Source organism: Halorubrum sp. Atlit-8R, assembly GCF_003666025.1.
GTDB lineage: Archaea > Halobacteriota > Halobacteria > Halobacteriales > Haloferacaceae > Halorubrum > Halorubrum salinarum.
The window spans coordinates 1-57,671 of sequence record NZ_QPLV01000001.1; the positions used below are offsets into that span (position 1 = coordinate 1).

Here is a 57,671-nt window from a genome sequence, read left to right on the forward strand (position 1 = left end):
TTAGAGAAGTAAAACGCAGAACCTCTTCGTTTTCAAATACGTTTAGAAACGCGGAGCCGACAGCGGCAGAATCATGGCTTCGAGCCTTCGCCGTCTGCTGGAACCGATGCTTAAGTTAACACGACCGTAGCAGATGGGGCTTCCGCCTGTGGGCTGCCGCCGGCCAACACGGAGGTGTGAAGGACAGACTGAATGGCCCGTGGGGAATGAAAAACGACGGTACAACCACTTATGAGTATCTAGGCGGTCACCCATCCATCTCTCATCCGGTACGGTCCAAGACTGAGTTCATACACAAACCCTGCGCTATACATGAACTCCCCAGGGTGCGCGAAGTCTGAGTAGGTCGGTGAGGAAGTCAACTCAGACTCTGTCATCACCACTGGAACTTCCAGCTCGCATATATATCCTCCCACGTTGTCTCGCGTAGAGAAATTGAAGACCGGATTGAAGAAGGAAATGCCATGGAACAACTCGATGATCGATCCGATCAGACGGTCCCAAGACGTTACCGCGTACTATCTTTCTACGAGGAGGGGATTCCGCCGTTCACGATGGGACTGAATCCGACAACCCAGACAATCCATCACCGATAGCAGACTGAATATTCGATGCCAATCCACACCATTGGAAACCACGGAAGTGCCATGTCTCCACGAACTGATCGGCACAATATTCTCGTGTTTTGATATTCTTCCCTCCGCGGTGGCCGCTAGGAACTCCTGTCTTTGACACCCAACTTGATTGGCTGGTTCTTATTATTATATTCAATCGGGATACGGTAGTGTGGGTCGCCTACGTCAAGCGATTTAGTGTGTAGTGGTATGTAGCGTGGACACCCTATCTACCATGAGAACACACGGGAGTCAATCCTAGTATGGATAGTGTATATGCTGAAAGACAGCAGCAAATATATCTACTTCTTGGCAATAGTGATGTAATTGCTCGCGTTGTCGAATCTGTTCAGCAAAAAGACGCTACGCCGTCCGATACCGATGGAGCGATATGATGCCGTCGTATCGACGCCGAAGAAGTCCAACACTAAGCGCGAAGAGCCCGATGAGCGCGAGCCACGTCACTACGTAGGCGTGTACAAGATCAACTGTCGTGACGGTCCCAGTTAGTGCGACTCCAAGAAGCAACTTGGCCATGAGACCAACAGTATGTGTGAGCAGCAACCAACCGACAATATGTTCATTCGAAAAGTACCGTTTGAGTGTTGCTATCGAGAGTGAGTCAGCTTGTTCTGGCGGGAGTATGGAACGAGAGGGTTGTTCCGGAAATTGATTAAAAACTGTGTGATCAACGTGTTCATGTCCTTCACGCGATAGTGTCTGAAATATTGGTCCCAGAGATTTGTCTGCTTTTCCATAGGTGTTGTTAGGGAGTTGTCGCAAAAGCCCAATTTCAACAAGCGTGTCTAGGTACTTTCGAATTGTCTCTCTATCTTTAATGTCTGGAAACCATTCATGTATCGTTCCCACACTGTAGATGCCCATTCGAGACGGATCTTCGTGTTTCATCACTGCGATACCATATTGGATTAGACAGTATAATTCAGACAGGCATATTTTCCGTGTCCGTCCGAAAACGTACCACTCGCGATATAGTTCAATAGAGGTAGACACTGGTGGTTCAGACACATCCCCCGAAGTGACGCGTTTGTTCCATTCCGTTATTTGTTTCAGATCCGACGATGAATAGAGCTCTTCTGGGTCGTGTTCAAACACCCGACTACGATGGATCCGCGTTTTGTTTTGATTGAGATGTTGTATGGTACTGTTCATTATCTGCCTGTCTGCTGAATAGAGTATAATCCTTTTCCCCAAATAATGTCTTAATTGACATATCAGTGTCCTGCCCGTGATACAGGAATATAATCTTTTATGCGAATCGACGATCCGCGATTCGTGGTAACGCGCTTTTATACACCCTACGAATTCTGGCGTGCTGATGGCACGAAAAGGTAAAAGATCGCTGGCCAACCCAACTATGCTCCGCCGGGCGTATGCGGGACGAGCCATGCGAGCAATGCCGAAGGAACCGAACACAATCGCATACATCACCGACGAATCGGTGTGTAAGATAGCAATCGACGGTGACGGAATCAAGCAGCTCAACGAACTGCTCGCAGATCCTACTGTCTGGAGAGTCGAACCCTGCTGTGGCGATATCTCGACGGCCATCGATATCGCTGCTGTCGTCGGGTCGCATCCAGACACCCTGACTACCGCGGTGCGGGTCTCCTACATGGAAGCTGGTGGAATCCAGCATCTCCCCGTCATCAACGAGACAAACGCTCACCGAGACGCCCGCGAGGCTGCTGTCGAGCTGTTCTTCTCGGCATTCACGGAAAATAAAATCGACGCGTCGCTCCCCAAATCAGAACTCTTCGACGGGTTCTGCGATTGGCATCTGAATCTCACCGGACAATCGATCAGTCGGTCGTGGTTCGGCCGGGCACTCGCCGAGGTCGATGTCGAACTACAGGGCGGACACGTCCCCAACCGGACGTGGACTGCGGAAGCCTTGGAGGCGCTCCAAAACTGAAATATGGTTCAGCAAGATGAGGAGAACCGGCCACAAAACGTGCGCTCTGACGCGCTCGGAATTCTTTTGTCCGGGTTAGACGAGCGTCGCTATCGGATTGATGCCTCGCTTGGACCGGCGTGTACAGCCGCGATTGAGGCTGCGCTGACGGATGGTGACTGGCTGGAATTGCTTGCGGTCACCCGAGACGGATACGTCGATGTCGTCTTCGCTGACCCGACTGGACGAGATGAACAGCCGAATCGAGATGACGACACCGTTATTGATCGGCTCACAGCGGGGTTAGAAACAACACTGCCGAACTGGGTTGGACTACAGCGCGGAGCATATGACCTGCGGCCACTCGGAACGGCACCACTACAGACCGCCCGAGTTGTCCGCGATTCAGCATCGCCAGCAGCCCTTGGGAACGTGTTTGCTGACGTAATCATTGCCAACGACCAACAGGCGAGACCAACGGTCTGTCAACTCCTGCTCGCTCAGGATCGTGGCGACCGGTTTACTGCGGTACTCCGCGTCGCCGAAGACCGGGCTCAGCCAACGCCCATCGGGCGGCATGCGAGTACGGATGCCGTTGTGAATCCGATTACGGATGCGCTTTCCAAGGTGCTTCCGGCTGGGTACTGTTCGAGCCGCGAGCTACTCACGCGGCATTGGACCACTCGAGACTCGCCGCTCCGTCCAACCGACGACGTCGCCGTCCTGCATGCGGTAAGCACATCGAGACAGAGCACCGAAGACGGGCTCAAAGAGTTCTCGGCAGCCTCGCCGGCAGCACGGCGGGCAATGAATGTGGGGGCAAGTGACCGAGAGTACCACAGCTTGCTTGCTGGCCGGCGCGACCTGGAGTGGTATCGGCCACTCGATGTCGAACCCACGGTCAGGCTGTCAACGTCAGGACTCGAATCACTACTGTCGGTAGTCCCGTTATATGCGGGCCACACGTGGCCGTCTGCGCAAACGCGCTCGGCGCCCGTCTTCGAGGTGACCGACACCGTTCGAGAACCGGCCGCGAGTTCGAGTCGTTCACACTCGGCTGTGAACGCTGCTACGCCGCCTTCGCTGGTTGGATGGCTGTCGAACTGGTGTCAGGAACTGACCGGCCACGGAACTCGTATCGCCGATCGCCGTCGTGGTGACCCACACCTTCGAGGCGGCCCACACGGGAAGACGGCCCCAGTCGTCATTGTCGATCCAACGACGTCGGCGGCAGATCCAGCGATCGAAACGGCCGGCGAGCTGGTCATGGCTGCGAATCGGGCGGTCCGAGAAGGGAGGCATCTGCTTGTTGTGACCCCGTCAGCCGCAGCGGCGACGTGGGCTGGACGTATCCTTGCGGTCCCGCATGCCAAGGTACTCGAGTCGGGTGACACGGTAGTCTATACCGTTCCGGATCCGGTCGCCGATGGACGAGGCGGAGTCGTCCTCGCCGCTCGCGACGCGGCGACGCCGACGTGGACAGTTCGGGCAGGCACTACCCGACGACTCCGTTGTGGAGACGCCTGTCTCGCTGCGGGAGCGCTTTCAACACCGCTTGAAGCGCTGTCGTATGCGGCGCCGCGACTCAAGCCCGAAGGCGACGCCTTCACGATATATCACCCGGATCAATCACTCGAGTTCTACGGGTCCGAGGCTGAGTGTCTCTCGACCTACCAGTATGTCCACCGACCGGTCTATCCGGTGTGGCCGACGTTTCGGGGACACGCCACCGTGCTCTTCCGCGACGGCTCTCGACTGCGCTCGCAGCATCCAGCCACCTAGTGGTCACATTCGCCAGGTATCCAAACTGACCTCGAGACCGCACTCGAGACGTTCATTAGAACCTACACGGTGCCCGCTGCCGGAACTGGGGTAAAACACTGTGGCGCGGTACTCGACGGCTGGCTCCATGATCAACTTGAGTGTCAGGTGCCGCCACTGGCACCGATTGGTCTCCGACTTCCAGCACGTATTGTCCCGAAAACGACCGACAACGACGAACTCATTGGGCTTCAGGGCCGTGAGTGGCGGATTCCAGCAATGGACCGCTCACTGGCCTGGGCTCACGGCGAGACCGACGCCGCATAACTTCGGTACACACTCACCGAATCAACATGTCAACAGAACTCCCGCCATCAATAGGGGGCCCGTATGTACGGGGTGCTGACCAGCCGCCCGCAAGCGGCCCAGGTCGGACCGCCGCAACCCGGATCATCTATGATGGCCAGAACAACGCAGACGATCGTCCACAGACGCCAGTGCCGCTTGATGGTGTCCGAGAAAAGCTCTCGGATGACATTCCGGCGCTCGACGCTGTTGAGTTCAAAATCACTCCTGGAGAAGACCAACAGGAGCACTATTTCATTGGGTATTCGAATGATCGGAACCACGAGCGGGCTCGACAGAAAGCGCTCGGGGCCGGGCCGGACCTCTCCGAGTGGAACGAGGCTGCTGATGGCGTCCCAACCACTCGCGGTCGAGCACCAAATTCGATCGCCGAAACAATGAAGCGAATCATCGAAGACAACACGCCGCCGTACATCAAGGTCCAAATCGTTGATCTTGATTTAACGCCGCTCGGGCTGTTACCCCGGCCAACGTCGCGACTGCTCCTGACAGAAAATGTCAGTATCACCCATGTCGACGTTTCACAAAAAAGCGCAGTGTACGAGCTCGTCACGACCCTGAATGAACGCGGCGTCCCCTACGACGTTAGCACCATCACGACGCAAGTCGGAGATGGAAAATCGTATGATTACCTTGGGACCTGCCGGCTCGTCGTCTTCGGGACCGGCAACGGCATCATCAGAGATGCTGACATCGAGACGTTCGCTGACACGGTCGATCCGGACTTCCGATTGAGTTCGTATTTCGATCACAAAGACATCATCGACAACTTCGATCTGCCGGTCGAAGCACACCGCAGAAACGCTCGCGACGCGCCCTATATACAGCGCATCGAGGAGATGGGAGAGATGAGCGGCCGTAAAACGACGACTCGGGAACTCAAATCAGGGCTCCCAGAATACCACGCGCTCTTGAACGCTCGGATGAACCCGGACTCGCGGTACCGAGAACTGTTCGATTGCTACGGCGTCTTCCGCATACAGAAACGGGATCTACTCCAGTTTCACGTGGCAATTCCTGCGTTCTTCGAGTACTCGTTGTGGGATGGGTGCTCAACTGCGGATGCGCCTGAGATAACGGTCCACAAACTCGGCGAGCGCGCCGAAAGCACCCGGCAGAGCTACGGCACTGAACAATCGGGGGATCTGAAAAATCAGCTCGATAATGACCGCCAGGAGTCCGAACCTCATCAAGAGTTGGTCTCTGAGTGGGTCTCGTATCTCCTCCGGAACGGACACAAGATACTCGCGATCGACCAATTGGATGTCGATCACGAGTTCGAGGGCACGGATCCAACTCAACAGACGGTGTTTGACGACGAATCACGGCCAGACATCGTCAGCAAGTACAACGGTCAAATCTACTGTCATGAAATCGAAGTCGAAAACGACACGAAACCCTCACAACTGCTGACGAATCTCGCTCGCGGCGCCTACTCGGAGTACCCGGTCGTCATCGTCACCGCCTCACAAAAGAGTGCTAGGAAAAAATTCGAAAACCTAAACGACGCCGACCGGATGGGGCCACTTCCTGATCCCGTCAAAGATGCTGATGCGAACGGGGTCATTCCGTATAATCTCGACGGGCTCGTGACGCTCGCTCCGGATGTCACGCTCGTCTTGCCTGAGGGCGTCGATGAGGCGCGATGGCGCCGGACTCCTGCTGATATTCACGAGCTTCTCGTCGATGGCACGGTCGTTGCGTCGGGGCCCGTTGCGGCGAGTGTCGACACCTACGAGTACGACCTCCCGCGGGTCCGCAAACATGGGTCGTCGTATGTCCTCGAGTCGTCGAATGGCGATGTCATTCGCGAACAGCCGACGGAGCGTGCCGCAATCGGCGACCGGACGAAAGTGCGAAAGCCGTTCCCGCTGACCCACTGGCACTACCTGTCGAATACGACGGTCCACTTCCAGTCGGGGAATGACTTCATCGAATACGATTTCACCCCCTCGTGGGCAACCCAGTACCGAAACAGCCACGCACGACGCTATGAGGCGGCTGTCAAGGCGTTCCTCGAGCAGGTGACTGTCGAATCGCCGGGTGACTCGGTCTCGATGACGCTGCTTCGATCGCGATTCCTCGAGTGGTACCGAGCACAGACTGACCTCAAGGAGCCGAGCGAGACGTGGTTCGGGCGGGCGGTCAACGCCTGTTCTGAGTCCTTTGAGGTCGACGCCTCAGACACCCACAACAAGCGGCTCGAGGACAGACAACTCGTCTTCACCGAGGGGGTGTACTCGCCGGACCTCGCGTTCATCGACGGTGATGATGTAGACGAAGAATAGGGGTTCGGGGAGACTACAACTCTTCGTTGCTCACGCGTGGTAGTCTCCGCGCGGATATCTCAACAGCCCAACATCCGTCAGTGCCCGCAGAGCAACAAAAACAACGAGGGCACACAGCAGGCGGCTCGTTTCTGGTTCTCGCGGGAAATTATATTACACTTCAAATAATTGAACAAAGTAGCTCGAAAAAGAGTTTCTCCGTCCTGAGCGATTGAGGGAATGAAACTACCAACTATTGAATCTCAACAAAGCCGGTTGGTATTAAAAACAGCTGGTTCTGATTTATATATTTTATATATTATCGAGCCGTGTGACGACATATGAGCCATGAGATGAAATCAAGCAATATACAGGGTGTGTCAATATCCGTTCCAATACCCGCCGAAGACCCAGATTTGTTCAAAAGCAAGGCAACGAACGATATCTTGCTATTTTTAACGAACCATCGATTCAAACAGTTCTCACAGCGCGGAGTTGCTGATCAGATTGGCCATTCCCAACAGACGGTTCGGAGAGCGGTCAATACCCTCGTCGAGAACGAATTAGTGATCGAATCACCCGAGGGCAATCAACGGCTCGTTCAAATCAACCGAGAGCGACTCGCTATTCCGGACGACCCTCTTCTCCGAATACCGCAACCAGAATTCCAGAAACCAGTGAAGGCTGCCGTCGACGAACTCACCGGCCGTCTCGACGGCGTCATCGGGATCGTTCTATACGGAAGTGTGGCGCGCGGCGAAGCCGATCGGCGCAGCGACATCGATCTCTGGGCGCTCACAACGAACGATCGAGCTCCAAACCAACGAGAGGCGAACGCTGTTGGTCGCGACCTCGAAGAGGCCAAATTCGACGAGAATAGGTATGCTTACGACATTGACGTTGAGGCGGTCCACGCGATTCCCACGTACACAGAAGACGTCCGGGAAATTGTTGTTTCAGGAATCCCGATCTACAGCACTAACAAGTTTGAGACGGTCGAGAATTTCCTCCTCGAGGAAGGTGATAGCGACGAGTGAACTACCCCACCCTACTCGCTCACGGCTGACGCCGTTCGCTCCTTGAGGGTGGGGCTTCCTGTTTCCACGACGCGCTTTGTAGATACAGGCGTATCCACAGGGAGCGCAGTCTCCACAGGCGTTGATTCGGAGTATCCCACTCCTACTTCTTCAAGACCACGAGAAAGGATGTTCCACGCCGCGTTCACATCTCTATCCGCTTCAAATCCACACGCCGGGCAGGAGTGTTCGCGCATCCACAGCGGTTTCTCAGTCTTCACACCACAGGAAGCGCACTCCTTTGTCGTCCCGCGCGGGTTCACGGCGACGAAGTGCGTCCCTTCACGTTCACACTTGTATTCGAGCGTCCGCAGGAACGTTCCCCACGCCGCTCCCGCCCGATTTCGTGAGTTTCTGGGGAGTTCGACCAGCTCTTTTACATCCAAGTCCTCAACAGCCACCAAGTCGTACTCTGTGGCGTAGTAGTTCGACAGCTTGTGGAGAAAGTCGCGGCGCTTTCGCTTGAGATCAGCGTGGCGTTCCGCCACGATTTGTCGTTGTGTCTCCCAATTCGTAGAGCCGTGTTCCTTCCGCGAAAGGTCGCGTTGGGCGCGTTCCAATCGTTCGCGCTCGTCGCTGAAGTCGGGACTTTCGATGGCGTACCCATCGGTGTCGTTGGCATACTTGAGAATCCCCACGTCGATACCAACGCACCGATCTGGATCGGTTGGTTTCTCAGGTGTCTCTTTCCCGTCGACAACGAATGAAGCGAACCAGTCCCCAGTTGGCTCCTTCTTAATCGTGACTTGTTTGATCGTCTCAGTGTCGGGGATTGTGCGGTGTTTGATGAGTGGAACATCCGCAAGTTTCGACAGCGACAATACGGTCTGACCGTTCTTACTATCGAACTCGAAGCCAGACTGTACGTAGGTGAAACTGCGGAAGTCCTTGGGAGCCTTCCAGTTGAGGCTTCCGACGTTGTAGCCGTTCTGTTTCAACTGGGAGAGGGCTTTGATGCTGTCTTCGATACGCATGACAGCGGCTTGTGCGACCGTTGAATAGAGGTCATTTAGTTCATCCCACCAGACTTTAAGATCGGTGAGTTGATCGCGTACTTGGCGTACTCGTTGGTTGAGTGTTCCCGCCGATTCGGGGATTTTCTCAAGTTCGTTGAGTGCGTGATTGTAGAGTTGCCTACAGGTATCTCGGTGTTGATCCAACAGCTCACGTTGTTCAGGCGTGGGATCAAGCCGGAATCTGTAGGTGTAGCGCATTGACTATTCGTCGGGGGCTGAGGTTCGGACGATTTTCACGTCGGCACCACGCCATCGCTTCGGAACGAGAACGTGTGCGCCGTTGCCGGTCGGCTTCACCTCTCCCTCGATGACTTCGTGGCCTTCTACTTCGTGTCTATCCATCATCTGTGTTTAAACAATATTTCAACTTGACTCTATCGGTGGGTGGTTGGGCAGCGAGTACGAACATGTTTGAGACATGATGTCGGCGGTGTATCTCCTCCCTACTCGCTCCCGCTAGTCGCTCCTTGAGGAAGGGGGCTTACCGCCTGTATTCTGCTAACCGACCCACCGATACCCCGGCCATGACCACGCTCCACATCACCGTCGGCGACCAAGAACAGCTCCGCCAAGATGCGCTCCAGTTCGTCCGGGATGTCGATGCCGACGATATCGACAGTCAGGATGGAACCGCGAGACTCCAGTTCGGTACCTACGACGACTTCGTTGACAGTCTCACCCCACTCCGTCTTGAGCTCATCCGAGCGATGGCGGAAAGGACTCCCGAGAGCATGCGCAAGGCGGCCCGCCTCGTTGATCGAGACGTGTCAGATATCTACACGGACTTGAAGCAGCTCGAAGTGCTGGGTATCCTCACGCTTGAAGCGGGCGGCCCCGTCGGCGCGATCCAACCCCTCGTCCCGTTCGATCGGATCGAGATTCACATCGACTACCCGCTCATCGATCGCGACGGCGCCGATAGCGCCACTGCCAACGCGTAGCGGAGCACTCACTAGTCGTTCCAGAGAGCCGAGATCCGCTCTTTAATCTCGTTGAGGACGAGCGACATCACGTCCCGATGGTCGGTCGGCCAAGAGGCGTCGTTACCGGGCGTCGGGACGGCGGGCGGGGGATGGAAGTGGTTTCGTGTGTTGTGGAGATTCGGATGGCGGTCCCACCGGCATTCCCAGGTGCTCTCGGGGTGGCTCTCTCGATACTGAATCTTGAAGTCGTCATTCGTGTACCAACGGACAGTTAGAGTCGCCTCGCTGACGGTCGTTGGATAGTACGACGATACGAATGTGACACGAAGTTCGAGGTGGCCACTCGCGTCTGTGGTGGTCGCTCGTTTGACCTGCTGTGTCGCTCGGAGACGCGTCTGGAAGAACTCAAGAATTGGGCGATCGATAGGAGCAGGGCTCCCGCCATCGCCTGTTGGTGGCACCATCGAGCAAGCTATCCGGAAGCCTGTTCGCCGTCGGCGCCAGCACGTTGCTGGCGAGCGCGTTCGTACCGCTCACGTTCTTCTCGTGCGGTTGCCCAGTCGGCAAGGTCACTGTACACGGCGTCGATTGTTCGCTCGTCACTCGCCTCCGCAATACCCACGGCATCAACCCTAGCCGGTGTTGCGGCATCGTACGCGTCCTCGTACTCAGCAATTCGTGTCGTCAGCTCGCGAACGTGTGCTTGTAGTTCTTCCACCGAGTGGTCTGTGGCGAGCTGATTGATGTGTCGCCACTCGAAATATGCGTCGTTGCGTTCATAGGTGGTTGGATGACCGTCATGGCGTGTAGCGATCCCGAGATCAGCGAACCAGGTGAGGTACTTGCGGGCGGTCTTCGGGTCGCACTCCACTCGGTCGGCGATAGCACTCGCTGTCGATGGGTCCCGAGTTTGGAGGAGAGTTCCATAGATACGCTGTTCGACATCGTCCCCGCTAAACGGGTCATCGAAAGAAGGGGGCCCGTCCGTGGACGCTGTGTCTGGCATACATGTTCTTATACGTCTTTGGATATAATTCCTGCTTCAAAGAATAATTTCCCGATTAATCGAGGCTGTCTGAAAATGGAGAACACAGGGAGGCCGCTTGAAGGCTAGTGTATCTTCTCTACCTGAACTCGTAGTCGCTGTCGTAAGCGCTGACGTACTCGTCGTTACCTTCTCGATCCGGCACGTAACACGGACCCCGTCCACCAGCGAAGAACACCGGCGCCTCGATGTCGAGATCACTCCGTCGGTCCAACAGCTGCGGCACAGGATCTCGGAGTTCGCTCACGCGCGGCTCTCGACGAGTGCGGAATGTTCCCCTCGGTGGTCGGTGCTCGGTCAGTGGTGGAAGTGAGTCTTTGGTAAGGTCGTCGACGGTGACGATCCGAACATCAAGTCGTTGGGCGAGATCCCACGCTGGAGTGGTCACGCCCCATGCCACGACGAGAACGGGCATCGCGCGAGCGAGTGCGGCCCGGTGAGAGATGGACGCAACAGCTTGGCGGCCGACAAGGGTCGTATGCCAGTCTTTACACTCGGCGACGATGAAATCATCCGGCTTATTACGTAGGGAACTTCGTCGCGCGACCACGTCCGTCTCGAGACCGAAGAGATACTCGTTGCGGGCGGTGCGGTAGCCCCATTGTTCGAGTGCGGCTGCGAACTCTGCTTCGAGCCATCGTCCGTTTGTGGGGTCGTGATCGACGGACAACTCGTCGTCGGTGTCGCCCAACGCGGGGATCTGTGCTTGGAGTTCGTCTAGGAATTCACTCATCCACGTTCTCCTCCTGTTGGGTCGCTTGTGTGGCCGTGTCTTCGAGGGCAGTCGCGACCGCTCGCGCCTCCTCGGGTGTGAGGTCCGCGTATGTTGTTCCCCATGGGCCGCCAAAACTGAGCGTGATTACTGACTCATTGAGTTCGTCTTGGCCCACTTGGATGGAGCCCTCTTGTTGGGTGACGGGGCGATCGCGTGTGACGTTCGTCTCGAGGTCGAACGTGGGAGCCGTCATTGTGTCTCACCCCTTCGGTTCGTGTGGAGCGGTGGTGTTATGGGTGGTTCTGGCGTCTGATTGTGTGAATCTGGTATTCGGGAGTTGCGAGGGTGGGATGCGGCCTGTGCGTCTCGATGGTTGTCTTTTCGTGGCTGTCTTCGGTGCGTCTTCACTGGAATCATGGTGTTTGGTAACATGGTGTTCTGCGTGGCTGTCGGTGTGAACAGGTCCGTGTCGGTGTGGGCGGTGCGTCGTCGCGTCCACTCGTCAGGGTGACTGCTCACGACGCGGTAAGTTGGGTTCGGCTGTCGGTGCGCCAACAGCGGCGTTGGTGTTTTTGCTATGTCTGCCGGCGGCCTGGCTGCGCGCTCGTGGTCGGTGATCCACCGTCGGTGACCGTTCATTTGGACGGGCCGGATACAGTCGAGGTCACGGATGTCGCTTATTCGGCGGTCATAGCTACTCGCGGAGATGTCGGCGCGGTCGATCAGCTCAGTGCGGCCAAGCGGCTGGTCCGCGCTGAGGAGCGCGGCGTACAGCTTCGTGGCCGTCGGGGTGAGGTCAGGCCGGAAGCGCTCGGGCGGGAGCGTGGCCGCTGCGCGTTCAACGTCAGCAGGCGTCGGATAGTGGGACTCGTTCAGCGCGTGTTGGAGGCTCTCCACAACGTCGTACGGACACGCCCGTGGGGTGTCCGACGGGCCGAACGAGCGCAGACACAGTCGTACGAGCCGCTGTCGCTCGTGTGGTGTCCACTGAACGTCGTGGGTCATTGCGATCTCATCGATCACCCGCCGAATGGCGGGGTACGTCGTCCCGTCGACGACCGGGATTTCGAGCGTCGGTGCGGCCTCAGTACCGTCGCCGATCGCCTCTCGGACCTCTGAGAGTTCTGCCGAGAGGGCGGTAGTAATCTCGTCGTGAAGTGCGGTGGCCGTCGGGCCGGCAAGCACCCACGACATGGTGAGATCTACCTGTGTGTTGGGTTCGATTTCGTACGGGAGCCGCCGGCACAGCTTTGTGGGCCGGTCTTCGAACAGCATGCGGTAGCCTGAATGAATCCCGTAGACGGACTGTTTGAGAGCAGTCTTGCCGAAGAACTCACAGAAGTCACGGAGTTGTGTAGTGTTGCGCGCGAGTGCGTCGGTGTCGGGCACTCTGATGGTGGTCGTAAGATCGAGTCCAACTGCGTGATACAGCTGAGTCGCTGAGGCGATCAGTCCGTGGAGATCGTTGAACAGGTTGCGTCGTGCGGCTGTGTCGTCGCTGCTCGTAAGTTTGGCAACCTGTGACAGGAGATGGTCTCGAACGGACGTGATCCGGTCTCTCCAGGCTTGGTAGGTGGTTTCTGTATCGCTGTACCAGCCCACTTGGTGGCCACGGCGGAGGATGCGGGTGGTGTCGTGATCGGGCTCGTCGTCAATTGCCTCGAACTCCTGGCCGAGTCGTGATCGAGAGAGGATGTTCGAGAGCGCTTTTTCGCTGAATAAGGCGCCCGCGAGACGTCCCAAAGTGGCTAAGGGGCCACCCCACTGGAGGACGACGAGGGTTTCATCATCGGTGTGGCTAAGGTATGTGACGCGGCCGTCGTCGAATGGGTGTGGGTGGGCATCGACGAGGGTGATGGCGTCGTCGTGGGCGACGGTAGAGAATCGCTCGTGGAGGGAGGCGTTTTCAGGACCAGTGAGCCACTGGACGTAGTCAGCGTCTCCCTCTGGATCACCGGTTACGGCCACCCACTCCTCGGGCGTGAGTGTCTCTTCTCTTTCTTGGCGGGGCGACACTGTACTTGTGGAATCTTGAGGGGTCGCAGTAAGACCCTCATCGAGTCGGCGCTGATTCGGGTGGACGAGGTCGTTGTTGTCGTCGAGACACTCGTGAACGGCCAGTTTGCCGAGGTCGGTGAGTTGGACCGTGTTGTGCTGGCCACGGCGGTCGACAGTGACCAACTCGCGGCCCTCAAGATCGAGGACATACCTGCTAATGGTGCCCTCGGCGACATCGATCGCGTGATCGGTGGTGAGATCCCGGTAGCTCCGGGCGTACTCGGGGTTGAGGTTTCCGAGGAGCCGGCGTTTTCCAGGTTCGGTGTCGAGGTCACGGATGGCCTTCCAGGCGGTCTCGACAGTTTGGGTGTGGTCGGTGTGGGGGGACCGATCCCGGCTGCCAGTAAGATCGAGGTGGCACTCACTCCACTTTGGATACCGCTTCACAAGGTGTCGGCGGACTCTGGGAGAGGCGACGAGTCTAACGTCGAACCCATTAGCAAGAACGGCGATCGCCGCGAGCGCGCGGACGCCCGTGCGGCGGTCCGTAAGGGAGGTCCAGGCGTCGCCGTCGAACAGAAGGGTGAGGGTGGTCGGGTGGGCGTCGAGCTCGCGATGGAGTGCGACCGGCCCTTTCGCGAGCGCGCCGAGGTCGGCGTTGACTGGCCCGCATCCCGTTCCGATGCTGGTGACGGTGTCGGTTAGATTGTCGTATCGCTGTTGGTGGTACGCACTGAGCGAACTGGTGGGGTCGTCTCCGTAGGTAAGCGCGAGTGTCGTAATCGCGCGGGTGTATGCGACGGCTTCGGCGACGTCGTCGGTCCATGGTTCGTTCGTCTGTTGCCACGCTGGCAGGATTTCGGCGAGGAGTTGGGAGCTCGTCCGCCACGGATCGGTGGTGGCGTGCTCGCGGATGGTTCGCTCGGTGTGGGCCCGGAGTTTGGTGAGGAGGTCTGGTACCCACTCGGTCAGCCGGGGTGAGACGGTCGTGTTAACTTAAGCATCGGTTCCAGCAGACGGCGAAGGCCTGGAGCCACGATTCTGCCGCCGTCGGCTCCGCGTTTCTGAACGTATTTGAAAACAAAGAGGTTCTGCGTTTTACTTCTCTAAAGACACGTTCGACAGCATTCCGATTTCCATGACGAGTGATTTGAAATCGGAGTGAGGTGCGTGAGAGCGCAGCTGTGAGATGTCCGCCAGCATCAACAAGAAAGAGCGCGTCGTCAACGCGGTGTTTCTCTCTGAGATCGCGGAGAAACACCAGGGTGAATTGTTGGTTTTGGACGGGAAATACGTCAACATGAAGGAATTCGTTGGTACGAGGATCGACAGCGGCATACAGCCAGAATCTATCTGAGTTGATCTGAATCGCAGTCTCATCGACCGCAACGCGATTCGGGCTCGCACTGTCGGCTGGCTGTAGATCGGCCTTTTGAATCCAATTATGAATTGCTGTTCGGCTTCGATTGACACCCAACTTCTCAAGATACTGTTTAGTATTCGAAAGTGATAATCCAGCAAGATGGAGTTGAATACCGGTTTCAATGATCTCGCGGGGTGTCCGCTCTCGCTCCACAAACTCCAAGTCGATCCAATCAGTACAGCCGTCGAGGCGGTTGGATTCGGACATAGAGCATTCGAAACACCGACCGCCTCGTTCTTAACTTAACATCGCCGGGTGAGACCCCTGGACAGGTAATCCCCTCCGTGGAGATGTCCGTGGTGTAGCTAACGAGCCGGACTCCTCGCTTGCAGGCCGCAGGCTGGCGTGTTCGCATAGCCGATCACCTGCTGGTGATGGGCTGGTCGATCAGATCGGCCAGCATCACTCCGACCCCTCGCGTGGAGGGCCACCATCAGAACGGGCGTGTTCTCGAACCGCCGTGAGAAGCGGGGTTGGTTCTTCCTGTGGCGGGTCGGTTGGGTCTCGTGGTGTCGGGGCGTCTGGGTGGACGTGTGGGTCGGCGGTCGTCGTGGGACTCGTGACGACGACAGTTGGGTCGAGGAAGACGAACGTTGTCGATTGCGTTCGGGTGTTCGAACACGTCCCGATGTGGCCCGTGAGGACGTATTCGCGAACACCACGGGTGAAGACGGTCGGGTGTTCGTGGACATCTGACCCGCACACGATGTAGCCGATCGCGTACGCGGGCTCGCCGGCCGCGCGGTAGGCGTAGGCGGTGATGTCGTTGCCTTCGTGGAGGGGGTGGCCACAGACCTGGCAGGTCGGGTTAGTGGTGTTGAGTGAGATGCGGGTGAGTTGGGCGAGGTCTGCGGGTTGTGGATTGTCGGGGCGCGTCATTCGTGGCCTCCCTCCGTAGTGTGGGTGCCAGCTTCCCACGCTTGACGCGCAGAGAGTGCGCGGCGGCCCGACTCGGTCAGTCGGTACTCGGTCGGGTCGTGGGTTTGTACGGTGACGTAGTTGTACTCTACGAGTTTCTCGAGGATGTCACAGACCCGGGCGTGGTCGATACCGTCGGTGTAGTAGTCGGTGAGCGCGTGGTGGAGTGGACGGCTCTCACTGGGGCCAGTCTGCGAGAGTACCCAGAGCAGGTCGCGGTGGGTGGCTGAGAGATCGGTAAGTGAGACGTCGTCGCTCTCGGTGTTGGGGCTAGACATCATGGCCCTCCACGGTGTCCTCGTTGACGCTGTGTGTCGTCGCGCACGTGCTACAGAGTGGGCCGTCGAAGGCAGCGCCGTAGCCGTCGGCCGGGTTGGGACACAAACTACAGCCGGATCTGTTACTATTCGATCCGTCAGTCGTCTCGCAGGGCTTAAGCCCCGCAGTTGCCAGCATTAGCATGGTTCTGTGAGTGGACACAGAACCCGTCCTGGCCGGGTGTTCTAGCACCGCGGCCGGGGTTTCTACACTTTCTCACGAGCCGAGGGTTCGTCACTCGGGTTCCGTATAATAACGGTTAGCCTCTGGTAACATATATTTGACGGTGTAGTCCAAAATGTGCTTTGTATAGCGTATAAGTGCTATTCGTCCGTACTATAGACTGTGATATTGGATATGTGCTCTATGAGGCACTCAGGCAAGTGGATGACTTCTCTTGACGATCGGATTTTGGAGTTCCTTCATGAGAATAAGCCGACAACACCTACGAAGATGACTACAGAGGCATCTCTACCTTACTCTAGACAGCATGTTGATCGAAGGTGTAAGAAACTGGATGAGGAGGGTCTCCTCGAAAGCTTAGGTAATGGTGTCTACATGATCACCGAAGACGGTGAAGCATATCTCAAAGGACATCTGGACACTGAGGATTGGAGGTATATTGATGAAGATGATGAGAACGCAGGTAAAGATTTGACTGAAGATACTGGTACAGACAGCTGAACGGTAGTTTTCTGAACTAATCAAAAGTGAATCCGTATGAGGATAGCTGTTGGTTAATAGAGCTCTGTTTGATTCGGCTCTTGGGGACCGAACTTCTGTGGATCAGATCTAATCATCAACGTACACTACCCCGTCAACCTCTGTTGTGGGTACTGTCTTGACATCAGTAAATCGTACTGGCGATTGTTTCAAATAAAATCAGTATGTCGCTCACGTGTGGAACCGCTCTATACTCGGACGTATCCATTTCGAGGACGAAATTATGGTCTAGGTGAGTATTAGGAGGTTTTTGAGTTTGAATACTGGCCGAGTACTCAGTTGGACGAACCCTTCCCGAGCCCGGTGAGGTCATTGACGTGTTCGGCGTTATTACCGCAGTTTCGGCGTCTGTGGACGATCCGATACCCAATGTTCTCATCGACGATGAGACGGTACCTCAGTCCGCCAGGGTAGCCGACGAACGTCGTGCCGCCTCCGCGGCAGCGCGACCGTGCCGTGCCTCGATACTTCCCATATCCTCGGGATTTCGGCAGTGGTAGGCGAGTGCTTTGTACACCTCACTGACATTGATTCCGTGACGATCCGCGACCTGTTGGGGCCGAAGTTCAGCCTACTTAATGATCAAATGGAGTTATCGAACCGTCACTTGACTCCCCTCAATATAAGACCCATCGTGGATCTCCGACTCGTCGCTGGAGGCGATTCGGGGCTTCGTCACTGTTAGTGACGGCGTATGTGTGCTGACAATAAAATACGAGCACGGAACTCGTTCTCTGAACGAGAGATACCTCGTGTCGCGTCCCGCCTAGTTTATCTGAGGAGAGTCAGCCTCGCGGAACCTGGAGGCGTCGCCATGGTGTCGTGGACATAGCCATCGAAGGGGCACTCAATGTAGACGGGGTCGATATCGGTGTCGAGCGCGTCGTTAGTCATCGCGAGCATCTCGTTGAACGAGTACGCCTCCTGGGTGCCGACGTTGTAGACGCCGGTCAGCTTCCTGCCGACGGGGAGCTCGCAGGCGCAGGCGACATCTGCGACGTGCGTGAAGTCGCGGGTTTGGCTGCCGTCGCCGAACAGTTCGGGCGCCTTGCCGTTCGTGATGGCGTCCGCAAATTGGGCGACTGTATTTGCGTACTCGCCTTTGTGTTCCTCGTTGCTGGCGAAGCCCTGTAGACGGAGTGGGAAGCGGATTTGGTCTATGACTGATTTATAGGTTTAATAATAGTTTTCGATAATATTTTTCACATATTTTAGTTCTAGCCCAGTACGTTCTTCGAATCGTTCAAGCAGAAGTATATCTGCGCGGCCAAGACTTCTGGTTAGGAATACTGAGAAGAGGTGGGCGACTGATATCAGTGTTCCAGACATAATTAATAATAGAAGCGAGAGGTCGTTATCTCCGATCAATCTCCTCAAACAAAGAGTAAATAGAAGTGTTGGAACAAGCGGCTTAACATTATTTATGGAAAACGGGTGAATCTTGACAGCCCAGTATATAGCAGTGAGCTCAAGTAGATTATATACTCCGTATCCAACAACAGTCCCAATGGCTGCACCTATAATTCCATACTTCGGGATAAGAACATAATTCAGCCCGATGTTGATGAGCACTGCTGGGACAACAGAATAAAGTTCTATTCGAGTTCGGTTGATTGCCTTCGTCATGTCGCCGTTAAGACCAACAATTGCTCGTAAGAACAGGCCTGCTGTTAGGACGGCCAATGCAGGCGCAGCGGGTACATATTCACCACCAAAGAATGTACGAACAACATCGGATGCAAACAGTGTGAACAATAGGACCGGTGGGAATGTAGCGGTAACAATCCATTTTGTGGAGACTGTGTAGATTCGATCTAGGGCATCAAGATTATTATCTTCGTAATATTCGGTTGCAATCGGAAGAAAGAGAAACGCAAATCCGAGGACGACGAATGTAGTAATTTGCCGAAGAGGCTGGATCGCTCGATAAAGACCGACCGATTGTGGTTGCATGAAATAGCCGATCATAAGAATATCGACATTCGACAGTAAGATTAAAAAAGATGATCCAACCGCGAGTGGCCACGAAAATGACCAAAGTTCGCTTATTGTCTTTTGATCAGGGAGGTGATTGATGACTTGTCTTAGTGAAATCATTCTATGAAGATAGTAGCCAGTGAGTAAAACCATGATTATAGGCATCGTAACCCAGTAGGCGACAGCACCGAGGAACGCTTCGCCAGAGAGAACGAAGAGGCCGAACAGCAAGAGGGCACCTATACGCGGTCCAAGGTCGCGAGCGACAGTCGCTTCTAGCGATCGCTTATATGCTCGGAGCGCACTGAACGACACTCGTGAAATATTAGACGCAATAAAAAAAGGAAGAAAGGCCACCAGTAGCGTCGGGAGGTGATCGTCATTAAAATATGTTGCCAGCCGAAATCGAATAATAAATATCGTAATTGCTACCCCGAAACTAGCGATAAGTGCGAATGTATACCCTGCTCGAAGTACATGACGGCGAGAATTGACTGCCTGCTTAGCAGACATCAATCGAGCAACCCCTTTATCGCTACCCAACAGTGCCAGACCCGCAGCGGTTGAAACTACAGTATAGGCAAGTGCCACGTGTCCAAACGATGCTGGGGTTAAGGACCGGACGATGAGAACTTGGCCTATGAGGCTGAGTACTTTTCCGACCACAGAACCAACAAAAACGATTGCGGCACTTTTTGCTAGACTGCTTAGAGCATCATCAAGAGAAGTCATATATGTGTTTTGAGATCACACATCCTATTTATTTGTAGTCCTTCGTTATCACGCCAGTGGGAGGCTACAGTAATAAGTTGATCAACGATGTCGAGCTGTGCCTCGTTAGCCATGTCGTGGAGGTGTGTCCAGAAGTGAGCGTGTTTTTTTTCTGTGACGGCACGGTTGAGTGCATCATCAATATATTTACGATGAATATACTTCCGTACACGAAGCGGAATTGAACGCAAGACCGGGTGAACTGTTCCCTGCCCGTGAGAAATGTATGGAGCAGTCATCGATTGCGTGACCGATGTGTAAGTGGTAACTAACCCACCGTCCCTGACAGGTTCCATCACCGGGTGGTTCCTGCTGAAGTACCACTTCAACAACGCCGGTTTGGTCTCCGGCATCTTTCCAATTGTCTGCCGAATCACTCTGATCTCATTTTGTTTGAGAATCTCAGAGTCCATTTGCTGGTGACGTGGTGGAACAATTGACTCCGCCGGTTGACCGAACCTTTCTCGATGGAGATCCTGTGCCCTCTTCAGATCTGAATCCAACTGGGTTGAAGTGAATTCTTCGCCGAGTGCGTGAGAAAACGTGTGCGTACAAATTTCATGATCCATCTCAGCCGCTTCGATCATCTCAATCAGATCGGGAGCGTAGAACAATGGATCAGATTCCACGTCTGTGCCAGGGTCGGCGCCAAACCAATCCGTAGGGTACTTACCGCGATGGGTGCCAGAGCAATCGCTCAACAGTAGATGTCCAACGACATCGAAGGTGATTGGTATCTCAAACTGGTCGCAGAGAGTGAGCAAGCGCTCAAGAGCTTCTGTCTCTGCGTCTCGGGATTCAGAGAGCGTGGTATATTTGTTGGGTCGTTGTAAATCGTGGTATCCCCACCCGAGTTCCACCTCTACGCTGAAGATAGCTGATCCTGGCATATGAATAGTTATGTGAATATCATTGTGTGTAATGTCGTTTCTGATATGTGGTTGGAATCATTCATCAATATGTTAATGATTTCTTTCTCCACTCATTAGAACCGCACTGCTTCCTACACCAACGAGAATATAGAATAGTGGTTGGATGATGACAATATTAAACATACCAGTCAGTGTTGTTGCGAGTAAGCCGATCAAACAACCCGACAAGCACAGAGTCTCATCTGACCTGTCCAGAATAATTCGTCGGATGTAGTTTCGCAGTACCATTCCTCCAGTTGACAGCAGTAACAGAACACCTGGAAGTCCAGCCCCCATCCAAACCCTAGTGACAAGACTATGTGCCCGGTAGTTGCCGATTCCAAACCGTTCCGCGGAGTATTGAAAGAACGCGCCGTACCCAATTCCTGTGAGCGGGTATGATTGAATGGTCCCTAGTTCTGCGAGACGAACTTGATATCGGCCTTCTCCGAGGACCTCTGGTGATATCTCGCCGTTGATCACTGGAATACGCAAAATCCGTTCAGGAAGAATGCCAACGGTAGATGAAATGATAATGCCGGCAGCCATCGCGGCTAAGCTCACTACGCTTACTGCTGTGAGAGATGTCAACGATAGCCCCTTTACACGATTGCCCCATACCAATATGACAAGTACGAGTGTAAAAGTGAGTGCCACAAGACCGCTTCTGGATCCAGACAGGGGTATGAAAAGTATCATTAACCCGACCAAGATCAGCCGTACGCCTGCCTGAATCCTATTCTGATCATAGATACTAAAAGCTAGTATCGGAAGCATCGCAACCATGTCTCGCGCAACCCCATTGCGACTAATCAATCCAGCAAGCCGCCAACCAGGCGAAGAATAAATGAGATTTAGAATCGAGTATGCTATTACAGTAGTAGCCGGAATCACCAGAACATTTACAAATATATTTAATGAATCTTTTCGGTTAAAATAAACAACGATAGCAAAAAAGTACATCATATAGAATAGGAGGTCGGTTGCTCTTCGCACCGATTCTTGTGGTGCGATCGACCATGCGACGCTAAATATCAATAAAAGCAATAATGAAAGTATTCCAATTTCAGAATATGAGAGGCGGAGTTGCGGACGATACAGGAGTGTGAAGATTGCTAAAATTCCACAAGTCAGCATAGAAATTCGAGGTAAGTTAAATCCTACTCCCCCTATGTCAATTCCAAATGGGATGTACCGGGTAGTAGGTGGCATAACCACTAAAATCCCAAATAGCCATGTCAGGCGCTTCCGACTCATACACGACACATATACCCGATAGCGTGGACACGGTAATCAGTTTTTTTATACAGTCCAAAACGTCTGACTTTCACTTTTTGTTCGCTCTGTCGTAACCCTCACGAAGCTGCCCCCCAACACGTTCCCAGCTCCGCTCGTCAGCACTCTCAACACCACTTTCAACAATCATTCGGTACAGTTCATCATCATGAATCAACCGAAGCACGTTCTCCGCAATTGACTCTGGTGTCTGTTCGGTCAGCATTCCAGTCTTCTCATGATCAATTACATCCGGAATGCCGCCAACAGCGGTGGCCACTGCTGGCGTGCCAACGTCCTGTGCTTCAAGTACGACTCGAGGAACCCCCTCTGATTCTGAAGGGAGAACAAGAGCATCAGATTCAGTGAGGCGACGCAATGTATCGTTGTGATTGAGCGAGCCCGTGAGGGTAACGCAATCCTCAATACCATTGTTTTGGCATTTGTTTTCAAACTTTGACCTATCTGGACCATCACCGACAACGGTAAGATCGATATCCATACCTTGCTGGTGGAGAATTTTAATTGCGTCCGCTAAAAGAAATATTCCTTTCGGCTTCCGAAGAGTCCCAATGTATATCAGATCAGTTAGTTCGTCCGGGGTATTAGTTGATCGGTACTCTTTGACATAGTCGGGATTAACAACCGGTAGTCGTTTTATATTATCTTTGGGCACACCATTTTGGATCAAGATATCGTCAATATTTGAAGCACAACTGAACCAGAGAGGAGTAAGTCCCAACTTGACTATCCATGGACGGAAGGTCTCATCGCGACAATCGTTGACGATAGGAGTTCGGAATAGTACAGACACGATTGACAACCCAACCACAGAGAATGAGGAGCTGTGGGAATGAATCAAATCTATTTTTTTCGATAAAATAAGGTAGGAAGATACAAGAATGAGGACAAGAATTTCCAGTGGAACTCTAATATAGCGGTGTAGCCGCTCGATTCGTGGGAGCAAGCTATATACTGTGATTCCATTCTTTTGTTCTATTAATCCCCGACTATTGTGTAAACTAGTGACCACAATAAATGTTGTATTATCGTACTGTTCTTCTGTTATATTTGAGTAAAACGTCGCCGCTCCACCTCGAGATGGAGGATATTTTGGCGTGAATAAAAGTACTTTTGTCATACCAATTTGGTATCGCAGGTGCTGATGAGCCTTTTGTTTGAGTTGGAGACGATTTTAAGTAGTGGCATCTGAGATTGTATCCCGAAATAATTGTGTGAGTGACTCCACAACCTTCTCAGAAGAAAAGTTCTCTTCACAGTAGTTCCGACACTCTGTTCGAAGTTCCGACGAACCCCCTCGTTTGGCCCACATTCCCATCTGTTCGGCTATCGCATCAGATGAGGCATTTGCGCATAGCAGTTGTTCATTTAATGGGCCAATAACCTCCGGATTTGCGCCGACTGGAGTGCCAATTACTGGTGTACCACAGCTAAGAGACTCAATTGTGGAGAGTCCAAAGCCCTCTAGCTCTTTGGTTGGCATCACGGAGAAATCTGCAGCAGCATAGTATGTTGGTAAATCCTCTTCTGGAATAAATCCGAGCATCTCAACCTGATCTTCAATACCATGATCACGAACGCGCTGTTCAAGAGAGGAGCGGAGATATCCTTCACCACCGATCAATAAAAGCGCATCCGAATATTGTTCCGATATAATTTTCATCGCATCGACGAGCATTTCTAACCCAACACGAGCAACGAGCCGCCGAACTGTAAGGAAGATTGGCCGGTCCGTTGGAAGTCCAAGCTCAGTTTGAGCCTTTGTGGGATCATCTTCAAACGCAAAACGGTCTGTATCCACCGCCAACGGTACGATGTTTGGGTTACGGTCACTATCATGAACCCGGCTGAGTTCCTGAGACATAAATCGGCTCCGAGCAAGCAACATATCGGCGGTACTTACTACTCGCCTTTCAAGCCACTCAAAGCCATTATTCGCTATTCTGATTATTGGTGCTTTCCATCCATACTTTCCTCTTTCTAGGTGAATATTTATTTCTCTTGAAATTGGAGCGTGGTAGTTATATACCTGTGGAATGCTGGCAGAGGCCCGCTCCACACCGACTGACTGGAAGATGTTGTGGACATATGCAATATCAAAGTTTTGCTGTTCATCAAGCTTATCAACCAATCGAGGCAGTAGCCCGATGCTGGCTAGTGGATATGCGTGATATAACGGAGAATCCTCATTTGGACTTCGATATCTATAGATCAGATACTCACCGCGGGATTCGCGCCGGGCTGAATTGGTACTGAGAGTCCGAGTAACAACGACGACTTTATGACCATTTTGCACTAATCCTTCAATTTCCGTCAACAGTGACTTAGTAATACCTCCCGTTTGTTCTGGCCAGTATGCGTCCGAAACAACCAATATACTCAATTTCTTGGACATTTTATGCTTCACTTCACATTACAATTATGTAGGTATAATACATTTGGAAAGCGATAGCTAGGATCGGATGTGCTATAGAAATAGTCAACATACACTTATACCAATCTATATGAATGCGTGTATTTGACATGTATATAAAATCTATCTATGATCGGAAAAAGGTCTTGTAGATTAGACCCAACAACCTTTTAGGAAGAAGCCGGGCAGGTACTCTAACAGCGAGATTTATACCTCCAAGTATCCAACCATAAAATCCAGTATCGACAATCGACCGAATTAACTTAATCTCGCGACGGGCGATATGTACCCCTTGACGCCGGGTTGTCAATTCAGTAGCCCGAGCCTTGACAAGGATCTCTGGAAGGTTGGCAAGTTTCTTGCCATTCTGTAAAAGACGGCACCAAAGTTCGTAATCTTCTCCGTATTCCATTTCACGATAGTTTCCTACATCAAGCACGGCACTACGACGGAATGTCACAGTAGGGTGATTCATCGGGCTGCGATAGTATGCTGTCCTGTGTATTTTGCCCGATTCTATTGGAACCCTCCGAATCGATTGAATTTCGTCGGGAGTCGCTACAAACTCCCCAATATATCCACCGACGGCATCAGTTGACGGATTCGATTCAAAATATTCTAACTGCCTTTTCAACCGATTCGGACACGCTATGTCATCAGCATCGATAATTGCGACAAACTCTGATTCTGCTTTCTTAACTCCTATACCTCGGGCATGACCTCGGCCGCGCTCTTCAACAGAAACATCGCGTACCGAAAATTCTGATTTCTTTTCAAATTCTTTGATTACAGTAACTAATTCAGGTGGAAGTTTTTCATCGCGCACGATAATTAATTCGTCAGGGTTTCTGATTTGATTATTTATGCTAATAAGACAATCATGTAGCTCTTGAGGATCATCTCCTTCATATGTTGTCATTACTACAGATACAGTGGCATTCATGTGAGATACTCTAGACTCTGTCCAATGGGTATTGACCGGGAAAAATTCATCACTGACCTATTCATTACTGATAAATATAGACGGATATTGTTTGAGGGTTGTTCTGCTTGGGTTTCAACATTCACTCATCAATGTATCCTAGATCGGCTAATCTCGAATTGACGGAATCTCCAGTCTGGTCATCTTCTGTTGTCTTCTGTTTAATCCATCTAATATCGTCATCTTGCGGTATCCTTTTACTCATCTCTGTTCCCTCGGCAAAGAGTCCCGTCCGCACAGTTCCGTCCATTTCTTTGGGAATCGGTTCCTGATGAAGCGTGAGGAGAGTCGGTGCGATGTCTGTAATATTCATTTCCTCGACCGTCGCTTCTGGATCGACCGCAGGTCCGTACGCAATAAACAAGCCCGTGTCTTTGTTTTCCCCGGCCCAAGTATCCGGATCCACGAAGACTCGGTCGCTTCCCAATGCACCACTGATATGGATATTCGGGGCTTGGTCCAGTAAAATGTCCGGACCGTCATCAACGTACGGTCCCTCATAGACGATATCCGCCGCTTTTGCTGCCTCCACCACAAGCGTACCAGTCCGATCCCGAAGTCCGTCAAGTTCCTCCAGTAATTCCTCTCTGATCGCTCGTCGTTCTGATGTCGAATCGGTGAGAACGTATATCGGTCCCTGTCCACTCGCCACCGCCGTTGATTCTTCCCAGTCGATCAGTTCACTCTTTGCCTGTTTTTTGACCCGTCCTTCTGAGTCTGGAACTCGGCTTTTCACGCGATCCGGAACGATCTGTCGTGCTAGCGACCTGAATCCCAGTTGATTGAGAACTGGTAAGACACGTTCTCGTGTTATTCCAATCCGCTTCATCAAATCGTTCGCACCAGTCTGCCGGACGAGGTAGCCTTCCTCTTCAAGCCACGTGTTGATATTGAACTCCACCTCGATCCGATTCGATCCGTGGTCCGACATTACAAACAGGTGATCCAGTTCGTCACTCTCAAGCAGCGTTCCGATGTGTTCGTCGATGATCTCCCATCCGGTGCGGACGACATCGCGGTCCCAATAGAAGTGATGGAGGACGTTAATGTAGAAAATTGTCGCGTGGATCAGCGTGTACTCGCCCGATTCGAGCTGGTCTTCAAGCACTTGGAAGCGCTGTTCGATTAGGCGATGTATCTCGTCGACGCAATCGTTCTCTTGATTATCTTTCGACAGTTGGGAAAGGTGGTCCGGATGGACCTGATAGTCGTATTCGTCTCGAAGTTGATCCTCCAACCCATGGGGATGAGTGTACTCGGTTTGTTCGCAGTCCGGTCCTCCAGCAATGAACTTCCCGTTCACCTTAGATGGCGGCGATCCAGTCGGTAAATTGATCACGGACACGTTCCCATCAAGAAGATCCCAGTACTCACCGCCGTCGAACTGTTCGGAGGAACTGATCGGTTCAACTGTGTGAGTCTCTCTATTGACCCGCTCCCACCAGAAGACCCCGAGTTTTCCAGGATTGACTCCGCTCGCGTAACACCGCCAGTTCGGGGAGGTTACTGGCGGTAGACAACTCCTCATATCCATCGCTGCCCCTTCTGAAGTGAGCTTTGCGAGATTAGGGAGAACTCCAGAATCGATCCAGTCTTCTATCAGCTCAAATGCCGCCCCGTCAAGTCCAAGTACTACTGTAGTCATCGATGTTATAGGAGTAGGTTTGGTAGCTACTCGTACGAATAGTGCTAGACACGATATTTAGTATTTTTGTACTGTGCTGTAACACAGGGGTCGCGTTAAGTTAGAAGATGAGCCGGACGAGTTCTGATTCGATCGCCTCAGCGAACGTACCACGTGGATCGACCTCGTTTGTGGAGCGAGATCGAACGCACCGCTGAGCGATTGAAGTAGGGATCCGCTGTCACTTGGCTGGTACGTTACTACGTGAGGTAAGTAATCATTTTGAATTATTTGGGATCAAGCGGAGTCATGTCTCGATCCATAACTGGGTTGTCCTGAGTCTCCGCCCCAGGAATCGACTGGCGCGCACAAAAAGCCGCCCGTCGACGAGACTGCGAACCACAGTTCCAAACACTGGCGGGAGTACCCAAAACGCCTCGTGGGCAGTGACTACCCGCCGACGCTGTTGAGCGCGCTATTCAACTCGAAGCACTCACGGACGACATCGCTGTCCGCGACCCGATACCGGCGTGGTGACGTGTTCGGAACGTCCTCGATGAGTTCGACCTCACATTCTGCTTGACGGACACGGGTTGCGTCTTCGATCGACTGCTCCGGGAAGGCAGACACGAGGTTGCGCAGGCGAGAGGCAGGTTCGGCGGGTACACGACTAAAGACCGATTGCGGCCGCCTCGGGATCATCACCACCCCTACCCCACCGTGTCGAGTGTTCTTTTCGAGACAGGGTGGGACACTTTCCCTTGAGACCCCACTGTGTCGAGTGTTCGAGCAGAACCACTTGGGACCATCCGAACAACGCTGACCGACCTCACCGCCTCACGTCATCCGCGTCGCCACGCCTGTCGGGAGCGTAATAGAATCGAAATCCCCGAACGACATCGCCGACGACACCGACGTTGAACTCGTACTGGCAACATCGGTCTTTCCGGGCGGGCAGTACGAGAGACACACCGTACACCGAGTGAAATTGAGTGATGAACCCCTGGTCAAACTATCGTCACACACGTCGAACCGAGTGACACCTGCCGAAACGGTACAACGCAGCCAACGCATCCAGTTCAGTTAGGACGACACCCCGACCAGACTCTAGGGCTTACAGACACACCTGATAACGAGTGAGTTCCAACCAAAGTGAACAGACCGCAAACGTCCATCGTCTCACCACCAAGGCCCAAATTACTCGGCTTATTTATTCTGCCAGCAGAACAACGGTTGCCAATTTCACTCGGTGCCTGCTGTGTAATGTTAGGCTGTGTAGTATTTATATTCCGTCCAAACCCAGTCTAGAAGAGATAGAATTCGTCTGTTGTGTACCTCACTCGGTACAGGGTCGGTGGCATTTCATGAGCTGAAGTATTTACCGCACCCCCCGCGTTCATCGCCACCCCCACCCCACCATGTCAAGTGTTCTTCCCGGGACGGAACGGGACCGCTGAGACCCCCCACATCCAATGTTCGTACGACGCTAGCCAGGGCCACCCGAACGAAACCGATCGAACTCATCCGATCCGCGTTGTCACGCCCTTCGGGAGCGCAATAGAATCAAAATCCCGAACAACATCGCCGACAATATCGAGATCGACGTCGAACTCGTACTGGTAGTAGTGTCCGCCCGCCCGCCCCTCGTTTTTCATCTGGCGATCGAGGATGCCGAGCATCGCCAGATCCGCGAGATGGTCGTGCATTCGCCGACGGACGAGCGGGTCGACGTTGGAGCTCTCCGCGATACGTCGATACAGCGGGTACACGTCGCGGATCCGCGCCGGGGTCTCCTGCTCGAATGCGAGCTGTAACATGGCTACGAGCGCGAGATGCCCGTGCTTCGTCAGCTCGCGCATCCCGTGTTCGACCTGACTCTGCTCGAGTTTCTCGCGAGCCTGATGGACATGCTCCTCTGTTAGTCGCTCCTCGCTGTTCGTCCGCGCAATCTCACCGGATTTATACAAGATATCTAACGCCTGTCGGGCACTTCCCGTGTCCTGCGCCGCGATAGCCGCACACAACGCGACCACGGCGTCGTCCACCGCGTCGTCGTACATCGCCCCGGCCACTCGCTCTTCGAGGATGGCGCGCAGCTCCGGGGCGTTGTACGGCGAGAAGTGAATCTCCTCCTCGCAGAGGGTGTCTTTCACCTTCGGAGAGAGGTCGTCTCGGAAGCCGAAATCGTTGCTGATGCCGATCACGCCGGGTTTCGCTTTTGAGAGGTAGCCATTTGAGCGGGCTCGCGGGATCTCATACAGGATTTCGTCGTCGCTGCCGATGTGATCAATTTCGTCGAGGACGAGGAGGACTGTCCCGCCAATCTGATCGAGTTCCTCATACAGGATATCAAACACACGCTGTTGGGGATACCCGGTCGTACTGATCCGGTCGTCTGCGGGTCGCAGTTGGTTCACGAGATTAACTGCGACTTGGTAGGACGACGAGAGGTTCGTACAGTTGAGCCAGCAGACCGAGAGTTCGACGTCGTCGTACTGCTCTGTATCTCGTTGTAGCTGTTTCAGCAGATAGCGGGACACCGCGGTCTTCCCGACGCCCGTTTTACCGTACAGGAAGATATTCCGGGGTTGTGCGCCGTTAACGATCGGCTGAAGCGCGGCCGTGTACGTCGAAATCTCGTCCTCGCGAGCGGTAATCGAATCCGGCTGATAATCCTCGCGGAGCATGTCCTCGTTGCGGAAGATCTCTGTGTCCCGTGTGAACGTCGCCATCCCCTGTCACGTTTGATTCCGTCTGTACGGATAAATCCACCGTGTCAAGTGTGTCGTGTGTACGTACAGATAATCCAAGTCTATCGGTTTGCACCTGACGTAGTGGAGTGTCACTCGGTCAGTCCTCATCGATAACAACCGAACGGAACACTCGACACGGTGGGGTGGGACACAGAGATACTCAGTTACCCGTCTCGAACACTCGACGCAGTGGGGTGTATTCTGAGACATACCCTCAATTCTCATCGAGAACACTCGACACGGTGGGGTGGGGGATCTGACTGGCTACTCCAACGAGGAAAGCACTCGACACGGTGGGATGTCGAGCGCTCGGCCCACCGACTCGCTGCTTGCTTCATATTCAGAGTCGGCGGCGAGGTGGTGAAGGAGCGCAGCGACGACGGCGTTGACGACTCGAACATCGTCGAGGCCCAGGACCTCGTCTAGCACGGTCGGTTACGCAATCGGATCTGCGACCAGACCCAGCACGCCCAACTGCTGCTCGGAACGTTCGCGTACCTCGAAGAACGAGGCGCGACGCCGGTCCGTTCGAAGACGATCAAGACGCGGTACGAGCGCGCGGCGGACTCACACACCGTGAAACTCGGAAGCTTCCGGCATACCCCGATGCGGCGACTACGCTCACAGATACGCGTCGAGACCTCCTGCTCGAACGCGAGCGCCACCCGTCTCGAACAGTTGACGCAGTGGGGTGTGATGAGAGACCTGTGGTTGGTCGTCTCCAAGAACACTCGACACGGTGGGGTGTAGGGGTCGACTACTGCCTAGTGAAAAAAGCACTCGACATGGTGGAGTATCAGGAACCCGTCCCGCTCTCCTCACGCACCAACTCGCTCGCCTGCTCTACGTCCTCCGGCGTGTTCACGTTCACGCGCTCACCCAGCCGCACGGTCTCGACCTCGTACCCCGCCCGCACCAGCAACCCCACGGCCTCGCTCAGCTGGTACTCGCCCTCGGCTGACGGCCGGAGCAGCGCACATGCGTGAAAGACGTCTTCAGGCAACACGTAGACCTTACTGCTGGGTCAACCTCGCTGGCCGCCTTGCCTCTCTTCTGGGCAGCGATTCCTCAACAGAGGGATTCAATCTCAGACCCAAGCGATCGGCTGGGCTCGAACCCCAACTCAGCACGAGCTTTCTGTATTGATGGGCGACTTCGCTCGATATCTCCGTCACGAGCTGCGACGTGGGTGATACGCGAATCTGACTCAACTGTGTCAACGATCAGCTGTGCGAGAGATTTGATTGAAATACTTTCCCCGGTACCGATATTGTACGCTTCTCCAGGTGTTCCGTTCACCGCGGCAAGGCAGTTTGCGGCAACGACATCGTCGACGTGGACAAAGTCACGCGTCTGTTTGCCGTCCCCGTGAACGGTGATGTCTTCTCCACGACGCGCTTGCCCGAGGAAGACATCGATAACACCACTGTACTGCCCACCGCGCTGGCGCGGTCCGTACACATTAAAATACCGAAGCATAATCGTCTTTACGTCGTACAGCTCGTTGTAGAGCCGACAATACTCCTCAGCCGTGAGCTTTTCTAATCCATACGGAGACGCTGGTGCCTTCGGGTCCGTTTCTCGAATTGGCACCGAGTCTGGAGTTCCGTATACTGCCGCGCTTGACGCGTAAATAAATCGGGCATCTTCCTCCCGAGCGCATTCAAGCAACTGGAGCGTCGCATCCACGTTTACTTCGTGGCTGTCCACCGGCTCCTCGACGGATTGTTCAACGCTCACGTTTGCTGCTTCGTGAAAAATGAGGTCTGCTCCCGCGGCTGCTTCTTCCGCTGCCTCTGAATCTCGGATGTCGGCTTCAATGAGAGTCGCTTGGTCAGCAACCCACTCGCGACGGCCGCTCGAAAGATTATCGAGAACGGTGACGTCGTTGTCAGTAACCAGCGTCTCGACGAGGTGACTTCCGATAAAGCCGGCACCACCGGTCACGAGTATCGACTGACCTGTCGGTGTGTTCATAAGAGGTCTCTATAGCTCAACCGTAAGTGCTGTCGGTTTTTGATTTCTCTGCCAGTGATTGGTCGTTACAAGCCACCACGATTTCCGAGGCTCCAGTAGAACATGACACAGTGCGGTAATCCAGTAATCTACTTCGAGCTCTCTGTAACGAGACGCATAGCATCCGCAAATACTTTCCAAATCTGTCGAATTACGATCTTCATATCGAAGCTGAATGACTGTCGTTTGATGTACTGTAGATCGTATCGGATCTTCCGGTCCGGTTCCTTCCCCGTCACGTCGTTGATCTGTGCGAGGCCGGTGAGCCCGGGCTTTACGAACCACCGTTTCGGCCAGTCATCGACGCCGTGTTGAATGTCGGCATCGATCTCAGGGCGCTCCGGCCGCGGCCCAACAACGCTCATCTTCCCCGATAGCACTGCCCACAGCTGTGGAATCTCGTCGAGATGTGTTTGGCGGAGTACCCGCCCAACACGTGTCACTCGAGGGTCAACACTTCCTTCGTCCTCATCACTGATCTTCACGCCGGTCGCCGACTCAGCGTCTTCGACCATTGAGCGGAACTTGTACACGTCAAACGTTTCGCCGAATACGGCTGTCCGCTCCTGCTGATAAAGTATTGATCCGCCGTCATCAAGTTTGATCGCGATGGCGATAGCGACAATCACCGGAGAAAGCACAAGCAGTCCGATCCCCGCAAACCCAACATCGAAGGCTCGCTTGAGGAGATGATCTTGGATATCCCACGGCTCGATGTCAATATCAACGAGCACGCCCGGGTCGTCCTCTGCGAGCAGCACAGCGTCGGCAGCATTGCGGTGGGCCTTTGCGGCGACTCCGTGCTCATAGCAGGCGTCGAGCGTGCCAAAGAACTCAGCCCGGTCTGTCTCCCCAAACGCGAGGATCACGGTGTCGATGTCGTGGTTGACCAGTACATCCTCGAGTCGAGAGAGGCCACCCAGCTGATCGAGGCCTGTCTCTATCCGGTAGCCACCGTCTGCGGCGGACGTGACATCGGCGTCTCTCGCTTTGTGGTCCTCTCCAAGGCGGCCCTGAGCCGTACCTTGTGGCTGTGTTGGAAACAGATATCCAAGTAGTGTGAGATCCGTTTCACGCGCAGCCTCAGCGACGCGGGAAATTTCGATGGGGTCGTCCCCGACGACAATCGCCCGCTCGCTGCGGGCCTCCGGGCGGCGCAGCCAGATGAACCACGCCGGCAGGATGACGAGTAGCATCGGCGTGATCAACACTAGTGTTAGCCGCGGCACCTTGTACGTGTAATCGAAGTAGCCGATCGTCGCCAAGGCGAACACAGCCACAAAAACGCGCTTGTGTGCGAGCGCGACGATGTCGAGAATTCGCCGCGGCCGCGGCTTGTAGAGGGGGACGAACGCGCCTGCCACCACCGCCACGGTCAGCGCAACCTCAATGACGAACTCTGCGCCCGCGGGCGGGTCGACGGTTAGGCGCCCGAGGATGGGGACCATCGATGCGGCCGCCTGAACGGTCCCGTTGTTGGCGAGCATCACCGCGAGCCCGACCAAGGCGGCGACGCCCCCCACGCTCGCGATCCGATACTGCCAGCCGGTGTCCATCGCTACAACGTGTCAGTCACATCCTAATAAGCGTCGCGTCTCACGGGCGGGTGCTGTTCACAGATGTTCGAGTTGGAAGCCCACGGTGTAGCCATGAGAGAAAGCTGATAGCCGAAGGGAATCGGCTAACTCGTCATGATTTCCGGTGTGTACGGCGTGAGCCAGTAAGTGAACGCGGACGACAATGCGGCGCAGCACTTCGGGATGTGGCACGTCGGTCGAGGCCCCCAGTCGTCTCGGCGGACGGACAACAGTTAGCTTGGCCTCAAGTCTGGAACGGTGACACCAAGTCGTAGATTCACTGCCTACCCGGACAGTCCGAGGCCGAGCCATGGACACGCCTCACTCTCCACGACCGACCCGCTTCAGATGAGCAAAGTAGGGTGGGTAGTCGGCCTGCGAAACACAGCAGTACTTCTTAGTACCAGAAATGTCAATTGCCGCTGATGCGTGGGTCCCTCCTCCCTCGACTGGCAGTAGCCCTCCTCGTTTTGAGCAGCACAGGTGTGGTCGCCGTGAGCGCCGATGACCCGGCGATCCAACTATCGTCGGTAACAGTAACACCCGACGATCCAACTACCGGCGAACAGGTCACCATCGATGCCACCATCTCAAACCTTGAAAATAGTGATACTATTGTCGATGTAACAAGCCTCTATGTCCGATCAATAGGAACTACAGAAGAGTTTGCCCGCATCGAGAATGTCGGATCGATTTCTCCTGGTGGATCACTGTCTGTCCCAATTTCAGCGACCTTTGAGACTGCCGGGCAAAAACAACTTGATGTTAATCTCGTTGTACAAGATACCAACGGCGACTATCATTCGTACACTTACCCAGTTTACGTTGAAGTGTCTGAATCGGTGGTTAGAGCTGACCTATCGGCAACAGCCACCGAAAACGAGTCTGAGACAGTTGAAGTCGCACTAACGAACTTTGGCAACACCAACCTCACCGATGTCGAAATCACTGCCGCAGCTGGTGGTGATGTCTTTGAGCGTAACTTTGCCCGTGACGTGTCACCCGAGTCAAGCCAAGTAACCAGCTTCGATACAAGCGGTGTTGTGTCAGACACGGTTGAGTTTACCGCGACATACGATGCTGCTGGCGCTAGTCACTCTACGTCGCTTGTCACCGACATCAACGAGGAGACACAAGTTCCCGGGGAAATCCGACTCACCGCAGTTGAGGTCTCACGCACCGGCTCTGGGGTCATGATCGAAGGTGATGCCGCGAACCTTGGTGGGACCGATGCTGATTCTGTGCTCGTTCAGGTCAACGAGACTGCTGATGTCCACCCTGTTTCGCCGTCAGGTGAGTACTTTGTTGGTGGTGTTGAGGCCAGCGAGTTCGCCACGTTTGAACTCACCGCACAGACCGAGTCCAATGCCTCAGTGGTCCCCGTTACAATCACGTATATCGTTGATAACGAGCGTGTGACGACGACACAGCAGGTCGACCTGACGGCTACCGCCATGGCTGTAAGTCCCAGCGCGACGCCTGGCGACAGCGCCGCCACCAGCAGCGGTGCGGCCACCTCTCACTCTGGAGCCGGTGAGCAAGGCGGGCTCCCACTCCCACTACTTGCTGGCGGTGTTGTGCTCATCACAATTCTCCTCGCCGGCGTAGCCTACAGGTGGCGCAGCCAATGAGCGTTATTGCCCTTGACGATGCGATAAAACGATATCACACCGGCGGCGAGATCGTTGAGGCGCTGGCGAGTGTCGACTTCCGTGCTGACCGCGGCGAGATGGTTACCATCATCGGTCCCTCTGGATCGGGTAAGAGTACGTTGCTGAATATGATTGGATTACTCGACACGCCAACGATGGGCCGTGTCCGGCTCAACGGCCGTGATGTCACCGAGTTTTCCATCGATGAACTGACGGAGGAACGGCGGTCAGACATCGGATTCGTCTTTCAGGATTATCACCTGCTTCCGATGCTCACAGCGGTCGAAAACGTCGAACTGCCAACGATGTGGGATACCGACGTTGATAGACGTGACCGGGCTGTTGAGTTGCTCACCCGCGTTGGACTCGGTGACCGACTGACACACAAGCCAACCGAACTATCGGGTGGCCAGCGCCAACGAGTTGCTATTGCGCGTGCGCTGATCAACGAACCGGACATTCTCTTGGCGGATGAACCAACTGGGAACCTCGATCAAGACACTGGCGCAACCATCTTGGATGAACTAACGAGACTCAAGCAAAGCGAGAATATCGCCATTGTCGCGGTCACTCACGATGAGCAGCTAGTGGAATACGCTGACCGGGTTGTTGAGTTAGTTGACGGAACTATCAACACATGAGCAAGCGACATCCCCTGCGCCGGTTTCCCAGTGCCCTGATGGCGTGGCGAAACCTTGGCCGCAATCGTGTGCGGACTGCCCTCGCGACACTCGGAATCCTGATTGGTGTTGTTTCGATCGCGTCGTTGGGAATGGCGACGGCAGCAATTCAACAACAAGCTACTGCGAATCTTGAGGGCTTATCGAATGAAGTGATCATCTCCGCAGGACCCGATAATCCCACTGATGGGATCTCTGCCGACCAGGTTGATGATATTGAGCGACTCGCAGGCGATGCAACGGTTGTACCTGAACGAAGTAATGTCACAACGCTCTCAGCCCGAAACGGCGCTGAGACTCGTATTAGCGTCACCGCACTGACGAAAGCGGATGCCCTGTATAATGTCTCGCAGGGACGTATCTCGAACCGCCTCCAGTCAGGTGCGTTGCTCTCTCAAGCAGAGGCTAGTCGGCTTGGGATCGAAGTTGGTGATCCGATCACCTATGATGGACAACTCTACCGCGTTCAGGGGATCCTCTCGTCATCTCAGGGACTCGGCGGCCAAGCACGAGTGCTTGTGTTGCCACTCTCAGCGATGGATGAACAGAACTATTACGATTCAGTAACTGTTTTGATAACTCCCGACCAATCGGTAGAGCCGCTTACAGCTGATATTCGGTCGTCATTCAATACTGCTGACGAAGAAGTTGTACGCGTCCGGAACTTCGCCTCGGTACAGCAGAACGTTGGATCGTTTTTGCGGACGCTTCGACTCGGACTTCTGGGGATTGGATCAATCTCACTGGTGGTTGCGAGCGTTGCGATTCTCAATGTAATGTTAATGAGTACTGTTGAACGGCGAGGCGAAATTGGTGTTCTTAGAGCTGTCGGCATCACCCGGGGTGAAATTCTCCGCATGATCCTCACTGAAGCGGTGTTTCTCGGGGCAATTGGCGGCGTGTTAGGCGTCGTTGTTTCCGTCGGTGTCGGTGTAGTCCTGTTTGAATTCCTCGTTGGGAGTCCTCTGAGTGCCTTTCGCTGGCAAAGCGCTCAGTACCTCTTGTACGGCATGGTGTTTGCGGTTACCGCAAGTGCGCTTAGTGGGGTGTATCCAGCATGGAAAGCCGCAAATGAACGCCCGGTAGAGGCACTTCGGGATTGACTTCATATTTTGAATACTTCTGTTGAATTACCATACGGCAGCGAGATCGGTTACTCACCCACAGGAGTTGAAGCGGGAGCCCTCAGTGCTCATGGCGCACATCTCCCGCTTCACCGAGGAAGTTGTGCCGGTTGTTCAAAGAGTTATTGGCGATGGCGGCGAATCTGCCGCCTCGAATGACGGCAGCGAGTTTAGTGAACTACACTAGAGACGGCTCGATGTAGTTGCGCGGTGTACTTCGGTTAGTTCTGAACGCGATTCCGGGGCTGGTAGCCCAGATCGCGTCGAACCGCACTTTTAAACGGTAACGAGCAGAATTCTACGGGTCACCGCACCCGTGGATGAATGCGACAATCGCCCGAGTTAAACCGAATCATTAAGTCCCGCACCCCAACGTGTTAGTTAGTGGAGCAGACGTTCAAGTATCGAGTGTACCCGACAGAAAGCGTGGCGAGCGAAGCTCGCAGACACATCAACATCTGCCGGGAAGTGTACAACCACGCACTCAGAATATACGACTCTGCTCCAAACGGCGACAAGCCAACGTACACCCAACTCCAGAACAAACTCCCTGCGTGGAAACGACAGTGGACAACGTGGAGTGACGTGAACTCCAAGTGCTTGCAGATGGCCGTCCGACGCATCTTTTCGAGCCTGAGTGTTCTCAAGTCACTCAAGTCCAAGGGATACAACGTTGGGAAACTCAAGTGGAAATCACCACGAGAGTACCGCAGTATCGTGTTCAACCAATCTGGCTTTGACGTGGATAGTAACACGGGCCGAACCGAACACGCCACTTTGGAACTCTCGAAAATTGGCACGATGGATGTGGACTACCATCGCCCACTTCCCGAAGACGGCAATATCAAAGAAGTTCGTCTCAAGGAAGAGAAATCAGGAAAGTGGTATGCGTCGGTCGTTGTTGACCACGACCCAGAACACCCCGAGAAACCCGCTGTCGAAGACATCCGCCTTGAAGATACCGCAGGTATCGACCTTGGCATCCTCAAGTTTGTTCACGATTCTGACGGCAACGCTGTGACGCCGTTGGATGAGTCAGAAGACCGTGAGCGAATCGAAAAACGTCACCGAGCGTTATCTCGCAAGCAACACGGCTCGAACAACTGGGAGAAAGCGCGAGTCAAACTCGCTGAAGCCTACGAACGGTTGGCGAACAAACGCAAGGACTTCATCGAGAAACTCGCTCACTCGTACACGACACAGTACGACGCCGTGTTTTTGGAGAAACTCAACGTTCGCGAGATGCTTGAACAGGATTCGAATGGGCGGAACATCGCGTCTATGTCGTGGAGTGAGGCCATCAAGACGTTCGAGCGTCACGGGAATAAGAACGGTTGTCACGTCGTTACGGTTCCACCAGAAGGAACAACAAAGCGGTGCGCTCGGTGTGACGTTGAGTCTGACAAAGCACTCTGGGTTCGTGAACACTCGTGTCCGGGTTGTGGGTTCGAGGCTGACCGGGACGAGAACGCCTCGTACAACGTTCAGAAACATGGGATGGACGAGTTGGGTGTGGATTACGAGGTGGATGCGGTAGTAGGTCTGGGAGAGGCCGAATCAACGCCTGCGGAGACTGCGCTCCCTTCGGGTGCGGACGTGAACGACGAATTGTCGTTCCGTCTCGTGCCTGCAAAGCGCGTCGTAGAAACAGGAAGCCACGGGTCACCCGACCCGTGGTAATTCACTCGGCGGAGGCGGATGGATGGGGGAGGGGAGATGGCATGAGAACGGGGATGCGCAAAGGGACAACCTCGCTCTCACTAGGGACCTGTAGTCCCCAATCATATAGTAAATATTGGCTGGTTAATATTTTTTGATTTTTGTATTGCGGAACCTCCGTTGTACAGAGAAGCACGACATCGCCAGAGAACGCGGAGCCGGGGATGTCAGCCGGCTCGCGCTGGGCTGCTCTTCGTGCGTCGGTGGTCGAGCATGCCGACGAGTTGACTGGAGAGCAGCGTATTTGAGAGCCGGTCCGTGACGTGGACTGCGTGGACCCGCTCTGTCAGGGACTTTTGGTCCCAAGCTAAGTGTTATGGATTGACTGGTGAATAGTTTTTGATTCGGTGACCCGTATTGCGGTTGTCGCAATAGCTGTTGCCAATAGATTGTGTCTGACGCAAATTAATACGTCCTGACCCACACCATCCGGTACTTGATGATTCGTTTCACAACCTCTCACGCGGAAGATGTTGAGACACGACCGTACTGTCAACACAACCAACCCCGCCGAGTGGAGGGCCGCTAATGAAGCTTGCAACGATCGGGGTCGGTAACGCCGGCAGTAAGCTTATCGACCAGATGATTGAGTTTGAATTCGAGACTGGTCGCAATCTGTGCCGACACGCGCTTGTTATCAACACGGCTCGGACAGACCTCGCCAAGCCGCAGCATCTTGATGAAGAGCGCCGCGTGTTGATCGGCGATACCCATCAGAAAGCTCGGGGACATGGTGTCGGTGGCGATGCTGAAATTGGCGCCGAGGTTGCGAAAACTGATATTGATGAGATCAGACGTGTCTTCGACGATGTCGAAATTCACGAGGTTGACGCCGTCTTAGTCGCTGCTGGACTTGGCGGCGGAACCGGCAGTGGTGCTGCTCCGGTTGTCATCGACGAATTACAGAAGATGTACGATGAACCGGTGTACGGGCTCGGGGTATTGCCGGGTACATACGAAGGCGGCCGGCCAGCACTTAACGCTGCTCGCTCGCTCCAGTCATTCGTCAACAAAGTCGACAACTTCATCGCGTTCGACAATGATGCGTGGCGTTCCCGCGGACAGACGATTGAACAGGGGTACGAGGAGATGAACGAAGAGCTCGCAACACGCATCGTCACTCTCCTTGCTGCCGGTGAGGTTGATGAATCAGAGGTTGGTGAAAACGCGATGGACTCGAGTGATATTATGCGAACGCTCGATACTGGCGGTGTCTCCTCAATTGGCTATGCGTCGACTGATGTTACGCCCGCAAAAGAAGGACTGCTAGCAAACTTCAAAGAGTCTGAAGAATCGCAGAGCGACTCGACTGATGCCGCAAAAATCAAGGGGTTAGTTCGTCGCGCAACGAATTCCCGGCTTACTGTCCCGTGTGATGTCTCGAGTGCTGATCGCGCACTCATTGTCTTTGCCGGGCCGCCAGATGTTATTTCACGAAAAGGCGTCGAATCCGCTCGCGAGTGGCTTGAACAAGAGGCTGACACCGTTGATGTGCTTGCTGGCGACGATCCTCGACCTGACTCATCGACGCTTGCGGCCGTGGTGTTGCTCTCCAACGTGACTGAAACGCCGCGCATCAATGAGATTCAAAACCAAGCGGTTGACGCCCAGGATAAGATACAACAACAGGATGCAGTCCGCGAAGAGGAGATTCAGTCGTTGATTACGGATGACGATAATGACTTGGACCCAATTGTTTAGCCGGATGTACAGGGAACTGGCCACCTTACGTCATGATACGGCTCGCCCCCGTCGTCACGGTGGACTGCGGCTCGTGGGCGTATGAAACTCGCGCTCGTTGGCGTTGGGGGGTGTGGCACGCGACTCGTTGATCGATTCGTCCGCACCGAACGTCACACTGGCCGATCAGTAACCAACGAAAACGTCCTTGCGTTCCATACCGAGTCACAACCCTTCCGCCAGACGACAGCAGTATCTACCGACCAACAAGTCCTGCTCGGTGACACCCATCCGGCAGTGCTTCGACGAGATACGAGTACAACGACTGCCCGCCGTGAGCAAACCACTTGCTCTCGCGATACACCGTCGACACACTCGGACACCGTTGAGTCCGAGAGTCATCAGGGCACACCTTCTGACACCTCAGAACGTTCCGATGGCACCCAGTCCGTGCCCAACGAGTATGGCGTCGGTGGTGACCCTGATGTCGGCGCACAAGTGGCAATGGCTGACCGCCCAGAAATCCGTCGTGCACTCGACCGGATTGATGAAACAGAGGTGGCAGCGACACTACTCGTGGCTGGACTCGGCGGTGGGACCGGGTCCGGAGTTGGAAGCGTTCTTCTAGATGAACTCACAGCTATCCATGAAACACCCGTGTACGCGCTTGGTGTTCTCCCGGCTGCCACAGAGCCGGCTCAGCGAGCTCTGACCGCCGCCCGCGGTCTCCAAACACTCGTTCCACGCGCAGACTCTGTCTTTCTTGTCGACAATGAGGCTTGGTGTCAAAATGAAGACACCGTCATGGACTGCTACTCGTCGACCAACACCATGACCGTAGAGCGACTCCTGAGCGTATTCGGTGTTGGCGAGCGCGCGACTACGTCTTCGTCCGAACTTCGCGTTGATCCTGCGGACATCACACGCACGCTTGATCTTGGTGGGGTAACGACAGTCGGCCGTGCGACGACGCCGATCGACGCTGAAACTAGCGGCGTTTTGACTCGAGTACTTCGGCTACTTCGCCGTTCTTCATCGGCTGCCGCCACGCCGGTTGACGCATCACAGATCAAGACACTGATTGGCCAAGCCCTACAGTCGAAATTGACGCTACCTTGTGAGATTACCTCTGCGGACCGCGTTCTGCTCATCCTCACCGGTCCGCCAGATACAATCTCCCGGAAGGGATTCGAGACCGGTCGATATCTTCTCGAAGAGGAAACAGAGACCGTTGAGGTTCTGGCCGGCGACGAGCCCGTTCACCACAGTACAGAACTCACAGCAACCGTTGTCCTCTCTAACGTGACTTCCGTTCCACGAATTGATCAACTCCAACATCGAGCGGTTGCTGCCCAACCTGGTTCCGACACAAATGAGGCCACGGCAGCCCCACCACAGGCTGAACGCGCCGATACGTCGTCAGGCACCGATCACCGATCTGCGCAGTCGCGTTCAGATACCGACACAGCACGCAATGCGTTTGACTTTGGTGATGTCGAAGTGAATGCTAACACGGTAGACTCTCCAGAAGAATGAGGTGTGACACATCCAAAACGAACCGGAGCTCTGTCGAGATAGAAATTCTGAAAGCGACGTATGACGCACTACTCAAGCACGGCTACGCCGACCTTTCTGTCACCCGCATCGGCAATGAGCTTGATAAGTCCAAATCAGTAATATACCACCACTATGATACAAAAATGGACCTGCTTAGCGCGCTTCTCGACTTTGCTGTCGATACGTTCCTGTCGCGCATTGAAACCCACCCAAACCGTGGCCCTACAGAAAAGCTCGACCACTTCCTTGAACGACTACTTACGCCAGATCCCGCCGAAGAGTTCCAGTTACAGGCTGTGCTTGTTTGTTTTCGGTCACAAGCAGTCACGGACCAGAAAATTCGGGCCCAGTTCACGCGGATCGATCAGCGCCTAGCCGCAACTATTCAGGACATTATCGCACGGGGCATCCAGAAGGGCGTATTTTGTGACGTTGATGTGTCACAGGTCTCAGAACATCTTCTTGCGGTAATAAACGGTGTAATAAGTAATCGCCACACAACCGACAGAGAGGGCGTAGCCACAACAGCGCATGCGTCCGTCGTGTCATACGTCGAGTCTGAACTCAAACAATCTTGTTGAAGTATCGCCGAACGAGTTCCAGCACCAGTGGGAGCAATCTGCACACGACATTGAACCCATGTAAAATAGCCTTTGATACACCCCTGTGGTCACCCTTCGCACTCACAGTGGCATTCTAATGTAGGCGCCACACCAACCGAAACGGTAATCGGTACCCCCACACAGAGAAGGAACAATGCCCTCGCCCGAGGACACGACTGCGGCTACCCGTGCGTTCCTCGATGACCACCCCGATGCTGAAGAAGCGCTTGTAGCGCTTGTTGAGCGTAATGCCCAGGGAGAGCCGTGGACCTTTGATGAAATCGAACTTGACTCCGGCCAGTTTGGAGAACTCGTTGCCCGTGACATCGCGACTAGTGTCGATGGTGGCTACCGGCTGGTTCATCCCTCCGCGATTCGATCTGTCCTCACGACGACGACCGACTCTCAGGTAAGCACGACCTCACCAGACTCCGAAGTCTCTCCGCCTCCACAGAAATCTACCTCACCTGACGCGACCGAGTCAGCTGCTCCTTTGGGTGTGATTGCTTCTTTCGTGCCCGACCCAGTGACCACGCTCGCGCTTGCTGGCACTCTTGTCGTCGTAGCGGCGGCACGACTTGTGGCTACACCCGCCGTGTTCCGCGATGGATTCGTCGTGTCACCATCCAACGACACGTACTTTTTCCGATACTGGCAGGAACAACTTGCGGCGCGTGCTAGTGGCATTTTTGATTTTGGGTTGTTTGCCGACATGGGTGGTGCTGCCAGCGCTCGCCCGCTTGCACACGCAACAAATTGGTGGCTGACAGTCCTGCTTGGCGGAGTTGATGCCGCACCGACAGTCGCTGCGTGGTTGCCGGTTTTGTCCTCTATCTGTGTGGGGTATCTTGTTTACCGCGTTACCGTCACCCTCACTACCGACATCCGAGTTGCACTCGCAGCAGTGGTCTTTTATGGCCTTGCTCCCGCCAACGTGGTGTACACGTCAGTTGGTTTTCTCGACCATCAAGCACATCAGTATCTCTGGCTCGGTCTGCTTGTCACGACTCTCACCATACTCGGAAGCGACCTTCCACGGCGTCGGGCCACAACCGACACAACCGCCGCCGCAAAGGCACATGCTCGCGACCCAACGATGTGGGTGGTCGCAACTGGTCTCGCAATCGCTGTCGCCGCCTCTGCTCACACTTGGGGAGGCTCTCCGCTTACGTTCATTCCGGTGGCGGCGGTTGTGGGAATTCGTGTTGTGCTTGATGTCCGCCACGACGTGCCGCCGGTTTCTGCTAACCTCCCGCTGCTTGCCGGTCTCGGGTTTGGTGCTGGGGGAGCGCTCACCGCCCACCTTACACTTGGCTGGCATGAATCACTTGCCGCAGTCACCCCTGTTCTCGTGGCCGCTGGTGGGGTTGTCGTGGTTGGTCTTGGCACACTCTGGCGTCGCCTCGCGCTGCGGCCGGCTGGACTTGGTGTGGTCAATGTTGTTGTCGCGATCGGTGGGCTTGCTGGCTACGTACTCGCCCGTCCCGACGCCATCAGCCGTATTCGAACCCGCGCCAACGACCTGTTCGGTCGCGGAGGGATCTCTGAGACAGTCTCGCTGTTTAACCCAGACTTTGCTGTGGTGCTTGGCCCTCTGTTCCAACTCGGGCTTGGGTTTTATTTCGCGATCGTTGTGCTTGCGATCCTTACCTGGGTGCTTACTCGTCGGTATGAGCCTGGCTGGCTCGTACTCGTTTGCTTTGCGTGGTACTATGTGTTACTCGCAACGATCCAGGTGCGCTTTGCTGGCCAATTAGCCATCGTCATTGCGCCGTTTGCCGGAATCGGTCTTATCTATCTGCTTTCGTTGATTGACCTTACACGACCGGTTGCGGTACTTGACCCGCCTGAACAGCAGGGTGTAGATTCTGCTCCTGGTGTCGCTCGTAGCCTTGCTGACAGCAGTTTCAACTCTGCTACCAACTCACACGACGATACTGCCCAAGCCTCGGCATCGATTACATCGCTTCAGTTGCCAGCCGAACGGGGTAAACGAGGCTATCTTGTTGGCGCAATCATCGTTGTGTTACTGTTTAACCTCGTACTTGTCCCATCGCTCGTTGGGCAAACAACGTATGATCGTGCGCAGTTTGACGCTGCTCTTGAAGTCAGCGCACACGCGAACGAGACTGCCCGTGAGTATCCGCAAAACTTTGTGTTGAGCCAATGGGATGACAACAGAATGTACAATTACTTCGTGAGTGGCGAAGCGCGGAGCTATGGATACGCGCGACGTATTCATGATGAGTTTCTTGCGACAGCCAACCCAGATAAGTGGTATAAGCAACACCACTCGCGTGTTGGCTACGTCGTGATCACAGAACAGGATCGTGAAGCCGTAGGAAATACGACGTATACGGCGCTGTACGAAGGTCTTGGTGTGGGGGCCAACGGGACAAACTCTGTCGGCCGATACCAACTGATTCACACCGACAGTGATGTTCGAACCTTCGCACTTGTTCCTGGTGCCAGCATTCAGGTCACAAATCCATCTACACCGTCAGTAACCGCAGTTACAAGCGTAGACTTTGGTGGCGTAGATTACGAGTACTCCCGGACCGCAGCGGTTGTTAACGGCACGGCAACGGTCCGGGTTGCTTACCCCGGTACCTACCAAGTTGGAAATTCTACGGTCACGATTACTGATCGCGACATCCTTGCGGGTAATCAGACAGCTGTTTCTGTTGGTTAATATCATTATCTAATTGATGTTTCCTGCCCTGAACAGTAGTTGCCGAATCAAATGCTCTACCATGCTAACCAAGCCGTTGAGTTTACGTATTTCACGATCATAGCGGATTTCACGGTGACAGGTGTCTCTCCGGAATACGACGTACTCACCGGTCATCCCGGTCAGGTTTGAGTGTGAACTCAACCGTCGTCTGTTGAGAGAACGAAACTGCGGAAGATCCGTGTTGAGATCAGCAGAGTCTCTGGAACTGTGTCATCTGGGGCCAATAGTTGGCTAACACCCACAGATTGTACAACGAGACCGCGAACAAAACGTAAACCAGTCGGACCGAGAACGTCGGTGACGACGTTCTCGGGAGGAAATCGCCGAGCTGTCGATATGACGTTTTGATCCCCCAGCTGTGGCGGAACGCCGGTGCGTATGCTTTCGCTGTCGATGAGTTCACGTCCAAACTCCTTACGAACCAGACGTGCTCGTCTTCGTTTGTGCGGTACGGAACCGCGAAGACTGTGAGATCTACCGACGCCGCTGGTTTGCGCTTTCGCTAATCGTGTACTCGTCAGCAACCGTCTCAGCGCCGGCGCTGAGACGGTCATTCATTCTACTGCCCGGACCCACACGCACAGATGTCTGTTGTTCCAACTCCGCGACGACATGGACTTTGTAGAACTCACGGTCGAGGTAGACGTGTCGAATGGAGACGTACTGTTTGGCTGTTTCGAGCAACGAGCGAACGGCGTCGCGCTTGGCGCGAAAGCCGTTCGCGTCCATCGGGACCACCGCAAGCGTAAATTGTGTGCGAGGAGCGACGATACATAGTGTTGCGAAGCAAAACGCCTTGTTCGTCCCGAGGTCAGGGTACGTGGTTAGGATGTGGTCTGCTTTGTTGAATCCACAGAAGGCAGCAGGATCGGGTCATTCTGTACACGGTTCAGGACCGCTGCCGAGAGAATGTAGAGATGGACTCTTGCTAGGGAGAGCACGGATCGAGATCGTTGGGTGGATCGATCCAATTCATCGACGACGAAAAACGAGATAACCGCGTCTTCAGCGATCGTAATCACCGTGCTGTCATCGGATTCAACAGAGCAGATGTGGTCTGTGTCACCAGAGCCGTAGAAGCGCCACTCGTGCAGATCGATGGCAACATCGACGAACGCAGGAAGTCGGCGTTGAGACCGGAGGACTTCGAGCACTCGATCTTGGACGCCATCGAACTGGTCGGTGATGATGTCTGCTGAGAAATTGCGCAGGTGATACAGCAGCGATTTAACGAGTGAATTAGGTGCCCTAGTAGTGATATCGACGTGTTCGTGACCATTAAGTTGGAGCGTTTTCCCACTCGTCTTTGCGAATTCCTGATCAAAAGCAATCCGAGAGAGGATTTCTCGGAATTTCTCTCTCGTGTACTTCCCACACGGTTTCACGCCGAATTCAAGTTCTGGAAACAGCACCGTCGACGCAGTACAGCAAACTTGTTTCGCCTCAACTGTCTGGACCACCTGTTGACTAACACTGCCCAGCGTGAGGAGTCTCAGTCATCTTCGGCAACTACTGTTCAGGGCGGGGTTTTAGCCTTGTAACTTCGATAAAGCGTGTGAATACTATCTAGAGAATCCTCGCACTTTAGCGTAAGGAGAGTGTCAAAGCGATACATTTGATTTATAACCCTGATTAGAAGCCTACCGATAATCGCTGATCTTGAAAATGGCCTCAAGAAGCCCGCTATCTCCCTTGAGAACGGTTATCATGACTTCCCAGTCCCACAAAGCATATATAATAACCGCCACAAGCCTGAATCGCAGACCCTACCCCATCCCAATGCGACACCAATGCGAGTAACCTCCGTCAAGTCTGGTCGCGCCACCGACGTGGTGTTGGTAACTGACGAACAGGCGACCCAGATGGAGACAAAGCACGGTTGTCGCGCTGAAACAACACAACAACAATGACAGAAAACACAAACTATCGCGGAAAGGCCAACGCGGTCTTCTTCGCGGCGATCATGGTCGTATCCATGTTCGCTGCGGGCTTCGCAGCGGCTCCCGTTGCGGCAGCTCCGCTTAACGGCCAGTATGTAAACGATGCTGGCACTTCAGTCGATATCGTTTATCAAGGACAAGACGTCTACCTGACCGGTGGCGACATCGATGCGGCAAGCGTCGGTGACACAGTCAACCTCCGGGAGGTAGACAGCTTCGACGGTGGATCGGTTGACACCAGTTCACAGGTTGAACAGTTGACCGTCGAGAATGCCGCTGAATACGGTCTTGGCTCCGGCCTAGCCGTCGCAATTGACACGGACGACCTTTCGTCCGGTGACTACTTCGTGCGCGGTGCGGGCGATCTCCCGAACAGCCCGGACCAGCCGGATACCTTCGAGGTCACGACCCAGTCGCTCAGCGCTGAGTTCGATGATAGCTCGGTGACTGACGAAGGCTCCAACGCAGAGACTGACCTCGACATCTCCTCGGACCGTGGGACCTACAGTGTCAACGTGACTGCTGACGGTCTTGAGGACGAGGACCTGTTCAACATCTTCTCCGGCGATGGTGCAAACTTCAGCGCCGATGCTCCGTCCCGGATCACCGTCGACGACCTCGACAGTACGAGTAACTTCTACTCGAACGGTGACTTCCGAGTCGGTCTCTACCAGCCCGACGACGAGAACTCCGATCAGAAGATTGTCCTCGTTCGGCACCAGGACGCTGAAGAAGTTGTCGACTTCGACGGCATCGATACTGGTGACTACGACTTCGAGTTCAACGTGACTGACACGGAGGCGTCTGACGCACAGAGCATCTCCGTCGGTGAACTCGACCGGTCTGCCAGCTTCAGTGAGTCCGTGTACTCCCAGACAGCTGGTGACATCGTCGAGATGACGATTGAACTCGAGGACACAGAAAACGCTTGGGTCCAGATCGGCAGTGAGGACTCCGGATTCGTTGACGTCCTCTACATTGAGGACGACGACGATGACAACGAAGTGACTTTCGAGGTCAACACGCGTACGCTCGGGACCGACGTCAACGAAGAGGTTGTCTACAACACTGAGGACGACATCGTCCAAAGTGAACTGTACGGCTCCGTTGCGTCTGGCAACGCGCCCGAGTACTACGACGAGGACACCGACACGTCGCTCAGCCCTGACAGCTTCAAGCAGTACCTCGTTGCTATCGACCAGATCGAGAGCAGCGAAACTCCGTTCGACCAGCTAACCCGTCCGCTTCAGCCGACCACGTACGAGGTCGCTGTGAACGGGAACAACAACTTCATCGTCAACGAGGACGAGGAGTCTGAGCTGGACGATGAAATTGGCCTGGCGACGCTCGACCTCACGCAGCCCGGTGTCGAGAACGTCCAGACGTGGACGGCACCCGCCAACCCGGCTGACGAGACGTCGAACGTTACCGAGCTGCTGAACACGGTGTCCCAGAGTTCGGACATCGCACTTGACGACCAGCTCGTCATTCAGGCAGAAGCCACGGGAATCTATGGTCACATGGTGGCAATAGACTCCAACGGCTTCGATGCGCTTGATGACGGATTTAGTGCATCCACGCTCAGCACGCTTGACAGCCGAACGGGCGAGGGTGTGAACATCGAAGTTGAAGCGGACGACGCGACGGGTAATCAGGACCCGACGTCGCTTGACTTCAGCGCAAATCAGGACGTCATTTCGGTCTTCGTTGACGAGGAGTCCGGTCAGATGTTCATCGTGGTCGACACGAGTGAGGACGACTCCGCGTTCTCGCAGTCGGTCGACGATGACACGGACTTCACGGCCGAAATCGAATACGAAGCCGACGACGAAGAGCAGTTCAACTTCGTTGACCCGGACGGCGGTACGCTTGGTGGCGCTGACGGCGACACCTCTGTGGCCGCCTTCCCGTACTTCGCGGCTGGTGAGGACAACACGGAGTCGGCCTCGGCTGACTTCAACCTCGCCGACCGTGAGGCCTCGTTCGACAACGTCAACGACAACGACGAAGTTGAGATCACGAACACCGAGTCGGCCACGGTGACGGGCACGACCAACGTTGCGCCCGGCACTGAAGTGAGCGTTCGCGTCCAGTCCACCTCCGGTGTCTCGCCGTCGTTCGTCGAGACGTCTGAGGACTTCGAGGTTAGTGAGGACGGTACGTTCGAAGCCGAACTCGACCTCAGTGCTGCTTCGCTAAACGACACCGCGACGGTTGACTTCCGCGTTGAAGGAAGTTCGATCGCGGACTCCGACGCAGTGATTGTTGAAGAGGTTGACACGGCTGCGGCGTTCACGGTCTCTGACCTGAACCCGCAGGACGTGACCGCAACCGTCGGTGACTCGCTGACCGTCTCTGCGACGGTCGAGAACACCGGCGAATCCGAGGCGACCCAGACTGTCGAGTTCCGCGTTGGCGGTGACGCGGTCGACAGCCAGGAAGTCACCCTCGGTGGCGGCGAGTCCACCACCGTTGAGTTCACGGGCATCGATACGTCCGGGCTTGACGCGGGTGACTACGAGCACGGCGTCTTCACCAACGACGACAGCCAGACTGCCACGCTCACCCTCGAAGAGGGTGGCGACGGGTCCGACGGTAGTGACGGGTCCGACGGTAGTGACGGGTCCGACGGCTCCGACGGTAGTGACGGGTCCGACGGCTCCGACGGCAGCGACGGTTCGGACGGCTCCGACGGGTCTGACGGTAGTGACGGATCCGACGGCTCCTCCGACAGCGAGACGCCTGGCTTCGGTGCCATCGTCGCGCTCGTCGCGCTCATCGCCGCTGCGCTGCTCGCGACCCGCCGCAACGACTAACGTCGCTGCTACGGTCGCGGCTCGCAGTCGCTAAACTATCGGCCCTCACGGGCCGACTCACACGCGGTCTTTCTTTATTACGCAACACACTAGCCGACAGCACCAGCCATCCCTGTGGCCTTGACCGCCCTATACACCGGTAGGAACAGATCGGAAGGGGATGGGTTCCGAGTTATCCTTCAGAGGTCGTTTGAGAGAGCTTTGCTCTCTTGTGACGACGAAGGTCTTCAACTTTCGAATCACGGCCTGTCCGCCCAACTTGACATCCTCCTCCGCGTGAACGCGGAGGAATCCCGACCGCATTTGGGATATTAGGGTTTACAGTCTACCACTTGTTCCTGCGGTTGGAATCCGCTGGACAAGTCGTATAGGTGGACTGCGGGCTGTGCCAACCAGCCGGTACTCCTATCTCCGAACGACTGTCCGGAAGACTCGGAGTTACTTTTCTCGTTGATATTGAGTCGGATGTTCTCCGCTCCGTTCACGTCCGCGTTGAACGCCGCATCGCACTCCTCGCAGACGTACAGGCCACGCTCGACGCGCTGGCTGTCCTCCTCTCTCCCACACATACAACACGTCTTGCTCGTGGCACTCTCGTCTACTTCCACAACTTCGATCCCCTCGACCTTCGCTTTGTATTCGAGGATGTTGGTGAAGCGGTCGAATGCCCACCCGTGTAGATCGAGGTTGCCGTGCCTGCCCCAGTTTTTCGAGTTGCCGTTCTCGTCCTCACGGACGCCTTCCAAGTTACCGACATTGATACGGCCAACACCCTTCTCGATACATCGTTGGACGACGTGTTTGGCGAGACCGTGGAAGAAGTGGGTGCGGCGTTCCGACCACTTCGCATGGAGACGTGTAGCTCGTTCACCACCGCTGTCGTCGCACTTGGCAATTTCCTTCGGGAAGTAGTACCCGTCCTGTTTCAGACGGGTTCCGGGGTACAGGTCAGCGGCCTCGGTACTGTAGGCGACAGCGGCGAAGTTGCTGATGCCGAGGTCGATGCCCGCTGTCTCGGTACCCGGAGCAGCGGGAGTCTCGATCTCGTCTGTACAGACGAGGTGGAGTTCCCACCGCTCCTTCGCTTGGTCGTAGACGGCGCGAACCTGTTGAAGATTCTCGACGGTGACGCCGGGGCGCGTTTCGTATTCAACAAGGATGTATTCCCGCGCTCGGGGGTGTTCCTTGTGGTTCGCGCCCTTCGAAAGTCGCACTCGATTGTTCTTGGTGTCGTGGCGGATGCCGTTCTGCTTCCACGTCACCGTGCTACGCGGGTGTTCTTCGTGGACGCGGTTGCCGTCGGTATCGTAGTAGTTGCGCTTGCGGTAGCCGGGCGGATTCGCCCTGTCGTCGGACTTCCTCTTTTCGTACCACGAGTTGAAGGCTTCAGCGAGTTCCTCCAGAACGCGCTGACTGGACTGCGAATGTAGCCCCTTGTACTTGTTGTGAGTCTTCAACTCGTCTTTGAGGTCGCCGTGATCGGGAATCTCCCCGGTTTCTTCCCAGACTTCTCGGGAGTGGTAGTTGGCGACGTTCCAGAGTTTGCTGGCGCTCCACCCGTGCCGGTCGAGTATCTCAGCCACTTGATTGTGGTTGAGAATTTTGGCGCGGTGAGTGCGGTGGACCTCCAGCATTCTGAACGCCTGTATAACCTGTTATACGAGCTTTTCTTGTAAAGGTTCGGCTGAGAGCGTGGAATATCCGGCCTTGCCATCGGCGGTGGATTGTTGAACGGGTTGTCGGATTCATCCGCGCCTAAAGGCGCGGGTATTCTCCTTGCGATTTATAACGAGACAGCATCTGAAATGGCAGTCAGAGAACGCCACATCCTTGACGGATCTGTCTCTACTACCTGCTCAAAGCACGCGACACGATGCCCAGTGCTCCGGTGATGCCTGCTGGCGTCTCCGTGGCAAAACAACATGTTGGGACGCCATACACGGTGAAAGATGGTAACGGCCACTTGGCATGACCAGCACTCCACCAGTCCAACATCATGGGTCTACCCGTGCCCGAAAGGTCTGGAAGTCAACTGATTGGGCCGTAAACCTGAACCCCCCACCGCTCAGGATTTTTCCGCGTTCACGCGGAGGAGGATGTCAAGATGACGAGCTCCTATATCACCCAATCTATATCGAAGCACGGCGAATACTTGCGGCTAGAATCGTACACGCGGAGGAGAGGCCAACTGTCTATGGAGTTTTGTGATATTCTACGGCTCCACAAACAATCCATCAACAACTGTCTCAATCAGCGCACCCTGTACTTGATCATACTCAACACTACTTTCCGCTCCGACCGGTGCGCTTTGTGCCCGAACAGTAAACACCAGTGAGATGAATAACTGCTCGATAAGATCTCGATCATCATACCGGAACGTCTCAAGCGCCGCCCACCGCTCAGTAAACGGCAAATTCGGGCCACCGGGTTGTTCGTCGTCAAACTTCCCGTCTGCCTCTAACTGTTCGAGTTGGTCTTGAAGTGTCCGTAACTCACCATCAACTAGCAACGCAGAAATTAGTGGATTTGATCGAATCTCGTCTAACATAGTTTGGAGGAATAGTTGGACCTCGTCTCGTGGAGTCTCCCCCGTTTTGACAGCGTCCGCAATGTTCTCTTCGAGACGCTGCCGCTCTATGAGGAGCACCTTCACGTACAACTCCTCTTTTGAGTCGAAGAACTGATAAAATGTACTCGTCCCAATTCCAGCTTCAGCTGTGAGGTCACTGATACGGGTCCGCTCAAATCCGAACCGCGCAAACGACTCCCGGCCGGCTTCGATCAACTGCGACCGGATCCGCTCTCTGTCTTGCTCACTAAATCGGCTCATTTTCTTTCCTGTTGACGCCTCTTACTGATTCATTTGGCTTCATCAACTAGTCTTTAGAATTCTAAGAACAAAATGTTTATCAATTTGTGACCCTTTCTACTGATATACACCAAATGACAGATCTCACAGAGATAACTGCCAACAGACGTACTAATGCGACCGGTGTATCTGTGCCTTGGACAGTTGCTGTCCGCCCCACCCGGAGGCGGTCTACATGAACCGGCGTTCGGTCGTTACTGTTTGTATAACATTTCTGCTGTTGACCAGTGGGACGGTCGGTGCTACTGCCGGAGCGGGGGCAGTTGGTGTCTCACCTGGTGGGACATCAACTATGGATATTTCCGGCACGGCCCCAGGTGCGCCGTTCCCACAAACAGCAACTCTCATCCGCGGCTCACCGGACCTGTCTGTAGCCCTCGCACAGCCGGAGGTTACTCCGGGGCGTACGAATCAGGTGACACTTCAGTTGATCAATGACGGTGAGGTCGACATCGGTACGCCGCAAAACCGTGATGCGGTTACGACCGCTCGCAACGTTCGGCTTACCGCGGAGGCTGATAACTCACCACTCAAGGTTGAAACCGGCACCCTTGCCCTCGGAGCGGTGACTGAAAACCGGCCGCGTGACGTGCCATTAGCGGTATCTGTCCCGAACGGGACTGAAGCCGGTAATTATGAACTTGAAATCGACGTGGAATATTCATATACGTCCCAGCTGAGCGGCGGTGTGAGCTACGACAAAGAGGCAACAACAACGCTCCATGTCGACGTCGAAGTGACCGACGACCCTCGCTTCAAAATCGTTGATGTCACGACTGACGCGCAGGTCGGTGACCGCGGCACACTCGAGGCAACACTCAAAAACATCGGCGCGACGGCTGCGTACGACGCAACCGTCGCGCTCGAATCGTCGAGTGCCGGCTTATCGCTTGGTCAGCGCGCCTCTGACGCGGCCCGCGTTGGATCGATCTCGCCGGGCGAAACTGTCACAATCCCGTACGATGCTTCGTTCACACCGACCGCACCAACCCGTCAGTACGCCATCTCCGGGCAGGTGTCGTTCGATACTCCCGACGGGATCCCCCACGTTGACCAGGGGCTCTCGGCGGGCGTGACACCGCTCGACGAACAAACATTCGCGCTCGAAGACGTTGAGTCGACACTGCGCGTGGGCGAAGACGGGGAGATAACCGGTACGGTCGTTAATACCGGTCCCGTCGCGGCAGACAACGTTGTCATTCAGTACACAGGCAGTACTGGCAACATCATCCCGATTGAGCAGTCAGCCGCTGTCGGATCACTCGATGCGGGTGAGTCGACGGCGTTCACCCTGCCGATTTCAGTCGGTGGTGAGGCCGAGTCAGGACTCCGTACCGTCGACTTCGCCGTCCAGTACCGCAATGACGGCGGCGAAGCCCGGGTGTACAATGAAGTTGCGGTCAACGCCGAGGTTGCCCCAGAACGGGACAGCTTCTCCGTCGCGATCGAAAATCAGACGATCGAAGCCGACGGTTCTCGAACGATCGAGGTGACTGTCACGAACAATCTCGGTGAGCCCGCAAGCGATCTTGAGGCGCGACTGTTCGCCAACGACCCGCTCGAAACCGGTGATACTGACACCGGGTACGTCCAGTCACTTGACGCGGGCGAGTCGACGACAATGACGTTTGACCTGACTACGACGGGTTCCGCAACCCCCGGCAGTACGTACCCCATCTCGCTCGACTTCCGGTATGACGACGCCGACGGTGACAGCCAGCTCTCGGACACCTACCGGGTGCCGATCACCGTGACGCCGAGTGAAGGCGGAGGCCTCCCGCTGCCCGTGATTTTCGTCGCGGCACTCGTGGTCGGGACTGTCGGGCTCATCGTCTACCGGAGGCGGCAGTAACTCATGGCGCTCAGTGATCGGATCGAGGCGGGAATCCGGCGGGTTAACGATGCCATCGTCGACCGGCCGCGGCAGGTGATTGTCGCGTTCCTCGTGCTCACCGTCGTCTTTGCCGGCGGTATCGGACTCGTCAGCACCGACACTGGGGCCACCGATGCGTTCACTGAGGGGCTCGATGAGCAGGAAGCCCTCGATGCGGTCAATCAAGAGTTCGACGATCCGTTCGAACCGGACAGCGAGTCGACGCAACTCATCCATACCGGCGGCAACGTCCTCACGAAAGAGGCACTTACACGAGAGTTACGGCTGCTCGAAGATATCTCGCAACGTGATGACCTTCGTGTGGATTCGGTGACCGGTCCGGCGACGGTAGTTGCGAGTGCGCTGGACCCGTCGGCCACGACGATAACGGAACAGCGTCGGGCCGTCGAAGCCGCCAGTCCGAGCACCGTGCGACGGACTGTTCGCCAGCTATCAGATAACCCACGGTTCAGTCGCTCACTGTCGACGGATTTCAATCCGACGGCCGTCACCGCATCGGCATCGATCACGGTCGTGTCACACGAGGTGCCGGCCGGCTTCTCGAACCTCCAAGAACTCCAGACGACCATTCAGTCGATCACGAACGACTATCCGAGCGATATCCGCGCCTTCGGAACCGGCGTGACCAACGCTGAAACGGCGACCGTCATCGGCGACTCGCTCACGATCGTGATGCCTGTCGTGGTGCTTCTGCTGCTGATCTTCCTCGTTGTCGCCTATCGGGACCCGATCGACCTGTCGCTAGGACTGCTATCGCTGTTGATGACCGTCATCTGGACGTTCGGCTTTCTTGGGTTCTCTGGCATCCCGTTCAGCCAGCAGATGATTTCCGTGCCAGTGCTGTTGCTTGCGGTCGGGGTTGACTTTGGGATCCACATCATCAACCGGTACCGCGAGGAGACGGTCAAGGGCTACCAGGCCGTCGAAGCGATGCGCGAAGCAAACAACCAGTTGATGGTCGCGTTCATCATCGTCACTGTCACGACGGTGTTTGGATTCGGCGCCAACGTCGTTTCCGACTTGGGCCCGATCCGGGACCTTGGTATCGCCTCTGCGGTCGGGATAATTTTCACATTCCTTATATTCGGATTATTCCTGCCGGCGGCGAAACTCGAGGTCGACAAGCTGCGGGAGGCGTACGATGTTCCCGAATTCAACTCGGCGCCGATCTCGTCGAGCGACTCTACGCTCGGAAAACTCCTCACTCTCCCGACACAGGCCAGTCAGTATGCGCCGATCGCACTTGTGGTTGTCCTGCTCATCTCCGGTGGCATGGCAACCGCCTACGGGAGCGGCGTGGACACGTCCTTCGAGACGGAAGACTTCTTGCCTCCCGAAGAGTTGCCCGAGTACGTTACTGCGCTTCCAGAACCGTTCGCGCCCAGCGAATACACGGTCGCGGAAACAATCTCACTGCTTGAGGACCGGTTTTCGACGAACCAAGACCAATCAGTGAAGATATACGTAGAGGGGAACTTCGAAGAAGACCACGCACTAGAGGCGCTTGCGGCCCCGAACGAAAATCCGCCTGGCACGCTCGCGGTCGGTGACGGCGGCCGTGCTCGGCCGACGAGTATTGTCACCGTTATCCAGTCGCAGGCTGAGCGGGATCCCGAATTCGGCCGGCTCGTTGCCCGTAGCGACGTTGATGGCAACGGGATCCCCGACCGGAATCTTGAGCGGATCTATGACGAACTGTTCGCGTCACCGGCCGGTGATCGGGCCGCACAGTATCTCACCCCTGACCGGCGGAACGCACAGATCGACTACGCCATCGAATCGAGTGCGACCCAAGGCGAAGCCGCCGCCGACGCACGCCAATTCGCGGAGGACTTCCGCCCTGCGGCGACCGCAACCGGCCAGCTCGTTGTGTTCGACGCGGTCACGGACATTATCTTCAACTCCGCGATTCAGGGGTTGATCCTCGCTATGGGGCTGACTGGAATCTTCCTCGTCGTCTCGTACGGCGTGCTTGAGGGGAAGCCACTGCTCGGGATCGTGAATCTCTTCCCGATTCTGATCGCCATCGCCTTCCTCTTAGGGACGATGCGAGCGCTCGGGCTCTCCCTGAACGCGCTCACTGCCACCATTCTCTCTATCTCTATCGGGCTCGGTATCGCGTACTCGGTTCACGCGACCCACCGGTTCATTGACGAGTACAACGAGAACGCGGACGCGCTCCAGTCGATGATCATCACGTTCTCTGGGACCGGCGGCGCGCTGCTCGGAAGTATGCTCACCACATCGCTCGGGACCGGTGCGTTGGCGCTTGCGATTACCCCTGTTCTGGGGGACTTCGGCTTGCTGATGGCGCTGAGCGTCATCTACTCGTTCATCTTTACAGTGGTCGCACTTCCGCCGGCCGTCCTCCTGTGGGAGCGGTATCAGAATGTTTTCTCTGGCACTCTTTCATCGTTCACTTCCTCTCACCACTGATGCGGTCTTTTTTTAGCTGAATTGAGGCGCTAAGCCCCCTTCCTCAGCGAGCGCCGACCGAACGGGAGGCGCGAGCAGGGAGGGGATACAGCGCCGCACAGTTCTCACACACGATTCGGTAGCAGGCCCACAGGCCCACGTAATCACAACGTTTTCACAGTAGGGTAGCATAGAATTGACTGAACCCAATGGAGTACGACCTCGACTCGGGAGCGCACTCGACGTATTCCCTGCACTACCACCTGATACTCACCACAAAGTATCGGCGCGGAGTGCTAACCGAGGAGCGAACCCAATTCATTCACGAGGTCATCAGCGGGTTCACGGACAACTACGGTGTCGAACTGATGAACCTCGACGGCGAGGACGACCACGTACACATCCTCTTCCGAGCGAAGCCGACCACAGACCTCGTGAAATTCATCAACACGGTCAAGGGCGCGACTGCCCGCCGTATCCGCAACGAGTACGCGGACGAACTGAAGACCGAACTGTGGGGCGACTCGTTCTGGAACGACTCGTACTGCCTCATCTCGACGGGGCAGGTATCGCTGGATGTACTGAAACAGT

The 57,671-nt window shown here is 55.0% G+C and carries 42 protein-coding genes and 3 pseudogenes (1 of these 45 running past the window's edge); 19 read left to right on the plus strand and 26 right to left on the minus strand.

Features of this window, described 5'->3' with window-relative positions; genetic code table 11:
- From DVK05_RS17445 to DVK05_RS00020, 5 genes and pseudogenes are all read left to right on the plus strand, one after another.
- Positions 1–119, plus strand: a pseudogene (locus DVK05_RS17445) (IS6 family transposase); the annotation flags it as partial.
- 1,912 nt (positions 120–2,031) lie between these two features.
- Positions 2,032–2,550 (plus strand): hypothetical protein, encoded by a 519-nt coding sequence (locus tag DVK05_RS00010; protein WP_121598739.1) that lies wholly within the window; start codon positions 2,032–2,034, stop codon positions 2,548–2,550.
- Positions 2,551–2,553: 3 nt separating this feature from the next.
- The gene (locus DVK05_RS16700; protein ID WP_147437673.1) at positions 2,554–4,311 is read left to right on the plus strand and encodes a hypothetical protein; all 1,758 of its coding nucleotides are present in this window, start codon (positions 2,554–2,556) and stop codon (positions 4,309–4,311) included.
- 332 nt (positions 4,312–4,643) lie between these two features.
- Positions 4,644–6,944 (plus strand): hypothetical protein, encoded by a 2,301-nt coding sequence (locus tag DVK05_RS00015; RefSeq protein ID WP_147437675.1) that lies wholly within the window; start codon positions 4,644–4,646, stop codon positions 6,942–6,944.
- Positions 6,945–7,264: 320 nt separating this feature from the next.
- Entirely contained in the window at positions 7,265–7,960 is a 696-nt protein-coding gene (locus DVK05_RS00020) for a nucleotidyltransferase domain-containing protein (RefSeq protein WP_199712264.1), read from the plus strand.
- A gap of 11 nt (positions 7,961–7,971) precedes the next feature.
- On the opposite strand, the gene DVK05_RS00025 is transcribed toward DVK05_RS00020, so the two are convergent.
- Both DVK05_RS00025 and DVK05_RS00030 read right to left on the minus strand, forming a co-directional pair.
- The gene (locus tag DVK05_RS00025) at positions 7,972–9,213 is read right to left on the minus strand and encodes an RNA-guided endonuclease TnpB family protein (protein WP_121561428.1); all 1,242 of its coding nucleotides are present in this window, start codon (positions 9,211–9,213) and stop codon (positions 7,972–7,974) included.
- 3 nt (positions 9,214–9,216) lie between these two features.
- A complete protein-coding gene (locus DVK05_RS00030) occupies positions 9,217–9,357 on the minus strand; it encodes a DUF2080 family transposase-associated protein (protein WP_121562418.1) in 141 nt (46 codons plus the stop codon).
- 182 nt (positions 9,358–9,539) lie between these two features.
- Here DVK05_RS00030 and DVK05_RS00035 point away from each other — a divergent pair, with 182 nt between their 5' ends.
- Positions 9,540–9,956: a transcriptional regulator gene (locus tag DVK05_RS00035; RefSeq protein ID WP_121561429.1), complete on the plus strand. Its 417-nt coding sequence runs from the start codon at positions 9,540–9,542 to the stop codon at positions 9,954–9,956.
- Between the two features lie 11 nt (positions 9,957–9,967).
- On the opposite strand, the gene DVK05_RS17755 is transcribed toward DVK05_RS00035, so the two are convergent.
- The 8 genes from DVK05_RS17755 to DVK05_RS00075 form a co-directional block, all read right to left on the minus strand.
- The gene (locus DVK05_RS17755) at positions 9,968–10,402 is read right to left on the minus strand and encodes a hypothetical protein (RefSeq protein WP_121561430.1); all 435 of its coding nucleotides are present in this window, start codon (positions 10,400–10,402) and stop codon (positions 9,968–9,970) included.
- Between the two features lie 8 nt (positions 10,403–10,410).
- Entirely contained in the window at positions 10,411–10,944 is a 534-nt protein-coding gene (locus DVK05_RS00045; RefSeq protein ID WP_121561431.1) for a sugar-specific transcriptional regulator TrmB, read from the minus strand.
- Positions 10,945–11,062: 118 nt separating this feature from the next.
- Complete coding sequence (locus DVK05_RS00050; RefSeq protein ID WP_121561432.1) at positions 11,063–11,716, minus strand: restriction endonuclease; 654 nt, start codon at positions 11,714–11,716, stop codon at positions 11,063–11,065.
- The gene (locus DVK05_RS00055; RefSeq protein ID WP_121561433.1) at positions 11,709–11,951 is read right to left on the minus strand and encodes a hypothetical protein; all 243 of its coding nucleotides are present in this window, start codon (positions 11,949–11,951) and stop codon (positions 11,709–11,711) included. The genes DVK05_RS00050 and DVK05_RS00055 overlap by 8 nt, the downstream gene beginning before the upstream one ends.
- Positions 11,948–14,668, minus strand: a complete 2,721-nt coding sequence (locus DVK05_RS17760) for a plasmid replication protein RepH (RefSeq protein WP_394338854.1) — start codon at positions 14,666–14,668, stop codon at positions 11,948–11,950. The genes DVK05_RS00055 and DVK05_RS17760 overlap by 4 nt, the downstream gene beginning before the upstream one ends.
- A gap of 19 nt (positions 14,669–14,687) precedes the next feature.
- Entirely contained in the window at positions 14,688–15,326 is a 639-nt protein-coding gene (locus DVK05_RS00065) for an IS6 family transposase (protein WP_121561434.1), read from the minus strand.
- Between the two features lie 195 nt (positions 15,327–15,521).
- A complete protein-coding gene (locus DVK05_RS00070; protein ID WP_121561435.1) occupies positions 15,522–15,998 on the minus strand; it encodes a hypothetical protein in 477 nt (158 codons plus the stop codon).
- Entirely contained in the window at positions 15,995–16,315 is a 321-nt protein-coding gene (locus tag DVK05_RS00075; protein WP_121561436.1) for a PadR family transcriptional regulator, read from the minus strand. The genes DVK05_RS00070 and DVK05_RS00075 overlap by 4 nt, the downstream gene beginning before the upstream one ends.
- A 406-nt stretch (positions 16,316–16,721) precedes the next feature.
- Between DVK05_RS00075 and DVK05_RS00080 the strand changes: the two genes are divergently transcribed.
- Positions 16,722–17,039: a MarR family transcriptional regulator gene (locus DVK05_RS00080; RefSeq protein WP_121562419.1), complete on the plus strand. Its 318-nt coding sequence runs from the start codon at positions 16,722–16,724 to the stop codon at positions 17,037–17,039.
- 849 nt (positions 17,040–17,888) lie between these two features.
- Here DVK05_RS00080 and DVK05_RS00095 read toward each other — a convergent pair.
- The 12 genes and pseudogenes from DVK05_RS00095 to DVK05_RS00160 all read right to left on the minus strand — a co-directional run.
- Positions 17,889–18,218 (minus strand): annotated as a pseudogene (locus DVK05_RS00095) (GDP-mannose 4,6-dehydratase); the annotation flags it as partial.
- 36 nt (positions 18,219–18,254) lie between these two features.
- Positions 18,255–19,787: a flippase gene (locus tag DVK05_RS00100; protein WP_121561437.1), complete on the minus strand. Its 1,533-nt coding sequence runs from the start codon at positions 19,785–19,787 to the stop codon at positions 18,255–18,257.
- On the minus strand, positions 19,784–20,716 hold the full coding sequence (locus DVK05_RS00105; RefSeq protein ID WP_121561438.1) for a polysaccharide deacetylase family protein: 933 nt from the start codon (positions 20,714–20,716) through the stop codon (positions 19,784–19,786). Before DVK05_RS00105 ends, DVK05_RS00100 begins: the two co-directional genes overlap by 4 nt.
- A gap of 72 nt (positions 20,717–20,788) precedes the next feature.
- Complete coding sequence (locus tag DVK05_RS00110) at positions 20,789–21,874, minus strand: O-antigen ligase (protein ID WP_158598841.1); 1,086 nt, start codon at positions 21,872–21,874, stop codon at positions 20,789–20,791.
- Positions 21,875–22,064: 190 nt separating this feature from the next.
- Positions 22,065–23,153: a glycosyltransferase family 4 protein gene (locus DVK05_RS00115; protein ID WP_121561440.1), complete on the minus strand. Its 1,089-nt coding sequence runs from the start codon at positions 23,151–23,153 to the stop codon at positions 22,065–22,067.
- 54 nt (positions 23,154–23,207) lie between these two features.
- On the minus strand, positions 23,208–24,428 hold the full coding sequence (locus DVK05_RS00120) for a glycosyltransferase family 4 protein (protein WP_121561441.1): 1,221 nt from the start codon (positions 24,426–24,428) through the stop codon (positions 23,208–23,210).
- Between the two features lie 145 nt (positions 24,429–24,573).
- A complete protein-coding gene (locus DVK05_RS00125) occupies positions 24,574–25,389 on the minus strand; it encodes a glycosyltransferase (RefSeq protein ID WP_233559338.1) in 816 nt (271 codons plus the stop codon).
- Positions 25,390–25,510: 121 nt separating this feature from the next.
- On the minus strand, positions 25,511–27,073 hold the full coding sequence (locus DVK05_RS00130) for an alkaline phosphatase family protein (RefSeq protein WP_121561443.1): 1,563 nt from the start codon (positions 27,071–27,073) through the stop codon (positions 25,511–25,513).
- A gap of 1,499 nt (positions 27,074–28,572) precedes the next feature.
- The gene (locus DVK05_RS00140; protein WP_121561445.1) at positions 28,573–29,784 is read right to left on the minus strand and encodes an orc1/cdc6 family replication initiation protein; all 1,212 of its coding nucleotides are present in this window, start codon (positions 29,782–29,784) and stop codon (positions 28,573–28,575) included.
- Between the two features lie 817 nt (positions 29,785–30,601).
- Positions 30,602–30,814: pseudogene (locus tag DVK05_RS00150) on the minus strand (sugar nucleotidyltransferase); the annotation flags it as partial.
- A 59-nt stretch (positions 30,815–30,873) separates the two neighbouring features.
- The gene (locus tag DVK05_RS00155; protein ID WP_121561447.1) at positions 30,874–31,782 is read right to left on the minus strand and encodes an NAD-dependent epimerase/dehydratase family protein; all 909 of its coding nucleotides are present in this window, start codon (positions 31,780–31,782) and stop codon (positions 30,874–30,876) included.
- A 128-nt stretch (positions 31,783–31,910) separates the two neighbouring features.
- Positions 31,911–33,377: a sugar transferase gene (locus DVK05_RS00160; protein ID WP_121561448.1), complete on the minus strand. Its 1,467-nt coding sequence runs from the start codon at positions 33,375–33,377 to the stop codon at positions 31,911–31,913.
- A gap of 446 nt (positions 33,378–33,823) precedes the next feature.
- Between DVK05_RS00160 and DVK05_RS00165 the strand changes: the two genes are divergently transcribed.
- The 8 genes from DVK05_RS00165 (at position 33,824) to DVK05_RS00200 (ending at position 45,104) form a co-directional block, all read left to right on the plus strand.
- On the plus strand, positions 33,824–35,029 hold the full coding sequence (locus DVK05_RS00165; protein ID WP_121561449.1) for a hypothetical protein: 1,206 nt from the start codon (positions 33,824–33,826) through the stop codon (positions 35,027–35,029).
- Positions 35,026–35,691 (plus strand): ABC transporter ATP-binding protein, encoded by a 666-nt coding sequence (locus DVK05_RS00170; RefSeq protein ID WP_121561450.1) that lies wholly within the window; start codon positions 35,026–35,028, stop codon positions 35,689–35,691. Before DVK05_RS00165 ends, DVK05_RS00170 begins: the two co-directional genes overlap by 4 nt.
- On the plus strand, positions 35,688–36,833 hold the full coding sequence (locus DVK05_RS00175) for an ABC transporter permease (protein WP_121561451.1): 1,146 nt from the start codon (positions 35,688–35,690) through the stop codon (positions 36,831–36,833). The genes DVK05_RS00170 and DVK05_RS00175 overlap by 4 nt, the downstream gene beginning before the upstream one ends.
- Positions 36,834–37,238: 405 nt before the next feature.
- Positions 37,239–38,534: an RNA-guided endonuclease TnpB family protein gene (locus DVK05_RS00180; RefSeq protein ID WP_121561452.1), complete on the plus strand. Its 1,296-nt coding sequence runs from the start codon at positions 37,239–37,241 to the stop codon at positions 38,532–38,534.
- Between the two features lie 567 nt (positions 38,535–39,101).
- On the plus strand, positions 39,102–40,274 hold the full coding sequence (locus DVK05_RS00185; protein WP_121561453.1) for a tubulin/FtsZ family protein: 1,173 nt from the start codon (positions 39,102–39,104) through the stop codon (positions 40,272–40,274).
- Positions 40,275–40,355: 81 nt separating this feature from the next.
- On the plus strand, positions 40,356–41,789 hold the full coding sequence (locus tag DVK05_RS00190; RefSeq protein WP_121561454.1) for a cell division protein FtsZ: 1,434 nt from the start codon (positions 40,356–40,358) through the stop codon (positions 41,787–41,789).
- Positions 41,786–42,391 (plus strand): TetR/AcrR family transcriptional regulator, encoded by a 606-nt coding sequence (locus DVK05_RS00195; protein ID WP_121561455.1) that lies wholly within the window; start codon positions 41,786–41,788, stop codon positions 42,389–42,391. The genes DVK05_RS00190 and DVK05_RS00195 overlap by 4 nt, the downstream gene beginning before the upstream one ends.
- A 175-nt stretch (positions 42,392–42,566) precedes the next feature.
- Positions 42,567–45,104: a hypothetical protein gene (locus tag DVK05_RS00200; protein ID WP_121561456.1), complete on the plus strand. Its 2,538-nt coding sequence runs from the start codon at positions 42,567–42,569 to the stop codon at positions 45,102–45,104.
- Between the two features lie 516 nt (positions 45,105–45,620).
- On the opposite strand, the gene DVK05_RS17465 is transcribed toward DVK05_RS00200, so the two are convergent.
- Together DVK05_RS17465 and DVK05_RS17470 are read right to left on the minus strand one after the other, a co-directional pair.
- Positions 45,621–45,875, minus strand: a complete 255-nt coding sequence (locus DVK05_RS17465) for a hypothetical protein (RefSeq protein ID WP_233559337.1) — start codon at positions 45,873–45,875, stop codon at positions 45,621–45,623.
- A gap of 95 nt (positions 45,876–45,970) precedes the next feature.
- Entirely contained in the window at positions 45,971–46,606 is a 636-nt protein-coding gene (locus DVK05_RS17470; protein WP_233559336.1) for a hypothetical protein, read from the minus strand.
- 446 nt (positions 46,607–47,052) lie between these two features.
- Here DVK05_RS17470 and DVK05_RS17730 point away from each other — a divergent pair, with 446 nt between their 5' ends.
- Positions 47,053–49,902, plus strand: a complete 2,850-nt coding sequence (locus DVK05_RS17730; protein WP_303645961.1) for a BGTF surface domain-containing protein — start codon at positions 47,053–47,055, stop codon at positions 49,900–49,902.
- Between the two features lie 311 nt (positions 49,903–50,213).
- Here DVK05_RS17730 and DVK05_RS00220 read toward each other — a convergent pair whose 3' ends face one another.
- Entirely contained in the window at positions 50,214–51,536 is a 1,323-nt protein-coding gene (locus DVK05_RS00220; protein ID WP_121561457.1) for an RNA-guided endonuclease TnpB family protein, read from the minus strand.
- A 578-nt stretch (positions 51,537–52,114) separates the two neighbouring features.
- Positions 52,115–52,732, minus strand: a complete 618-nt coding sequence (locus tag DVK05_RS00225) for a TetR/AcrR family transcriptional regulator (RefSeq protein ID WP_121561458.1) — start codon at positions 52,730–52,732, stop codon at positions 52,115–52,117.
- A gap of 331 nt (positions 52,733–53,063) precedes the next feature.
- On the opposite strand from DVK05_RS00225, the gene DVK05_RS00230 reads away from it, so the two are divergent.
- The 3 genes from DVK05_RS00230 to tnpA all read left to right on the plus strand — a co-directional run.
- Positions 53,064–54,623 carry a COG1361 S-layer family protein gene (locus DVK05_RS00230; protein ID WP_199712265.1) on the plus strand — a complete coding sequence of 520 codons (1,560 nt, stop codon included), beginning with the start codon at positions 53,064–53,066 and terminating at the stop codon, positions 54,621–54,623.
- A gap of 3 nt (positions 54,624–54,626) precedes the next feature.
- Positions 54,627–57,101, plus strand: a complete 2,475-nt coding sequence (locus tag DVK05_RS00235; RefSeq protein ID WP_121561459.1) for an RND family transporter — start codon at positions 54,627–54,629, stop codon at positions 57,099–57,101.
- A gap of 188 nt (positions 57,102–57,289) precedes the next feature.
- Positions 57,290–57,671: the 5' portion of an IS200/IS605-like element ISHmu6 family transposase gene (tnpA, locus tag DVK05_RS00240; protein ID WP_121561460.1), read on the plus strand. 23 nt of this gene lie beyond the right edge of the window; only the first 382 of its 405 coding nucleotides appear in the window; the start codon lies at positions 57,290–57,292; its stop codon lies beyond the right edge, outside the window.

What these genes read in the sequence shown, in the direction of transcription:
- DVK05_RS00010 (WP_121598739.1), top strand. Translation starts at nt 2,032, where the DNA reads ATGCCGAAGGAACCGAACACAATCGCATACATCACCGACGAATCGGTG.
- DVK05_RS16700 (WP_147437673.1), top strand. Translation starts at nt 2,554, where the DNA reads ATGGTTCAGCAAGATGAGGAGAACCGGCCACAAAACGTGCGCTCTGAC.
- DVK05_RS00015 (WP_147437675.1), top strand. Translation starts at nt 4,644, where the DNA reads ATGTCAACAGAACTCCCGCCATCAATAGGGGGCCCGTATGTACGGGGT.
- DVK05_RS00020 (WP_199712264.1), top strand. Translation starts at nt 7,265, where the DNA reads ATGAGCCATGAGATGAAATCAAGCAATATACAGGGTGTGTCAATATCC.
- DVK05_RS00025 (WP_121561428.1), bottom strand. Translation starts at nt 9,213, where the DNA reads ATGCGCTACACCTACAGATTCCGGCTTGATCCCACGCCTGAACAACGT.
- DVK05_RS00030 (WP_121562418.1), bottom strand. Translation starts at nt 9,357, where the DNA reads ATGGATAGACACGAAGTAGAAGGCCACGAAGTCATCGAGGGAGAGGTG.
- DVK05_RS00035 (WP_121561429.1), top strand. Translation starts at nt 9,540, where the DNA reads ATGACCACGCTCCACATCACCGTCGGCGACCAAGAACAGCTCCGCCAA.
- DVK05_RS17755 (WP_121561430.1), bottom strand. Translation starts at nt 10,402, where the DNA reads ATGGTGCCACCAACAGGCGATGGCGGGAGCCCTGCTCCTATCGATCGC.
- DVK05_RS00045 (WP_121561431.1), bottom strand. Translation starts at nt 10,944, where the DNA reads ATGCCAGACACAGCGTCCACGGACGGGCCCCCTTCTTTCGATGACCCG.
- DVK05_RS00050 (WP_121561432.1), bottom strand. Translation starts at nt 11,716, where the DNA reads ATGAGTGAATTCCTAGACGAACTCCAAGCACAGATCCCCGCGTTGGGC.
- DVK05_RS00055 (WP_121561433.1), bottom strand. Translation starts at nt 11,951, where the DNA reads ATGACGGCTCCCACGTTCGACCTCGAGACGAACGTCACACGCGATCGC.
- DVK05_RS00065 (WP_121561434.1), bottom strand. Translation starts at nt 15,326, where the DNA reads ATGTCCGAATCCAACCGCCTCGACGGCTGTACTGATTGGATCGACTTG.
- DVK05_RS00070 (WP_121561435.1), bottom strand. Translation starts at nt 15,998, where the DNA reads ATGACGCGCCCCGACAATCCACAACCCGCAGACCTCGCCCAACTCACC.
- DVK05_RS00075 (WP_121561436.1), bottom strand. Translation starts at nt 16,315, where the DNA reads ATGTCTAGCCCCAACACCGAGAGCGACGACGTCTCACTTACCGATCTC.
- DVK05_RS00080 (WP_121562419.1), top strand. Translation starts at nt 16,722, where the DNA reads ATGAGGCACTCAGGCAAGTGGATGACTTCTCTTGACGATCGGATTTTG.
- DVK05_RS00100 (WP_121561437.1), bottom strand. Translation starts at nt 19,787, where the DNA reads ATGACTTCTCTTGATGATGCTCTAAGCAGTCTAGCAAAAAGTGCCGCA.
- DVK05_RS00105 (WP_121561438.1), bottom strand. Translation starts at nt 20,716, where the DNA reads ATGCCAGGATCAGCTATCTTCAGCGTAGAGGTGGAACTCGGGTGGGGA.
- DVK05_RS00110 (WP_158598841.1), bottom strand. Translation starts at nt 21,874, where the DNA reads ATGCTGACTTGTGGAATTTTAGCAATCTTCACACTCCTGTATCGTCCG.
- DVK05_RS00115 (WP_121561440.1), bottom strand. Translation starts at nt 23,153, where the DNA reads ATGACAAAAGTACTTTTATTCACGCCAAAATATCCTCCATCTCGAGGT.
- DVK05_RS00120 (WP_121561441.1), bottom strand. Translation starts at nt 24,428, where the DNA reads ATGTCCAAGAAATTGAGTATATTGGTTGTTTCGGACGCATACTGGCCA.
- DVK05_RS00125 (WP_233559338.1), bottom strand. Translation starts at nt 25,389, where the DNA reads ATGAATGCCACTGTATCTGTAGTAATGACAACATATGAAGGAGATGAT.
- DVK05_RS00130 (WP_121561443.1), bottom strand. Translation starts at nt 27,073, where the DNA reads ATGACTACAGTAGTACTTGGACTTGACGGGGCGGCATTTGAGCTGATA.
- DVK05_RS00140 (WP_121561445.1), bottom strand. Translation starts at nt 29,784, where the DNA reads ATGGCGACGTTCACACGGGACACAGAGATCTTCCGCAACGAGGACATG.
- DVK05_RS00155 (WP_121561447.1), bottom strand. Translation starts at nt 31,782, where the DNA reads ATGAACACACCGACAGGTCAGTCGATACTCGTGACCGGTGGTGCCGGC.
- DVK05_RS00160 (WP_121561448.1), bottom strand. Translation starts at nt 33,377, where the DNA reads ATGGACACCGGCTGGCAGTATCGGATCGCGAGCGTGGGGGGCGTCGCC.
- DVK05_RS00165 (WP_121561449.1), top strand. Translation starts at nt 33,824, where the DNA reads ATGCGTGGGTCCCTCCTCCCTCGACTGGCAGTAGCCCTCCTCGTTTTG.
- DVK05_RS00170 (WP_121561450.1), top strand. Translation starts at nt 35,026, where the DNA reads ATGAGCGTTATTGCCCTTGACGATGCGATAAAACGATATCACACCGGC.
- DVK05_RS00175 (WP_121561451.1), top strand. Translation starts at nt 35,688, where the DNA reads ATGAGCAAGCGACATCCCCTGCGCCGGTTTCCCAGTGCCCTGATGGCG.
- DVK05_RS00185 (WP_121561453.1), top strand. Translation starts at nt 39,102, where the DNA reads ATGAAGCTTGCAACGATCGGGGTCGGTAACGCCGGCAGTAAGCTTATC.
- DVK05_RS00190 (WP_121561454.1), top strand. Translation starts at nt 40,356, where the DNA reads ATGAAACTCGCGCTCGTTGGCGTTGGGGGGTGTGGCACGCGACTCGTT.
- DVK05_RS00195 (WP_121561455.1), top strand. Translation starts at nt 41,786, where the DNA reads ATGAGGTGTGACACATCCAAAACGAACCGGAGCTCTGTCGAGATAGAA.
- DVK05_RS00200 (WP_121561456.1), top strand. Translation starts at nt 42,567, where the DNA reads ATGCCCTCGCCCGAGGACACGACTGCGGCTACCCGTGCGTTCCTCGAT.
- DVK05_RS17465 (WP_233559337.1), bottom strand. Translation starts at nt 45,875, where the DNA reads ATGGACGCGAACGGCTTTCGCGCCAAGCGCGACGCCGTTCGCTCGTTG.
- DVK05_RS17730 (WP_303645961.1), top strand. Translation starts at nt 47,053, where the DNA reads ATGACAGAAAACACAAACTATCGCGGAAAGGCCAACGCGGTCTTCTTC.
- DVK05_RS00220 (WP_121561457.1), bottom strand. Translation starts at nt 51,536, where the DNA reads ATGCTGGAGGTCCACCGCACTCACCGCGCCAAAATTCTCAACCACAAT.
- DVK05_RS00225 (WP_121561458.1), bottom strand. Translation starts at nt 52,732, where the DNA reads ATGAGCCGATTTAGTGAGCAAGACAGAGAGCGGATCCGGTCGCAGTTG.
- DVK05_RS00230 (WP_199712265.1), top strand. Translation starts at nt 53,064, where the DNA reads ATGGATATTTCCGGCACGGCCCCAGGTGCGCCGTTCCCACAAACAGCA.
- DVK05_RS00235 (WP_121561459.1), top strand. Translation starts at nt 54,627, where the DNA reads ATGGCGCTCAGTGATCGGATCGAGGCGGGAATCCGGCGGGTTAACGAT.